Here is a 57,671-nt window from a genome sequence, read left to right as displayed (position 1 = left end):
CATTGATTTACCTTCAGGAGGGAAAATTGAAGTGAGTACAGAAAGTGATGATTACGCCTATGTACAAAATAAAAAAGCAATGCAAATGTTTAAAGTTATCGGATCTGGACCTGACGTAAACGTAAGAGATAGTAATTTGTTATATGATTTTGGAATAAATCAAAATAGATATATTTATGTAAAAGTAGACCCATTAGATAAAAATATTACAAAAGAAGAATTTATTAAAAAGTACCTTTCTGAAAACATTGACAAACCAATTTATTTTCGTTTTCTACTAAATATGACCACTGATAAAAGTGACTATGTAAGTGGCTATTTTGAAATTAAAAAAGATTTAGACATACGCGTTGATGTAAATGGTATTGCATCCATTCCTCTTAAATTCGTCAATTTAGATGGTGGATTGGTAATTAATAATAGACAAGTTAATCCAATAAGTAAAACTGGGTGGGGATTCGGAAGAACTTATTTAAACAGATTGATTTACAGTAGTGGTGGTGACGAGGTAAATAAAAAAGTATTTGCTATTGTTCGCGATCTGGTATCTAGTATTGGTGCAATGAAAGAACTTGTAACAGGGCCTAATGCTAGGTTATTAGAAAAAAAATGTGCCCAAAGATTTGATCCTACCAAGTCATGGATTCGATTGGAAAATCCAAATGGTAAAAAATTAGGTGGAGGATTGAGGGTGAAAAAAATAACTCTCAGTGATGAGTGGAATGTTATGAATTCAGTTGAAACAAATGAAACGTATAAAGAAAAATATGGACAAGAATATAATTATTCAGATTCAAATGGTACATCTTCTTCTGGAGTTGCAACGTTTGAACCCAATGCTTCAAATGAAAATCCTTTTGTAGAACCATTTTATGCAAAAACTGGAAATTATGCTGAAATATTAAGTGCTCCTAAAGAATTGAATTACGTTGAAAAACCATTTGGAGAGAGTTTTTTTCCGTCACCAAAAGTAACATATTCGAGAGTTACCGTAACTAATCTAAACAAAAATGAAAACGGAAAATCCTTGAAAAAACATGGGACAGGTAAAACAGTGACTAGTTTTTACACTTCAAAAGATTTTCCTACAAAAGTTGATTTTACTGATAGGCAATTAACACCTACACATAGTCAATCAAACTTATTACTCAGCATGATGTTTGAATTTTCACGGTTACACGTTACTGCTTCTCAAGGTTTTGTAATAGAGACCAATGATATGAATGGAAAATTAAAATCGGAAGAGGTATATCCAGAAGGTATTGACAGTAAACCTATTTCAATGGTAGAATATAAATATAATGTAGATAGCAATAATAAATTAACAAATGAATTACCAACTATAAATTCAAAAGGGGAAGTTCAAAAGCAGTTGATAGGAGTTGATTATGACATGGTAAATGATTTTAATGAAAGCACTAGTTCATCTACTTCTTTTGGTTTTGATGGCAATTTAGCATCTTTCCTTATTGGCATTTTTCCAGGCTTCGTTCCTTTATTATTGCCTAGAGGTAGTTACCATGACACACAGTTACGAACTGCCGTTACAACTAAAGTAATTCATAAAACAGGTATTTTAATTGAGAAGGTAGCCCATGATTTAGGTTCAAGAGTTTCCACTAAAAATTTAGCTTGGGATTCTCAATCTGGACAAGTATTATTAACAGAAACTATCAATGAATTTGATGATAAATATTACAGTTTTAATTATCCTGCCTATTGGTACTATAATAATATGGGAATGGCTTCTGAAAATCTAGATTTAGAAGGTACCTTAATTAATTATTCAGGGCAACCTAATTTATTTACCTTGAAAGATATGCCTACTAGTGAAGATATTTCTAAATATTTAAAAATTGGAGATGAATTAATATATGACCCCAACGGATTAGGGCATGAATATACTAAATTATGGGTGTATGGATATAATTCAGATAAAAAAGCCGTGAAATTAATTTCAGGAAATAGTTCGCAGGAAATAAATACAACTCACGCATTTGATATTAAAGTAGTAAGGTCAGGAAATAGGAACCAGCAAATGGCAAATATGGCTTCTGTAACAAGTATGATAAATCCAATTGACCCATCTAATAATGGTATTCTTGTAAATAATATTACGAATGCAACTTTTAATTACCAAGGCAGTGTAGATAATCGTAAAGTGATTAATGCGAGTGCAATAGAGTATAATGATGATTGGCAATCGCAATGCGAAATGGGCTTACCAAATGAAAATGGTCTTATAAATGGAGAAGGTGTAGCCGTGAACCCATTTATTTACAATTTGAAAGGCAATTGGAGGCCAATAAAGTCATATGCTTACCTTTCAGGGCGTAATAATGATGTTACTACACATCGCAGAAAAACAGGTTTTTTTACCAATTTCAATTCTTTTTACAGCATTAATAACAAAAAATGGGGTATTGATCCAGCTGGATGGACTTTCGCAAGTCAAGTAACAAAATACAACCCTTATGGGGTTGAACTTGAAAACAAAGATGCTTTGAACAGGTATTCATCGGCACAATATGGAAACAAATACACTTTACCCGTTGCTGTAGCTTCTAATTCACAGTATAGAGAAATTGGTTTTGATGGTTTTGAAGATTACGACAATGAGGTTAATGTTTTTTATTTAAAACCACATTTTGGTTTTTCTCAAGGATTAATTGATAATCAGGTATTTGTAACTACTAAAAAATCTCATACTGGTAATAAAAGTTTAGGGGTTAAATCTGGCACAAAAGCTACATTCATTCGAAAAGTTGAAGGGTGTAAACCAGTACCTAGTACCACTGCTCTTTAAATTTAACAGGTTATTAATTGCAATACAAAGATAAAGCCATGAAAAGTATCAAAAAAAATAATTTTCTCATCTATTTCGTTCTATTCATATCAATGCTACCAGTGTATTTAGCTCATAGTCAAAGTGGAGGAACATCTAATGACCAAAATAATTTATTTTCGATAGATTCGATAGTTGGAAAGAAAAATCATTTTCTTTTAAAATTTAACTTAAATTCGATTAATAATTGTGAAATTGGGAGGTTAGAAATTCAAAAGGGATCACTAACTCTAATTAATATTGATGGAATCCTTCTTGAAGCTACTATCAATAATGAGAATCCTGAAAAAATTATTATTGACAAAATCCCCCTAGGGGTTTCCAATGGAGGAGCTATTAATGCACCGACGATGGAATTAGCGTTTCCTAATGGAAATACCTGTGACCAAGCTAATCAGGAAATTAAAGTACTTTTCGGTTGTTCTGGAAATACTCCAATAAGTAGTCAAATTCAACAAGTTAAAGGGAGTGATATTTTAAACAGGGCAAAAATTATATTTACTCAAGAAACTAATACCAATTCTTCTTTATGTTACAGTGATAATGTAATATTATATAAAATACAGGCTTCTAATCCTGAGATTGACTCCAAATACAGGTATCTAATTTCGGACGCTAAAATTACAGCTAAATTACCTCCTTGTGCAAAATTAATCGGTCTATATCAAGAAAATTCGTACACTCCGGTTTCATTTGTTATTCCGTCAGAAAATTCATTAGTATGGGGTATTCCTGAAATTAATAAAATAAATCAAAATTTTGATTTATATGTACAGTACCCATGTGAGACATGTGTGCTACAAACGAGTATGACTCATCCTACAGTTAGTCTTTCGGGTAATTTTCCAGAAGCATGTGCCTTGTCTCCTTTAAATACAGTGCCAATTGCTCCTTCAAATGGATCTGAATTTTCAAATTCACAATGTGAAAAATGTGAGGGTGGGGTATTCGTATTGAACGCCGATGCCGTTTCAAATTTCCCATGTGATACTTGTCCATTAGATCAAGCTTACATACAAATTAAGAGTAATATATCTCCTGACTATCATAATAAAAAAGCGAGTTTATTGGTAGAAATTCCAATTCCGTTAAGAGATAAACTGATTAGTAACCCGTTTGAAAATGCAACCTACTATTACAATAATAAATGGAATACTACCGTAGAGCCAAATAGCAGTGTTGAAAAAGTCCATTTCATTATGGATACACCTATAAATCTTATTAAGAATATCAATTTTAAAAATACTCAAGTTTCTAATTTGGATATAAATTATTACTTCTATTCGGATAGTATAATAACTCCATTTAATCAAATTGGCAAGTTTATAGTTAAGTTAAAATCCCAATCTTGTACTCCCAATTTAATAGTTGATTACAAAGTCAAAACAAATGCATCCAATACGTTTGCTAATAAAATTTATGCAAACCCCGGTGAAACAGTAACATTTAGAATTAAAGTTATAAATAATGGCAGGATTGAATTGTCCAACATCAATTTGAAGCATTTGCTAAGTGATAAAATATTATATGCTGGTCAATTTAGATATGCTTATACTAATGAATCAAATCCTTTAGACAGAGAATTTTATTATTTACAAGAAAGTCAATCTGAAATTAAAAACTTTCCAAATAGCAATAGTAATGTTTTTGTTCAGCGTCCTCCACTTAATCAAACAGGAGAGATTAGTTTAGCTTCAAAACCTAATTTTATTCTCCCTTACAACTGTACAGATAATAAGTATATATATATTGAATTTGATGCTCTATTATCTAAAGAAGTTAACGCTGGAGATATTTTATTAAACAACTTGAATGTGTATACAGAACAAACAGATAGTCAGGAAAGTAAAACGGAAATTGTTGTTAATAATATTGTTTATGCAACATCGAATATGTACGTAAAGTGTCCTGTGGATAATGAGTGGACTGCATTAGGGGTAAAGCAGCAAGTTTTCCCTGAAAAGAGAGTGAGAAATGGCGATAAAATTCAATACAAAATGGAATTTATGAATCGAGGATCGGTTCCATTAATAGTAACCGATTTAGTAAATAATAAGCCTCATCAAGGAGATCAAACTGAATTTAAAAAAGTATTGAGAGGAAGTGAAATGACCATTAATTATTCTTGTGAAACTCCAGTTACTTTACCTGCAGGTGGTAGTGTTTCCTATGCAAGTTCACTAGAGAATTCTAGTTCAACAGAAAGTTTATGGAATACTTGGAGTCAAACTTCTTGTGAACAGGCAAACTGGATGAAAATTAGTTTTGGCGAAGGCTATGTATTAAATCCAGGTCAAAAAATTGATGTTATTTATGATGCGGTTGCCGTAGGCGAATTAGGACAATTGGGAAACAATAGCTTTGCTTTTAGAGTTTTACGTTTAGACGGGGCGCTTTTAAAATCAGATGATTCAAATATTGTTTCTGTTAAAAATGATCAACTAGGATGTACAACTCCACCTGAATGTAAAAATTGTGCTTCTTTTGATTTAGTTCCCAAAGAAAAATATTTAGTGAGTGCATGGGTAAAAGAAGAATATGAAAACAATCCCTATTTACAATTTAAAAAATATGAAAACAGCTATGTATTGATTGGATTTTCGGATAAAATTGATAAGAACAAACGGGATAATATATCATTTTTTCCTACCGGAAATATAATAGACGGTTGGCAACGTATTACTGGTGAATTTGTTGTTCCAGAAACTGCGGATGATTTTTTTCTGGAATTGGTAAATTCAAATAATGATGAAAGAGTTACCTATTTTGATGATGTGAGAATAATTCCTAGTAAAGGGAGTATGAAAAGTTTCGTATATGATCAAAAAACACAGCGTTTAATGGCAGAACTAGATGAAAATAATTATTCAACTTATTATGAATACGATTTAGAAGGAGGCTTAATAAGAATAAAAAAAGAAACGGAAAAAGGAGTGTTTACAATACAAGAAACTCGTAGTGGAAATGCAAAAAAACAATAGTATATGATATCTTATAAGTTTTCCAAAACATTAAAAACCAGTTTTTTAATGTTTTATTTCATTAGTACCTTAAGTTTTTCACAAGAAAAAGAAAGTAAATATAATGCTAACGATATAATCAAAAAAGCATCATTAGCTTATCAAAAAAGTAGTTATTTTTCATACAACAGCCAATATATTATGTATGCCGATTATGTAACGAATAAAATACTTGAGAAGTACCAAGGGTATATTATAAAAAAGGATAATTCTAGTTATATTAAAATAAAAGAAACAGAAATTATTACTTTACCACCCTATGGAATTAGAATCGATAATGTCAATAAAGTAATTGCAATGATTCAAAGCGATGAAACTACATTACAAAATCCTTTAGTAGTAGATCGTTATTTAAAAGAGTTTAATGCAAAATTAATTTCTAGTAAGGGTGAGTTTTTTGTTTGTGAAATAACTCCTAAAAAAGATAATGAAGTTAATCCGTTTTACAAAATAATTTTTCAAATCCGTAAAACAAATTTCCATGTCATAAAACAAATTTTGTATTTGGCTAATCAGATTGATTCCAAAGATTCCAAAGGAAGATTAATCAGTAATAAGCCTAGAATTGAGATTTCTTTTTCTGCACGTACTCGAAATGAGAAAAAAGAGAGTAAGCTATTCCGAAACGAAAGTTATATATCAATAAAAGGAAATGAAATCAAACCGGCCCATAATTATTTAGGGTATACTATCTATAAATCATAACCGAAGTATTTTATGAATAATTCTACCTTACACATAGCCAAAAAAACATATTTACGATATGTAATTTTTTTAATGATTTTCTCGTCGTTTTTTACGTATGGACAAAACAATTTTTATAAACAAAAACAAGTCTATAGAGGAGCTACAGATATAAATGGTCCCATTAAAGTTAATGGTAATGATGTAATAAAAACCTATACTTTAGTTGATTCAGAAATTACTGTACCTAATCATGTCTCAATAAATCCAAAAGCTTATATAATCTTAAGGGACAATGGAGATTTTATTCCACACGATAAAAGAACTACAAAAGTACTTTTGGAAATAACACCATTGTTACCTGATGGAAGTAAGGATATTACCGCAAAATATGAACGTTTATTTGTTGTCGAGTATAACCGTCAAGATAATGGAAAAGAGTACAAAAATATAGATCTTCATACATTGCAAAATAGATATGGTGTTACAGTGTCAATAAAAAAAACAACACCTACAAACATAAATCAAAGTATCACTTTAGAGTTAGGATTTGAAACGGAACGTTATTATAAAATTACTCAACAATTACCTCATGTAGTTGCTAAAATTGAAAATGATTTAGATGGAAGCCCTGCTTCATTAAAATTTGCATGGGATAAATTAGTTGGAGCAATAGAATATGAGTTAGAATGGACTTGGGTAGATAATTATAGTAACTCAGATATAAATTCAAAACTATCCGCAGACAAAATTAATTTTAATGATAGAGATTTTGAATTAAATAACACGCGTATTCAGACAGCAAATTTGAATTATGAAATACCACTTATTTATCCTAATGGATATGTGATTTTTAGAGTAAGGGCAGTTGGTCGTTTACTAAACAATACCAATCAAGTTTGCTATGGATTATGGAGCACTGGAATTGAAAATAAAAATACCATTTCTGATTGGAGTAATGGAATTATAGAAGTTAAATCACACGAAAAAGATAAAAACTGGCAATTTCAAGCTAGTTATGCAGAGCAAGGTAAAAAGAAAGAGGTAGTTAGTTATTTTGATGGCTCATTAAGAAACCGTCAAACAGTAACCAAAATAAATACCGAAGATAATGCAATTGTAGGAGAAGTGATTTATGATGCACAAGGTAGAGCGGCCATTGAAGTTTTACCTACACCTATAAAAAACAAGTTTATTCGTTTTTATAAGGGAATGAATACTAATTTAAATAATGAATTATTTTCTTATTCTGATTTTGATTATGATTTATCTAGTTCTATTTTATGTGATACTAAGACACCGAAAATTAACGATAATCAAGGGGCATCTCAATATTACTCATCAAAAAACGATATAAATTCGCCTTTTAGAAATTTTATCCCTGATGCTAAAATGTATCCTTTTAGTCAAGTAGAATACACCCCGGATAATACAGGTCGGATTAGTAGAAAAGGTGGTGTTGGAGAAGACCATCAATTAGGTACTGGCCATGAGATGAAATACATTTACACAATTCCTAACCAAAAGGAATTGAATCGATTATTTGGATATGAAGTTGGATATGATTCCCACTATAAAAAGAATATAGTGCAAGATCCAAATTCTCAATTAAGCGTAAGTTATATAGATCCCCAAGGAAGAACTATAGCAACAGCTTTGGCAGGAGATAACCCCCTAAGTTTAACGGGGTTGGATGACGAAAAGAATCCAAATTTACATAAAACAATAACAGTAGATTTATTAGGAAAAAATAATAGCGGTGATGTTGATACCCTATTAGACAACAATCTTTTAAACAGTACTGGAGCTCATTCTGATTATAATGATATTTTAAGTTATTCCCGTCAGTTAGGTGTTGCTGGAAATAATATTAATCATAAAATAATTTATACAGTAAATCAATTACCTAGTTTTACACCCCAATTGGTAAATAAAGCTTATCCTGTTGAATATGAATTAAGTATAAGTTTGAAGGATCAATGCGATACTGAAAAGTTTTCTCCAGAGACCAAAAATAAAAAAATCAGTGAGTCAAGTACAATTACCTCTGATGATATTCTATTAAATACAGGAGCTTATACCTTGACTAAAGAGTTAAAGGTTAATAATGAAAAACTAGAAGAACATCTGAGAGATTATACTTCACTTTTAATTAATCCAAATTCCGGATCGTATATAAATCCTGAGGAATTTAAAAAAAGTAATCTTACCGAAGACTGTGTTGTTACTTGTGATGAATGTCGAGAAAGCGCAGGAACTGAAACTAAGTTTATAAGTGACAAATTAAAACTCACATACAATATTCCGGAAAACGACAACAGTACCATAGTATTGTCTGGAACGCCATTAGCTGCAAATTTAAATTTACCTAGTGGAGTTACTTCAATTAATTTTGGCTTGCCTTTTACCGTTGAAGATGTAAATAGCAAAGTACTGGAATTTAGTAAAGAATGGACACAATTAGTTTCATTATGTGATAAGATTTGTGGACCAACATTTGTAAGTTCATGCGATTTCAATGAATCTGCCCTATTAAAAGATGTTTCTATAGGAGGTCAATATGGAAATATAGACGATACCAAACTGGATACACCTGTAATAGATTGGGATATACTAAGTTTATTTAATGAGAACAATAAAATCATATACAAAGGTAATTCTTCAGGAAATAATTGGAGAAAACCAATTCTTACTGTAGATGAAAATAACATACCAGCTTATTTAGACGAAAAAGGTAAGCCCTCATTAATAAATTTAACCTATGATGAAAATACAAAATCGTATAGCCCTGAAATAGTAACTGGATCTGAAAATAAAATCGAGAATGAAACCTTCATACGACCACAATATTTAAAAAATGTAAGTGATTTTATTGCCTCTTGGAATAGTTCCTGGGCAAAATCATTAATTGGTTATCACCCAGAGTATGATTATTTAGTATATTCTAATGAGTTATGTAAAAATGAATCAACAGTATACATTTCAGAAAATGGAGGAACAGTAACTAAAAAATTAACAAGCGATGCGTACGATGGATACTTAGAAACCATTACCACTTATAGTCAAGCACAAGCAACTTTTGGTTCAGATCTCACAGGTATCTATAATAACGATCCTTATTTTAAGACGCAATTTCTTAATGTTGAAGATGGGGGTACTTTTAATTTAAGAAAAGAAATTATGAGTTATGCGCTTAATTCACAATATGATACTTTTTTAAAAAACACCACCGAAGGAGCGACAATGTATCAAGCTGCTATAATGACAGTTATGTGTAATGCATATCAAACCTGTGATTTTACCCAATTATCGTTTAATTCACTAACGACAGAAGAAAAAGATAAAGTATGGAATGTTTATAAAACATATTATCAGTCATATAAGGCAAAGATAAAACAAACTTTTATTGCTAAATATGCCTATGATAAGGGAACTTATAATAAATGTATTGGTAGTCAAACTATTAATAATTCATATTATGGTTCTTTACATCCTCGTTTTTATTCTAATTTCAGATATACTGTTAATCAATCTTTTTGTTCAAATTCTAATGCAACATATTATTCTGTTGAAGATGCAAATGGAAGAACCAAAGAAAAACGTTTTCCTCCTATCGATTTTGGCTATAAATCAGGTATTGGGGCACAAGAAGCTCTGATAGAATTAGAAAGCAAAGTAGATGCTGAATATTATAAACAGACAGGAAATTGTCCAATGTTATTAGATTTAGATCTGTTTTTAAATGGTTTATTTAAAGATACTAAAATTAATAATCCAATATCTTTGTCTGATTACCAATTCAAGGCTCAATACCTTACTAAAGATTTATTGCTAAGTTTAGGAGGTACATTTCCGGCAGATGGTCTAATGTTAACAAGTGCTCTTGTAAATTCCACAAACCTAGAAATGCATTTTTCTAATATTCCTGACGGGATTATTTCTTTAGAAAGTGATGATTTGCAATGGAGTAGTTATGGTACTTCATGGAAGATAAAAAACCTGAAACAATTTTATTATGATAAAATGGCTTCTGATCCTGAAAATAGAAATTTTGCTTTCGAGCTAATAGCAGTTGTAATTGAAAATAATATTGAAAAAGAAATAGTATTAAAGGGGCATACAAATGCTATCATAGGGGAGTGCGGTACTACTGCTGATCTAATAGGTCAACGTTTGGATATAAATAGTGCATCCGAAGAAGAAGGTGGCTGCGGTATAAAAAATAAGTTTAAGGCTGCTTTTTTAGGGCTTGTGAATGAATTATTACAAAATGAAAAAATTAATAGTACAACTGAGGTTTTGTTAAAAAATTATTCGTCGTATTATAATTCATATTTAACAGATTATTTTGCAGATAATGTTGATAAAACTAAATCAAATTATAGTGATGATATTACTACAACTTGGCAAAAAACAGGAGTTAATACCTATGCCATAAGAACTAGAGGTGTAGTTGAAGCTACTTTTACGATGGCTATTCCAGACTATTTTATTAATCAGGCAGCGACAATGAATTTTGATGCACTTTTTTTTGAAGATGCTTTCAAAAATGATAAGTTTTACTTTTATATTCCCAAAGAAACTCCTCCTGCTCCTGGTGTTTTTATTGAAAGTCCTTATCAAAAACTTGATGTAACAGCTACTGGATTAAAATTTGATTGTTGCGATCTTAGTAATACCTATATTCCGTGGGTTAATTTAAGAAGACAAATTAATAGAGTTGGTACAGTAGGAGGTTATACAAATAAATTGTTTTATCAGGATATGAATTTTTATCCTAAAGGAATATCTTTTAAGAGATATGATAAAATTGATATGCAAGTTAAAATTAAAAAGATAGCTGATGCTGATAATCAAGGAGAATTTCCAGATGGAGTAATTGATAAGAACGTACCAGGGTATTCACCAAAATGGTATTTTTCTTGGAAAGATGAAGATTATGATGTAGAAATTATACTCAACGGTAAAAGTTATTCATTAGCAAATAAAAATTTAGTTTATGATCATTCTAATGATATTAATTATTACGATTATGAACATTACCCAGCTTATAATGTTTTTTCATGGAATAATTATTATCCTGCTTCATTTGATGTAAATGATTTTAATTATAAAATAGATAATGCTATAGATTTCAAATCGTTAGTGTTTGGTACATCTACTCCCGTTATCGCTGGAGCCAGTATAACTCCATTTATAAATAATGGGCAATATTCAAATATTGATAAGAAGTTAATTTTAGATTCTGATAAAGAAATATTTTGGACAGATGTACAAACCTTTAATTTAGATAACGCATTAGATCTTGATTTTGGATTAGGATTTAGATTTAATAATGAGTTAACATATTTAGGAGAAGGTTACGGGTACTTTGGAGCAGTGATGCAAATAGATAGTGATCATAATTCTGAAAATTCCCAAAATGTTTTAGATCAAATTTATGTATTTGCAGATAGTGGAGAAAAATCAGAATGTGAATTATGCGTCCCTCAGACTGTAAGACCAATAGCCTGTGATGAGGCTTATCAAGATTACCTGAGTTTTATGAATTATGATTCAAATGGAAATTCGCTACGGATTATTAATAAAGAAAAAATAAATGATTATGCAGCTGATCGTAATCAGTTTTGCAATAACAATTATCAATATTTAATCGATTCTTATAAGTATTATATAGAGCAATTAAATGTAACCCAAGTTGATGACCTTAATTACATCACTTTGGGAGAATTTGGCAACACTAAATTAAATTATGGATATGAAAAAATTAAAGAAGCTATAGATTTGTATGTAGCTTACAACCAAAGCAGTTTTAATGTTACACAATCGGACAGAAAGTTTTGGAATAAGTTTGTTAATGAAGATTATGTAACTAGTGAAGGTACCTGTGGTTCATCAATTACTACTCAACCAGTTGAATCTTCTTCAGTTATTGCAACGGGAGATCCATGTGAAATTATTTCTAAATTGAATGCCGAGATATACCAACAAGAAGCATACAACGCTTATATATTAGAATTACAAGAAAACTTTGTAAGAGATTATTTGAAAGCAGCCACTGACAAAGTAGTTGAAAATTTTTCTCTGACTTATACTGACAAAGAATACCAATATACTTTGTATTATTATGATCAAGCTGGAAATTTAATTAAAACCGTTCCTCCTGAAGGAGTACGACGTCTTGACTTAGAAGAAGTTGTAGGGGGAAATACCGTAAATGATTTAGTAAACAAAAATAGAGTAAATAATACTACATTAAACGAGAATAAAACCTTACCTAATCATGAGTATAAAACGGAATATCGCTACAACACATTAAACCAACTGGTGTGGCAAAAAACACCAGATGGTGGCGAAACTAAGTTTGCTTATGATGATTTAGGCAGAATCATAGCATCGCAAAATGCCAAACAATTAATTAATAACCGATTTAGTTATACTAAATATGATGATTTAGGTCGTATTATAGAAGCAGGAGAAGTAAATCCAAATAGTCCAAATTATAGCATTAATAGTACTGGAAGATTAATCAATTCTGGACAAATAATGAATAAGTTTGAAAGTTCGTTAGCGACAAGCGAAGTAACACGTACTGTTTATGATATCGATCCTGAATTAGGTACGGGTAAAGCTTCAAGTTTATTCAAATCTGCTTCTTCAGTTAAACACAATCGCAACCGGGTAACTGGAATATTTTACCATGAAAATGGAAACCAAGCTTTCAATAATGCTATTTTGTATAACTACGATGTACATGGTAACGTAAAAGAACAAGTAACCTATAATGCCTATTTGAAATCTTTAGGCTGTACAGAAGGTAAATTAGAATTAAATCAACAAAATGACTGTGAAGCCTACTTAAAAAGAGTGGTATATGAATATGATTTAATTAGTGGTAATGTAAACCGTGTTACTTTTCAACCTAAAAAAGATGACCAATTTATACACCGTTACAGCTATGATGCTGATAACCGAATAGTAAACTTAGAAACCTCAAGCGATGGTGAAATCTGGGAAACAGATGCTAAATACAACTATTATCCTCACGGTCCGTTAGCCAGAACAGAATTAGGAAACGATAACATACAAGGAATTGATTACGCTTATACACTACAAGGATGGTTAAAAGCGGTAAACAGTGAAAACTTAACACAACCTAACAATGATATAGGTAAGGATGGCGTTGTGGGGGCACCATTTCAAGTAGCCGATACTTTTGGATACAGTTTAAGCTATTACGATGGAGATTACAAGGCAATTGCAAATGATAATGGCAGTGCAACTTTTAAACCTTTACAATATAGTCGTGACACAAATGGTGGTAACGAAAAAAACTTGTATAATGGTAACATTAAACAAATGACAACCGCTATTCGAAATTTTAAAAACGAACCTATAGCCGTACAAAAAAACAATTACAGTTACGATCAGCTCAACCGCATACAAGGGATGACCAGTAAAGCTATTAATCAAATAACTTCAGCCTACACTAATAGTTATCAAACTTCATATACTTATGATCGTAATGGAAATATAAAAACCTTAAATCGTACGGCTCCTGATAATACAGGAGTGGTAAAATCAATGGACCAATTAAACTACAATTATATCAGTAAAACAAATCAATTGGCCTTAGTACATGATGAAATAACTGATAGCGGATTTAATGTTGATTTAAAGAATCAGGATCTTACGGCATCTTATACTAACGATAATGATCGCTCACACAACTACCTATACGATAAAATAGGGCAGTTAATAATGGATAAAAAAGAAGAACTAACGATAGAATGGCGTGTTGACGGTAAAATAAAAAAAATCAACAAAGGAAGTTTTAGTAATTTGAATAATCCAAGTAAAGCTATTGTGCAAAACATCACTAATACAATTACCTTTGAGTACGATGGTTTAGGGAATAGAATTGCAAAAATAAACACTGATATTAAAAATAACAGTACAAGTAAAGAAACAACCTACTACAGTCGTGATGCGCAAGGCAATGTTTTGGGTGTCTATCAATTAAGCGAAAGCAATTCAGGGAATAAAAAGACGGCTGTAATGCGAATAAAAGAGCATCATTTATTTGGCAGCAGTCGATTGGGATTAGAAGAAAAAAATCAGATTGTTTATAATCTTAAAGTACAAACTCCAGGTGTAGCACCTACAGAGGATATACAAGATGTTGCTATGGCTTGTACCACATGTACTAACAATGAAAACAAATGGGTACATACTACTATGTTACCTAAAACGGCTGTGAATATTGTTAAAGATTATGCCCTTAGATTAAATAATAATACCAGTGCACAATGGGAAATACAACCCTCAGAAAATATTGTCTTAGATGATGATACCATCGAAATGGAAACCCTAGTTAAAGTACTGGATAATCCTGCTAATGGAACCTATCATATAGGCAGTTTTGCCTATATGGGGAAATACATATCTTCAAGTGATAATTTCATCCCTGTACCCATTTTAAGCAGTGAACAACCGCTGCCGGAATGTGTGACCGCTGTTACTAATCCAGCAGTGTCACCCAATCCTGAAACAATAAGTTTAAGTAGAGAGAACGTTTGTACAACAACCAGTGATGATGCCTCTTTGAGAATTCCACTTTCTGAGACTCTTGAATTAGGAAAGAACGGTAGTCTAAGTTTTAAATTAACAGATTTTACCAAAGAAAATAACAATAAAATTGGCTTTATTATCGATGGGAAACAATATGGCTTTGTAATTTTAAACAATAAAATTTATCTCGAATATGGTTCTCAACTTTATGGACCATATTCAACTGCTACTGCAGGTATAGTTTGCTCTTTAGAAAGAAACAATGGTCTTATGAATTACAAAATAGGAACTCGTTTACTATACGCTTCTGTATCTTCTAATGTGGCTTCAATATTTTTAGATTTAGGCAAACCAGGGAATATAATATCCCAAATAAGTCTTAGTCGTCAAGGCAGCATTACTTATAATGTAGCCAATGAGTTAAATTTAAGTATGATAAAAAGCAATGAAGGTTATACACCTCAGGCACATCTAACTCAGTACAGACAAAACACTATTACAAATGAAATCATAAAACGAGAAACGACTATCGCAGGCGGACTTACCTCAGTGCTAAATGCCCAAAAAGGAATCACCCTTAATTACAACCATCAAGGGCATTTGAATTATGATTATTTATATGTAAACGGTGCAGGTACACAAAAAGCCTTGATGTGGCAAAATGAAGTTGCTGCCACTGCAATGCCTGCCATAACAGCTCAGGGACAAGCAACCTTGGGCAGTATGCAAGGGAATACCTTGCCTATGGATATGTGTTATTACAATTATAAAATAAAAAGTCTAAATTACAATAATGACATATCCCATCGTTTTAGTTTTAATGATGAGACAAATAGTAATCCTCAAGAAGAAAGCCAACAAACTAGCATGCAGGTTAGTCCAAGTGCAAACAGACAATTAGGTCCTTGTCTGGCTGATAGCGATGGTGATGGTATATATGACTTGTATGAAATAGACTCAAATGGTTTTGCCCATGACACAGACAGTGATGGAATAGCAAATCATTTAGACCCGGATGATGACGGTGACGGTATAGTAACAAAATATGAAAATGCCGACCCTAATAATGATCACAATCCCACAGATGCTTTAAATAGTAATTCAGATACCAACGTTAATAACCCCAATTTGATTATTAATACCCTGCCTGATTATTTAGACGTTGATGATGACGGAGATGGTTATGCCACATGGGAAACTACCGAAGGAGGTATGGGATACCCTAATCCGCCCGCTGGAACAGCCTACATTTTAGATGATGACAATAATGGAATTGTTAATTATCTAGACCCTGCCAGTATAATTTATCCTGCTACCAAAGCAATGTTTAATAAAAATTATGTAAATTTGGTAGGTGACAAACGCTTTGAATTGAGCAATCATCTAGGGAACGTATTAGTGGTTATTAGTGATAAAAAAATTGCCGATAATTCTAAAATAGTAACTCAATTCAATCCAGACGTTCTTAGTTTTAGTGACTATTACCCTTTTGGTATGCTAATTCCCAATAGACATGGGAACTCAGGAGCATATCGATATGGGTTCCAGGGGCAGGAGATGGACAACGAGTTGAAAGGCGAAGGGAACTCTTTGAATTATACTTTTAGGATGCACGACCCGAGGGTTGGAAGGTTTTTTGCCATTGATCCATTATTTAAAGAATATCCACATTATACACCATACTCGTTTAGTGGAAATAAAGTTATTGCAAGTATTGAATTCGAAGGTCTTGAAGATGTTTGGGTTGCTGATGGGGGAAGTACTGTAAAAAAAGTTGGACCTTATGTTGGAGCATACACCAGTGAGCAAGCAGCAAACAATCGTTATTTACAATTTACTGCGAGATTACCTAAAGTGGCAAGACCTCAAGCAGAAATAAGGTCTGATAATTTAGAAGACCAAGTAAATAAATATCGAGGTGTAAATCCAGGTCTAGCTATTTCAAGAGGCGTAATTGATGGATTTCAAGAAGCTCCAATGGTTATACTTCCAGAAATGGCTTTTGCAAAAGCTGCTAAAGTTTACCAAGCTTTTAAAAAATCTAAACTAGTCCTATCTGCTATAGAAACAGGTTATGAAGCTGCCGTACAATCAAGTAGTAAAGAAGCGTTGTTAGGATCATTAAAAGCTCAAGAAGGAGCGACACTTTATAGAGTTGGTACAGAAGGTGTTTCTAAACAAGGTGCAGAAGCGCAATTTTGGAGTTTAGAAAATCCATTATTAGACCCTGTCAAATATGCTGAAAAATATAATGTGCCTTTAAAAAATGTTAAAAACGCTAATTTTATTGAAACTGCAACACTTAAACAAGATGCGAAATTTATTACTAGAGAAGCTGGATCTGCACCAGGAAGTGCAAATAATGGAAAAGGGATAGAGGTAGTTGTTGAACCCGGTGGTACAACAAATAATTTAATTACACCAATAAAAAATTAGTTATGGATTATTTAAAAATGTTGGACATAGTAGAAAAAAAGATTGGAAAAGAGTTTCCTAATGTGGTAAATGATGTTGATTTATGTATTTCGTCAGGTTCTACAGGAGGTGAAATAACTTTTAATGTTGGGAAATATTTGATAAATCTAGAAACCAATAATAAGGAAGCATACGATATTTTATTTAATGATATTACTGAATATGTTAATGGATGCAAAAAAGAAGGTTTGAATCTTCGGAGGTAATTTAAAACCGCTTGTGCCACAAACATAATCAAACAAAAAAGCAACCCGTAAATGGGTTGCTTTTGTTTTTTAAAGTGTTGCTACATTTTTCTTAAAGAAGTCTTTGAATTTCTTTTGCGTTAAGAAAGTGTCAACCATTTTAAAGACCATATTTTTTTCATCGGGTTCAAGTTCTTGAATAAGTTTAACTTGCTCAATAAGGGCTTTATCTTCGATGGTTACTATCTTGTAAAAGGATTAAGTAAATTTGCTGTTAAAAGTTTAGCTAAAAATAGCTTAAAAATAGCAAGGCCATCATTAGAAGCTACTGAAGCTAGTCTAAAGTTAACAAGAGTTGAGAGTTTGCCTAAAAATTTACAAACAAGGCCTAAATGGTGGAAATCAACGATAGATCATCTAGATGCAAATACGCCAAAAGATGCGAATGGTAATTTTATTGATGCAAAAACATTAAAACCTATAACAGGTAAAAAGCATATTGGTCATCAAAATGTAACATGGAGGCAATATCAGGAAAATCCTGAAAACTGGCTTAAAACCAGAGATCAAGTTATTAAAGATTATAATGATATAAGTAATCTAGGCTATGAGTCTGGATCTAGTAATAGTAGTCATGGAGCAAAGACTAAAGGGTTATAAAGCAATTTAAATACATTAAATTAATAAAAAAAATGAAAAGTGTTCAAGATATAAAATTGTTAATGGTGGAAGGTAACGATAATGATTTACCAAGTATTCTGGAGGGTTTTGATGTGAATTCTTTTGATAGAAATGGTGATAATATTTTGCACAACTATATTCTTTCAACCAGTCAGAATTCATCTAATTTCAGTCCGAAAATTTTTATAGATGAGTTAGTTAAAAGAGGATTTGATTTAAACGCCGTCCAATCAAAATCACCAAATAGGAGTGCTTTGCATTTAGCTATTGCTACAAAAAACAAGATAATTACAGAGATACTAATTTCTTTAAAAGTAGTTATTGATACTATTGATAAGAACGGAAACACTCCATTATGTCAAGCTATTATGAATTATAGAAATGACGACCCCTTTTTTATTAAAATTTTAATCTCTAATGGGGCTGATAAAAACATTGAAAATATGAATGGTATTTCACCTTTAAAGTTATCTAATACTATAGCAAATTATGATTCTAAGCATTTATTGAGTTAACCCCAGCTCAGCACAAGTGTTCTATTAAGAATAAATTTGTCGCATGTGCTGCGCATTCTATGATAAAGACTAAAACTACAACCCTGAAAAGTTGTAGTTTTCCATTAAAGCTCAACTTGTTTCAACTTTCATATAAAATTGTACATTTGATACAAAACCTTACTATGAAAAAGACAAGTCTTATTATTCCTTTATTCAAGCGGTTTATAAAAGAAACAGTAACAGGCAAACGGGTCAAGAAAAATGGTGAAAGGATAAAACCCGGGTCCGTACAAAATTACGATCATCTTTTGACAAACCTCACGCGATTTTCAAACGACACCAAGTTTGAATTACGTATTTGCGACGCTTCTAAACTGAACAAACGAGAGTTCCTTTCTGAGAAAAATTACTGGAAAAAGTTTTATCTAAAGTTTACTGATTACTTATATAAAAAAGACTGTCATGACAATTATGTAGGTTCTAATATAAAGATCATTCGTGCCTTTTTTAATTACTTAAAGAATGACAAAGATTTATCCACAGGTGATTTTCAACGTTTTTTCTATGTAAGAAAGGAAGAAGTTGAAATTTTTGTGCTTTCGCCTGAGCAACTCAAATTTTTAATTCATGACAAAGAATTTGAGCAAATGCTTACCCCAGGACTCAGACGCATAAAAGATATTTTTGTTTTTGGTTGCACCACAGGATTACGTTATTCAGATGTTTTCTTATTAACCAATAAAAACTTCGAAAAGATGGAGGGCGAATGGTATCTTAAACTCAAATCTCAAAAGACAAAAACCTTTAGTTTTATTAAGTTGCCTGCCTATGCAGTGATTATTTACCAAAGATACCAATCCCAAAATAGCAAAGTATCAGTTTTTGGGCAAACAAGCCTAACTCTCTTTAATAAAAGCCTAAAAAAAATAGGCGAACAGGCTGGATTTACAGCTCCTGTTGAAGTTTCTCGCGAAAAACAAGGTAAAACCCACAAAATAACAAAAAAGACAGACGACTCTAAAAATCGTTTTTGTGATAAAATGAGTTCTCACATGATGAGAAGAACCGCTGTAACTACCTTGCTGATTTTGGGCATGCCAGAACACTTGGTACGAAAAATAAGTGGGCATAGTTATGCAAGTAGTTCTTTTAATCGCTATGTACATTACGCACAGGCTTACATCGATGAAGAAATTGATAAAGTATATAGTAAATTAGAAACGTATTAATAACAGAAAACTACAACTTATTTGATTGTAGTTTTCTATTTTTAAATTGATTTATAGGCACGGAAAGCATTTTCATTTTATTGAACAGCAAATGTATTTGCTTGGTCTGCGAAATTTTAAGTTGTTACCTCAGTAGTTAATTACTTTACTAAAAGTAGGCAATGTAAATATAGTATTTTCTAATTTCTGCTCTTTAATTTCTATAGCAGTTTGTATTGCATGCGTCATGTTACCTTTTTGTTCAATTCTAAGAGGTAAACATCCAATTTCGTTTAGTATATATTCAAAATTGCCGCTTTTATGTCCTGAATATAGTAAAGCATCCATTTTTAGATATTCTTTATTATACCATAGTTTCATTGTTCCTTCATTAGAGGTAATAACCAGTATGTTACATTCTATTCCTAAAATAGTCTCTTTATCATTTAAATATTCTATCCCTGAAACCACTTCTGTAGAAATTGTAGTATTACTTGCTGTTGCTTGACTGGAACCTTTTTGCCAATCATAAACTAATTTACTTATTGGATCATACATTTGATATCCTTCCTCATTTCCCACTATTGATTCAGACATATAATGATTTCCTTTGTAATAATATTTTAGTAAAATATAACCCCTTTCACCAAGTGAAGTCATTGTTTGGGTGTTCCAAGTCTCTTGTGTAATTGTCGCTGGATCCGGATTTATCAACTCATTCTTGTAGGTTATGGTTCCTTCGAAGGACTGTGAGTAAAGGGATACGATAGTACTCAAAAATAATGTTATTGTCAAAAATATTCTGTTCATTTCTTTAAAGTTTATTGTTAATTAAAAATCATTGTATTGCTAATATCGATATTGTTTTTTGATATAAAGTATGGCTGATATCTTTTGATGTAATTTGTTCAGGCTATTCCTGATGAATATATTCATTCTAAATTACATTCAAGACAAGAAAAGACTCCATTACTAAACTGAGTTTTTTCTGAATTTGTTTTTTGGTTCTGTAAATTTATATTTTTTTAAATATATTCTGACAAATATATTCACTTTTTTGTAATTTTTATAAAATTATTTTTCAGATGACTATTTTTCTAGTTTAATATATATAATTTAATAGCAATCTCTGCAAGGATGAACAATTATTAACTCTTTTATTAATTATAAAAACCTAATACCAGAATTGTATCTAGTATTAGGTTTTATTTTTTATAGAGTATAAATTGGTTTTCCTAGACAGAATTAACACAATTTTCTATTTGGTCCTATTTAATTTCTATCTTATTTTTTCAATATTTTTACACCATTTACAGTAAATCCATTTTCAAAACAAAATTTGACTACTCTTCTCGCACTATCAATTATATAATCTGTTCTATTATTAAAATCATTAAAATCAACTTCTAATGTATTGAAATTATTCATTAAATGATTTAAATGAGTAGCATCTTTGTATACATGTTGTTCATTATTTACTCCCCATGAAACTACGTCTTTCATTGGAATTGGAATATGGATTATTATCTCTTTTTGCTTTTGACTTGCAACAGAACCAAATCTATTTTTAGAGATTAAAATCCTTTCTGTATTATTGAATCTGAATAAAAAGACTACTTCCCAATCTTCCAAATTCTCATCTTTCACATTCTGTAAAACTTCATCTGTTTCATCTTTTATTATTTCTTCAATTAGATTTGAATTAAAATCAATATCTAAAAAATCTATTACATATGAGGAAAATAAAACTCTTGATTTCATATAACTTTTAATTACGATATTTTATATCTCTTTCTTTATTTAATGGTAATTTATGCCCTGAAGCTCTTTTAGCTTTAACTGTGGTAGCTTCGACATCTTTTGCTTTACCAGTTGTTGTTTTTCCTAAATCTTCTATAATTCTTGCTTTTGCATTTGGATTTGTCTTTTGGGCTGCTCTTTCACTAGCTCTCATTCTTACAGGGTCTCCTAAAGCTGTAGTTCTTCCGGCATCTGCTTTTCCAATTTTTAAAATTTCATCAGCATCATCGATTTGATACAAAATAAAATGACCTTCCGCAACATTAGAATTTTTATTAACTTTTGCAAGTTCCTCGAAAGATTTAATTGCAGTTTGTTTTATTATCGTTCCTTTTGATGCTCCTTTACTTAAAAGTACACCAGCTCCTTTCGCTAAACCTCTAGCTTGTGTTCCTAACCCAACAGCATTCCCTAGAGTCTCTACAATATCCAAAACTCCATCTTTAGCAGAAGCCTTGTTCATATTAACTTGTTCATTTTCAATAATAGTTCCAGATGACTCTGCCCCTGAAAATATATCAACATAATTTTGAACTTTGACTGTTACACGAGTATAAGAAGTATCCCCATATAATTTTGCTGTTGCCTTTCTTACTGTATTAGAAATTGCTGCCATGCCAGAACTGAAAGCAAAACCTGGGCTAAAAGAATCTAATATGTCTGCATCATGAGGACTATCAATAGCTTGATAATACTCTAATCCTTCCAATTCTTTACCATCAATTACCCTATTCTCACTAAATGCATACGGAGAATTCCAAGGATACGACTTTTCAAGTGGGTCTCTCGCAAAAAACCTTCCCACCCTCGGGTCGTGCATTCTAAACGTATAATTCAGCGAATTCCCATCACCCTTCAGTTCATCGTCTTTTTCTTGGCCTTGAAATCCGTATCGATAAGCTCCTGAGTTCCCATGTCTATTGGGAATTAGCATTCCAAAAGAAGCCAGATTTTCTATGTAAGAACGTGTGTAAATGTAATAAAAACCACTTCTTTTATAGAGTGGTTCTTGTTTACGTAATTATTTATTTTTTCAAATCCTTTGGTATAAATTTTATTGGTTTCCAAATATCTCCATTTTGGGTGATAAAATATTCAAGTTTAAACTTTCTAAAGGCTAATTCTTTAAATTTAGAATTCTCACAACTATCAACTTTTATAATAAATAGCGAATCCTTAATTACTTCTGTTTGGTTCATTTTAAAATCTTCATCAACACAAAAACCAACTACCGAAAACGTATATTCTTTATCTTCATTTTTTTTTAGACTTATTTTAATAATGCCATTTTTATTTTTAGATAAATAATCAAATCCGATTGAATGATTACATCGGACATAATTTGTTGGAGATTTTATTTCTTTATTTGTCAGAACATCATAATTATCAATTAATGATAAAGTATCTATATTTCCATTTTTACTTTTAAAAATAAAATCTCCTTTAATTTTTTTTGTATCCATTTCTTCTAAAGAGATGGGAACTATATTGCACTTTTTTTCTCTAATACATGAAAAGCACACAAAAACGGCCAGTATATAAAAATAATTTTTCATGACAAGCTCCTTGTTATTCTTTACGAACACAGAAAACATCTTATCACCATCGGTTAGATATAAACCTCATTTTCTAAATAACCTATTAACTCTTGATTATCTGACCAATAGGCCTTATCTAATGCAGTTTGACCATTAATATCTTTTGCATTAATATCGGCCCCATTTTTTATCAAAAGCTTTACTATTTCTAGATAACCGCCAAAACAAGCCTGTATTAAAGCAGTATCATCATTTTGCGTTACATCCCTTTCATTTGGATTTGCTCCTTTTGATAAAAGATATTTAACTATCTCAATGTGTCCATTACTAGATGCATTAAATAATGCCATTTCATATTTGGCTCCGTTTTCCATAAAAAATTTCAATAGTTTCAACTTTCCTCCTAAAGATGCTACAGTAACCATTGTCTGATTAAATTCATTTACAATATTATCAATGTCTTCGCCTTTTTCTAAACAAGATTTAAAATAAAAAATGTTTTGTGAATAAATTGCCTTGTCTAATTCACTTTGTTCCTCTTTTAAATTATATAGCCCTTTGATGAAATTTTTAAAGGTTTCCGAAATTAAATACCTTTCTTCAGTTTCTGAATCAAAAAAATAAATTTCTTTTGTATTCAAATTTAATAATATTCGATTACCTCCACTATCAACCGCTATCGGTATAAATTCAAAAGGAACATGATTTTTTAGTCGTTGGAAATTTTCCTGTAAATCATAATTCCCCTTCGTTATACCAAAGAAAAATTGAATATCTGTTTCATACTCACCTCTTAAAGTTTTAAAAATATTAGGTTTTGGTCTTCCTCCATTATTTTCAATTAAAAACGTTCTATATTCTGGAGGTAATTGTTTACCTATATTTTTTTCAAAATTTAAAATTTCACTTTCGTCAATATTGCCAAAGGTTTCTTTTAACTTCATATTATTATTGTTAGTTTAATTTTTAGGAGCATTAGTTGCTCTACCTCCTGTATGAGGTACTGCGCTATGTAAATCACTCGGAACCAATTCTAATTTTGTAGAATTTTCTACGTGATGCCACGTATAATTTGCTGGAGTTTCAGAATAACCTGCTGCCTTATTTGCTTGTTGAAAGTCTTTTGCTATGTTTTTATTCAATTGTCCTATATCTACTGTTTTCTTCGAAAAAGGACTAAAGTTAGGAAATCCAGTCTCCTTAAATTTAACCCCAATAGAATACTTTTTAGCTAAGATAGTACCCTCTTCAAACTTCATAAGTTTACCTGCAAAGGAAAAATTTCTTGGAAATCTTCCATTTATTTTAAGAATAAAAGTCTCAATTACTTGTTTAGAGGTATTACTTATTGATGAACTACTTTCAGATTTAACCATTAATCCAACTGAAGAAGGTCCTCCATATAAAGTCAAACCTGCACCGATTACGTCAAGACTTCCTATTACCCTATCTTTAAGTCCCGTTTTTACAGTTCTACTGCCAACATCTGTAAAACCATCTTCTCTAACAACTTTTTCCTTTATACTTCTTGTTCCCGTGTTTGAATTAAATGGATTTGCGTATGCATGTAACCAAGTAACCGCATTATATGATGCTATTTCTAAATCTTGTGCAACTGTTTTTATCACCCTTACACCAGCTAAAGGGTCTTGACCAAAATCATAATCAGCTGGTTCCAAACCTTCCAATTCTACTTTATCAATAACTCTATTTCCACTAAAGGCATAAGGGCTATAAAAAGGGTATTCTTTAAAAAGTGGGTCTCTAGCAAAAAACCTTCCTACCCTCGGGTCGTGCATCCTAAAAGTATAATTCAAAGAATTCCCTTCTCCCTTTAACTCATCGTCTTTTTCTTGGCCTTGAAATCCGTACCAATAGATTCCTGCTCAATATTTGCCTCGCGCGAGCGCTTAGTTTTGCTCAAAATCCCTACTCAATCTATCAAAAGAACGTACATTTTCATTTCAAAAATAGTCTTTTTCAGTTGAAAAAAAAAGCTCGATTGGATTTGCAGATTTTTATTTTTCATCTGAAAAAAAATAAGATTTCAATTCCATCAAAATAAGTTTCCAAAAAAGCCCGGGCATTCCGATTTTGCCTAAACTTCCCTGATTGTCTTTAATTGTGCGCTCGATTTTTTTGGAAGAATGCCAAAACGTAAAGTCTCTTTTTGCACTAAATTCCCCTGGCATTCTTCCAAAAAAATGAGCATAGCCTTTTGGCGATTATACGGCTTTACAATAACACCCCGAAGCACCGCAGAAAAAAATGGAGTTTTTACGGAATTTTTTTTCGAGGAGCGCCACGCGGTGTTGCGGCATCGAACAGACACCCTAGACCGAGAACGGAACGTAGCTTTTGCGAAGTGGAGAGAAGGACTAGGAGCGTGAAACGGCGGGGAAAAAATATAAATCAGCGTTAGCGTTCCTTATTCAAATGCAAAGTGATAACGGAGCAAACCCCGATGGCTGGGCGAAAGAGCAACCGCTGAAAAAACAAGGGGCGACAGACGCAAACACGGTCCCGCCTTTTTTCGGGCGGGATGGTGTTGCGGATGTAGTAGCCCCGACGAACGCAGGAAGCGACCGTGTGGAGACTGGGAACGCAGACAACAAAAAAAGAGCTGCCATTTTTCTTGGCTGCTCTTTTTTTTGGTGGCAAGTGGTCTGTGGAACGGAAGGAGGAACGACTGACTGGAACAGCCCAGCGGAACAAAGGAAGCGACCGAAGGGAGACCGCTTTATTGCCTGCTGTTTATTTGCAGATTGTTTCTTTTTAAACCTAAAATCTAATTCAAAAATCATTGTATTGGATGGTGTTTTTCAATGGCATTCTGCAACGCCTTTATTCCGGTTTGTTTGTATTTTTCCGTTGTGTCCAGATATTTGTGTCCGGCGAATTCCTGAACCATCCTCAAGTCGTTTCCTTTGGTTAAAAGATTGGTGATTACGCTTTGCCGTATCGTTATAGAAGTAAGCTTTTTGGCAAATTGATTTTGATACGTTGAGATTAAATAATTGATGTCTTCCCCAGTAATTGGACTGTTTAATTTATTCAATAAAAACACATTTGAAGTATGATTTCTATTCTCTAAATAGTTATAAAACAAAAGGATTTGTTCGGCTTTTAATGGTAAAATTCTGTTGTTGGTTTGTGTTGTTCCAGTGATGTTTATTTGGGCTTTCTCCAGGAAAATATCTGTTGTTTTGATTTGGATAATTTCGCCTATTTTTAAGGCTTGATTGACCAATAAACCCATTATGATTTGGTTTCTTTTTGCTAATAATTGATACCTTTCTTTTCTTGGTTCCAGTAGTTTTTGCAGTTCGTTATCGGTAAATAAATCCTGTAATTGGATTGGTTTTTTCTTGATGTCCCGTAGTTGTATGGCTCTGGCTGGGTTGTCTTTTCTGATTCCTGTATTTACTAAATAATCATAGTATTTTTTGAGTGCAGATAGTATTCTAATAATGGAAGCGGGTTCGTAGTTTTTTCGTATTATTTCCACATATTCCATTACGTTTTTATAGTTGTAATGTTCTGTATTTCTGTTTAATAAAGTAAATTTATTGATTTCATATAAGTAGTTTTTTGCTGTTGATTTTTGTAGATTCTGTTCTAAATATTCTTGTAAATTCATCGCATATTTAATTGATTTATCCGTGTATAAATTTGTGTTGTTGATAGTTGACTATGTCCTAAAAAGTCCCTGACCATTTCTACACTCATATCATTTTCAAGCAAATGCGTTGCAATAGAGTGGCGTAAACTGTGCAATGTAAAAGTTTCGGGTTTTAGGTTTTTGGTTCTTTTTAAAAGGGTTTTAAAGATGCTGTAAATCATATCTCCGCTCATTCGTTTTCCCGATTGATTGACTAAAAAAGGTTCACTTATTTTATTAAAGAAAGTATTGATTTCTATGTAATTGGAAAAGTCTTTTATAATGGTTTCAGTAAGTGGCATTACTCGTCTTTTTTTGTTTTTCCCTTTTCTAACGTAAAGTAGCTTTTTCTCTAAATCGATGTCTTTTGTATTCAAATTTATTACTTCTGATCTTCGTAATCCACAACCGTAACACAAGTGTAAAATGATGGTTTCTTCCGGTGTTTGAGCCGTTTTGTAGAGTGTTTTTATTTCCGATTGTGTGAGTACAATTCTTTGCTGATGCTTCGGACTTTTCAGTTTTAAAGTAAATGGATTTCGTTTGATTTGGTCTATTCTTTCCAAGTAATCAAAAAATCCTTTTATGGCCAGTTGCTGGCTGTGGATATAACTCTCGCTTAACTTTCCTTGTCGCCTTTGATTGGGTCTGTTTTGCAGATAATTCGAGTAGTTTTTTATGTGCTCTTCGTTGATGTTTTCCAGTAATTCTTGGGTAAATTCTAAAAAAGATTGCACATATTTTGGATAATTATTTACTATCGATTTGCTGTATCCCAGGTTTTCTAATTCTTTTCTATAATTGTAGATTTCATCTTCAAACATTTGCTTTCAATTATGACGTTTTTACTTGTATGATACCTTTTGCTTACTCCTTTTCTTGGGTTTAGGGTCGCTAGCTATATTTTTATCAAAAAAACTATATTTATCAAGGGGTAACGGCATTTTTTAGCGACCCAATAGCGACCCACAGCGACCCAAACCCTTGTCATAATCACTTTCTTGGTCATACTCAATTTTTCTTTTCGTTCTTTAATTGCTCGATTTGTTTAATCAAAAAGCCCTTAATTTCGGTTCTTAATTTTTGATGATTATCCCAATAATCAACAACATATTTTAGTCCTTTGTTGGAAAACCCTCCTTTATATTTAATGTATTCCAATTCCAATAAACTATTAATAAACCGCTGTAATTGGGTTTTACTGATATTCAATTCTTGGCGGATTTCCCTTTGAGTGAAAGGCGTATCGGTATTTTTTACATACTTCTTCAATCGCTCAAAGAACTGCCTTAAACTTCCATCCAGTTCATCCACTTTCAAAACAATGCTTTCAAAAAGTACTTCGGTGGCTTGTTCTATATCTTCGATTTGGGTTATTAATTGATTTTCTTTAGTGAGTTGTCTTTGGTGTTGATTCAAAAACGTAACTTGTTTTATTACTGCCTGATACATTTCGTTTAATCGTCTTACCTTGTGTACTTTTTCGGGTAATTCCAATCGTGTGGCATACGGATTTATCACTTCATAATACTTTAAACAGCGTACCATTTGTTGAATAAACTGTACCGCTTTTTGTTGTGCTTTCGGGTCGATTTCTCCTGCATTTCTGCGGTTTTGATGGCTGATTATTCTTTGGGTCTGTTCCTTGCTTTCATCCACTGCAATCAAAAAACTACGGCTCATATTATCCTCGTACGTTTCGCCTTTTGTGGTTGCGCTTAAACTGGAAAACTGTCCTTTCACTTCTTTCTTTGCTGATTTGTTATTGCCTTTTTTGTCTTTGATACTTACCGAACTGCTCAAAAATTGATTGGAAATTAACTCTCTCAAAGCATATAAAGCGTCTTCTTTCAGTCCGTCTAAATCTTCGATGATTATGATTTTTTGGAACAAATCGAACTCGCCCCAATTGTAAAGAGAACTTTCCGTAATTCTTGTAAATCGCAACACATCTTCACTAGGCATTAAATCGGCAATTCGGCTAATAATATGAGTTTTTCCGCTTCCTGAACTTCCTTGCACAATGCCGTGGATTGGGTGTTTGTTGAGATAACTGACAATAATTAAAAACAATAATAATCGTGAATTTTCTTCTCCGACGATGCCCGCTTTTCCGATTTCTATTCCCAATCTTTTTAGTAAATCTTTGGCTTTTAGAAAGTCAATGGCGGTTGACGGCTTTTGACTTTTGACCTGGAGTTCCCTTATATTTTCTCCCTCAATGGGGTTTATATTGTCCAAATCTTCTATTTCGGAAATCTTTCCTAAAAGAGTGTCATTTGAAAGAAAAACAAATTTCCTTTTCTCTAAAAGTTCCGTAAATATCTCGGGTTCGTGAAGTTGCAAGGTTTCGTTAATGTCTTTGCTTGGCAGTTCTACTGTGCTGATTCGTAATTTTCCATTCGTAATTCGTAATTGATTTGCATACTTTTTAACGGCTTCGTTTCCTGCTTCGTCATTATCAAAAGCAAAAATAATTTCTTCCAATTCTTTTAGATCTAAAATTGCGTTTTGTATTTCTTCATTCAGTCCGTTTGTTCCGTAACACGCTAATACTTCGACAAGCTCAGTATCCAGTGTTTTTTGGATTATTTCCGTAATCTGTAATAAACTCGCACAATCAATTATACTTTCCGTTAAAATCAACTTTCTGGTTTCTTTCTTGGGGTAATTTGGATAAAGTCCTGTTCTGTTTTTCAAGTAAAAATGTTTGCTCTCTTTCTCGTTCAGGATGCTTCTAAAATACAACGACACCACTTGTTCGTGGCGGTTTTTCAACGGAAAGACAATACTCCATTTCCCGAAAATATTATAGGCTTTTTCTCCAGTTCTTCCGACTATATTTTTATCTATCAACAAACCATATTCCACGCATTGATTGATTAAGCTTTCTTCTTTTCGTGTCCCGTGGTGGAACTGTCCCGCATTGTAACCCACTTCGATTTGCTTAAAATCCAAAGCCCTGCTTTGCAAATATTCCTGGGTTGGTTTACTGCTGTGCACCGCATTTTTAAAGTACTGGAACATATTCCCTAAAAATTGCTCACGGCTTTGGGTTAGCTTCATTGGCTGTGTTTTTATTCCCCCTTTGGGGGTTAGGGGGCGTAGCATTTCTACGCATTTGTTTATGGCTTCGTGTTTGGTAACATTTTCTTTATGCATCACAATATCAATTACATCTAAACTTTTGCCGTGGGTTTTACAATTGCTGGAAAAGCAATAAGCCGTATGCGTTTTGTAATACACCTGCATACTTGGAGTTTTGTCTTCGTGGAACGGACATTGCAAACGGTTATTTTTATCGGGTTTCAAGCCGTAGTGGTGTAGGATTGTGGCGAGGGTTAGGTTTTGTTTGATTTCCTGTATTTCCATTTAAAAAACGTTTTAAAAAAATATTGTACTTATAAGTCTATTTTGCAAATATATAAAAATGTATTTATTAATACATTTTGTTTTTTAATAAAATTCAAACAAGTATCATTTAATACATTTTAATTACCTTTGTGTTATTGTAAATACTTTACGAAATGAACATAGGAGAAAAAATAAGACAGATAAGGGAAGCGAAAGGACTATCTCAAAAAGAAGTCGCTTTGACATTAGTTATGAACCCAAGTCAATATTCTAAAATTGAGAATGGAAAAGTTGACCCTCAATTTTCCTCTATTGAAAGGATAGCCAATGCTTTAGGAGTAGATATTGTAGATATTTTTAACTCAGACAAAATCATTACAGATATAGATTCTTTTGACAAAACTTTAGTAGAGAAAATACAATTAATGGAACAATTAGAGGAAAATCAAAGAAAATCTATTTTTTCAATTATTGATATGGCTATTTATAACATCAAATTAAAACAGACTCTTTCCAGTGCCTTGGCACTTTAAATAACGAAACTATGCAAGCAATTAACTTCACAGCATACACCGAAGACGCTTCCCAAATAGAAGCCGTAAAAGCTTTTATGAAAGCCCTTAAAATTAAGTTTGAAATGTCTAAAGACAAACCCTATAATCCTGAATTTGTCGAAAAAATTCTGCAAGGAGACAAAGATTATGAGGCTGGAAAAGGCAAAAAGGTAACAATGGAAGAATTGAATAGTCTATGGAAATAGTCCACCTACCGAAAGCCCAAGAAGATTTGGCTTTTTGGATTAAAACGGGTAACAAGCAAAATCTAAAAAAAATTGCCAAACTTACAGAAGCCATCATAGAAAACCCTGAAAAAGGAATCGGAAAACCCGAAGCTTTGAAATTTCATCTTTCCGGTAAATGGTCTCGTAGAATTACCGAAGAACACCGTTACGTTTATCAAATTGAAAACAATATCCTGAAAGTTTATTCCTTAAAAGATCATTATTACTAAAAACAAAAGCAACTCATTTACGAGTTGCTTTTTTGTTTTTATTATTGTTGCAAATGCCCAGCTTGTGTGCACGAGCGGGACGCATCGCGCTAGCTCCTGTATTACACTTAATGCTCAAGCCAGCTGGGTCACTCTACTACATTACTCTCTTAACCTATTTATGAACTGCTCTTCAACTATTTTAAGTTTTTCTTCATTCGATAACTTCCTTTTCTTAAAAGAATTTATCGAGGTTAAAAATATTTTGATACTATCCTTGGAGTTTACCCAGTCTAACGAATCTCCCTTATACCTAAAAATAAAGTCTACACTATCAATATTTATAGTAAAATATCTTCCTGTATTATAAAATTTAGCGGTTGGATTATCATCTAATTGATTTCTAAATATTTTTTTATCAAATTGAACTAACGAATCTATCTTATTTTCTAAATAATATTTAGAATTTGGGAAAGAGTACGTTGAATAAGCCTTAGCTCCATTAGGAGCAAGACGATACAAACGGTACAAATTGTAGGCAAAATAAATTAACACAACGAGGATAACTAAAGTAATCATTTTAAGTAATTTTTTCATTTTTCAACTTATTGCTTCTTTATTTCCGGTAAAATAGTTTTGTTAAATTTTATTCCTTTAATTGGCTTTTGGCTCTTCTGTTTTTTCTCTACGCTCCTCTGATTTACAATCCATTATACACAGTACCTAGGTTTTCATAAACTATTTTTTTATAACTCTTGTATTATCCACTTTTACCTTACTTTCAGTTCTTTCATCTGGTAGTACAAATTTTGAAGTATCTATATCTGTGGCAGGCTGATCTTTAAAATATTCAGCAAAACTAAATCCATTTTTTCCAAATGCTGCTGCATCCCTCGTTTCTTTTGTAACTTTTTTCCCTGTTACATTATCTACCCCACCTTTTTCATATTTTGCAATCGTCTTTTTAGCTCTTTCGATATAGTCATTATTTGCTTTAGTCGATTTCTTATCAAGAATACCTGAAACGCCTACAATTTCATCATCGTCATAATCCAAATCGTGTTGTAAACCATTAGCATCAGTTTCATCAATCGGCGCGAATTGATAATCATCTGGGTAATCTCCTGTTTTTGGATTTATATCTTCCCAAAACTTTTTAGGATTGTCTCCTCCTTGATATATTCCATGAAGGTTTTCTCTTATAATTGTATAGCCACTTTCTAAGCCTTTATTACGCCCTGAACGTATAACTGTGTGAAACTGATAAGCTATTCCTTTTCCTAATTCGCCGTACCCGTTTTTAGTATCTCTGTGTGAAACAACTTTCATCAAAGACCTATTCCCATTTATATCTTGCTTAATATGAACAGTGTAGTATTCTAACCCTTCTAATTCTACACCATCAATAACCCTATTTTCACTAAAAGCATAAGGACTATTATGAGGATATTCTCTGAAAAGTGGGTCAGTTGCAAAAAACCTACCAACTCTAGGGTCGTGCATCCTAAAGGTATAGTTAATCGAATTTCCTTCGCCTTTCAATTCATTATCCATTTCCTGTCCTTGGAATCCGTACCAATAGATTCCTGCTCAATATTTGCCTCGCGCGAGCGCTTAGTTTTGCTCAAAATCCCTACTCAATCTATCAAAAGAACGTACATTTTCATTTCAAAAATAGTCTTTTTCAGTTGAAAAAAAAAGCTCGATTGGATTTGCAGATTTTTATTTTTCATCTGAAAAAAAATAAGATTTCAATTCCATCAAAATAAGTTTCCAAAAAAGCCCGGGCATTCCGATTTTGCCTAAACTTCCCTGATTGTCTTTAATTGTGCGCTCGATTTTTTTGGAAGAATGCCAAAACGTAAAGTCTCTTTTTGCACTAAATTCCCCTGGCATTCTTCCAAAAAAATGAGCATAGCCTTTTGGCGATTATACGGCTTTACAATAACACCCCGAAGCACCGCAGAAAAAAATGGAGTTTTTACGGAATTTTTTTTCGAGGAGCGCCACGCGGTGTTGCGGCATCGAACAGACACCCTAGACCGAGAACGGAACGTAGCTTTTGCGAAGTGGAGAGAAGGACTAGGAGCGTGAAACGGCGGGGAAAAAATATAAATCAGCGTTAGCGTTCCTTATTCAAATGCAAAGTGATAACGGAGCAAACCCCGATGGCTGGGCGAAAGAGCAACCGCTGAAAAAACAAGGGGCGACAGACGCAAACACGGTCCCGCCTTTTTTCGGGCGGGATGGTGTTGCGGATGTAGTAGCCCCGACGAACGCAGGAAGCGACCGTGTGGAGACTGGGAACGCAGACAACAAAAAAAGAGCTGCCATTTTTCTTGGCTGCTCTTTTTTTTGGTGGCAAGTGGTCTGTGGAACGGAAGGAGGAACGACTGACTGGAACAGCCCAGCGGAACAAAGGAAGCGACCGAAGGGAGACCGCTTTATTGCCTGCTGTTTATTTGCAGATTGTTTCTTTTTAAACCTAAAATCTAATTCAAAAATCATTGTATTGGATGGTGTTTTTCAATGGCATTCTGCAACGCCTTTATTCCGGTTTGTTTGTATTTTTCCGTTGTGTCCAGATATTTGTGTCCGGCGAATTCCTGAACCATCCTCAAGTCGTTTCCTTTGGTTAAAAGATTGGTGATTACGCTTTGCCGTATCGTTATAGAAGTAAGCTTTTTGGCAAATTGATTTTGATACGTTGAGATTAAATAATTGATGTCTTCCCCAGTAATTGGACTGTTTAATTTATTCAATAAAAACACATTTGAAGTATGATTTCTATTCTCTAAATAGTTATAAAACAAAAGGATTTGTTCGGCTTTTAATGGTAAAATTCTGTTGTTGGTTTGTGTTGTTCCAGTGATGTTTATTTGGGCTTTCTCCAGGAAAATATCTGTTGTTTTGATTTGGATAATTTCGCCTATTTTTAAGGCTTGATTGACCAATAAACCCATTATGATTTGGTTTCTTTTTGCTAATAATTGATACCTTTCTTTTCTTGGTTCCAGTAGTTTTTGCAGTTCGTTATCGGTAAATAAATCCTGTAATTGGATTGGTTTTTTCTTGATGTCCCGTAGTTGTATGGCTCTGGCTGGGTTGTCTTTTCTGATTCCTGTATTTACTAAATAATCATAGTATTTTTTGAGTGCAGATAGTATTCTAATAATGGAAGCGGGTTCGTAGTTTTTTCGTATTATTTCCACATATTCCATTACGTTTTTATAGTTGTAATGTTCTGTATTTCTGTTTAATAAAGTAAATTTATTGATTTCATATAAGTAGTTTTTTGCTGTTGATTTTTGTAGATTCTGTTCTAAATATTCTTGTAAATTCATCGCATATTTAATTGATTTATCCGTGTATAAATTTGTGTTGTTGATAGTTGACTATGTCCTAAAAAGTCCCTGACCATTTCTACACTCATATCATTTTCAAGCAAATGCGTTGCAATAGAGTGGCGTAAACTGTGCAATGTAAAAGTTTCGGGTTTTAGGTTTTTGGTTCTTTTTAAAAGGGTTTTAAAGATGCTGTAAATCATATCTCCGCTCATTCGTTTTCCCGATTGATTGACTAAAAAAGGTTCACTTATTTTATTAAAGAAAGTATTGATTTCTATGTAATTGGAAAAGTCTTTTATAATGGTTTCAGTAAGTGGCATTACTCGTCTTTTTTTGTTTTTCCCTTTTCTAACGTAAAGTAGCTTTTTCTCTAAATCGATGTCTTTTGTATTCAAATTTATTACTTCTGATCTTCGTAATCCACAACCGTAACACAAGTGTAAAATGATGGTTTCTTCCGGTGTTTGAGCCGTTTTGTAGAGTGTTTTTATTTCCGATTGTGTGAGTACAATTCTTTGCTGATGCTTCGGACTTTTCAGTTTTAAAGTAAATGGATTTCGTTTGATTTGGTCTATTCTTTCCAAGTAATCAAAAAATCCTTTTATGGCCAGTTGCTGGCTGTGGATATAACTCTCGCTTAACTTTCCTTGTCGCCTTTGATTGGGTCTGTTTTGCAGATAATTCGAGTAGTTTTTTATGTGCTCTTCGTTGATGTTTTCCAGTAATTCTTGGGTAAATTCTAAAAAAGATTGCACATATTTTGGATAATTATTTACTATCGATTTGCTGTATCCCAGGTTTTCTAATTCTTTTCTATAATTGTAGATTTCATCTTCAAACATTTGCTTTCAATTATGACGTTTTTACTTGTATGATACCTTTTGCTTACTCCTTTTCTTGGGTTTAGGGTCGCTAGCTATATTTTTATCAAAAAAACTATATTTATCAAGGGGTAACGGCATTTTTTAGCGACCCAATAGCGACCCACAGCGACCCAAACCCTTGTCATAATCACTTTCTTGGTCATACTCAATTTTTCTTTTCGTTCTTTAATTGCTCGATTTGTTTAATCAAAAAGCCCTTAATTTCGGTTCTTAATTTTTGATGATTATCCCAATAATCAACAACATATTTTAGTCCTTTGTTGGAAAACCCTCCTTTATATTTAATGTATTCCAATTCCAATAAACTATTAATAAACCGCTGTAATTGGGTTTTACTGATATTCAATTCTTGGCGGATTTCCCTTTGAGTGAAAGGCGTATCGGTATTTTTTACATACTTCTTCAATCGCTCAAAGAACTGCCTTAAACTTCCATCCAGTTCATCCACTTTCAAAACAATGCTTTCAAAAAGTACTTCGGTGGCTTGTTCTATATCTTCGATTTGGGTTATTAATTGATTTTCTTTAGTGAGTTGTCTTTGGTGTTGATTCAAAAACGTAACTTGTTTTATTACTGCCTGATACATTTCGTTTAATCGTCTTACCTTGTGTACTTTTTCGGGTAATTCCAATCGTGTGGCATACGGATTTATCACTTCATAATACTTTAAACAGCGTACCATTTGTTGAATAAACTGTACCGCTTTTTGTTGTGCTTTCGGGTCGATTTCTCCTGCATTTCTGCGGTTTTGATGGCTGATTATTCTTTGGGTCTGTTCCTTGCTTTCATCCACTGCAATCAAAAAACTACGGCTCATATTATCCTCGTACGTTTCGCCTTTTGTGGTTGCGCTTAAACTGGAAAACTGTCCTTTCACTTCTTTCTTTGCTGATTTGTTATTGCCTTTTTTGTCTTTGATACTTACCGAACTGCTCAAAAATTGATTGGAAATTAACTCTCTCAAAGCATATAAAGCGTCTTCTTTCAGTCCGTCTAAATCTTCGATGATTATGATTTTTTGGAACAAATCGAACTCGCCCCAATTGTAAAGAGAACTTTCCGTAATTCTTGTAAATCGCAACACATCTTCACTAGGCATTAAATCGGCAATTCGGCTAATAATATGAGTTTTTCCGCTTCCTGAACTTCCTTGCACAATGCCGTGGATTGGGTGTTTGTTGAGATAACTGACAATAATTAAAAACAATAATAATCGTGAATTTTCTTCTCCGACGATGCCCGCTTTTCCGATTTCTATTCCCAATCTTTTTAGTAAATCTTTGGCTTTTAGAAAGTCAATGGCGGTTGACGGCTTTTGACTTTTGACCTGGAGTTCCCTTATATTTTCTCCCTCAATGGGGTTTATATTGTCCAAATCTTCTATTTCGGAAATCTTTCCTAAAAGAGTGTCATTTGAAAGAAAAACAAATTTCCTTTTCTCTAAAAGTTCCGTAAATATCTCGGGTTCGTGAAGTTGCAAGGTTTCGTTAATGTCTTTGCTTGGCAGTTCTACTGTGCTGATTCGTAATTTTCCATTCGTAATTCGTAATTGATTTGCATACTTTTTAACGGCTTCGTTTCCTGCTTCGTCATTATCAAAAGCAAAAATAATTTCTTCCAATTCTTTTAGATCTAAAATTGCGTTTTGTATTTCTTCATTCAGTCCGTTTGTTCCGTAACACGCTAATACTTCGACAAGCTCAGTATCCAGTGTTTTTTGGATTATTTCCGTAATCTGTAATAAACTCGCACAATCAATTATACTTTCCGTTAAAATCAACTTTCTGGTTTCTTTCTTGGGGTAATTTGGATAAAGTCCTGTTCTGTTTTTCAAGTAAAAATGTTTGCTCTCTTTCTCGTTCAGGATGCTTCTAAAATACAACGACACCACTTGTTCGTGGCGGTTTTTCAACGGAAAGACAATACTCCATTTCCCGAAAATATTATAGGCTTTTTCTCCAGTTCTTCCGACTATATTTTTATCTATCAACAAACCATATTCCACGCATTGATTGATTAAGCTTTCTTCTTTTCGTGTCCCGTGGTGGAACTGTCCCGCATTGTAACCCACTTCGATTTGCTTAAAATCCAAAGCCCTGCTTTGCAAATATTCCTGGGTTGGTTTACTGCTGTGCACCGCATTTTTAAAGTACTGGAACATATTCCCTAAAAATTGCTCACGGCTTTGGGTTAGCTTCATTGGCTGTGTTTTTATTCCCCCTTTGGGGGTTAGGGGGCGTAGCATTTCTACGCATTTGTTTATGGCTTCGTGTTTGGTAACATTTTCTTTATGCATCACAATATCAATTACATCTAAACTTTTGCCGTGGGTTTTACAATTGCTGGAAAAGCAATAAGCCGTATGCGTTTTGTAATACACCTGCATACTTGGAGTTTTGTCTTCGTGGAACGGACATTGCAAACGGTTATTTTTATCGGGTTTCAAGCCGTAGTGGTGTAGGATTGTGGCGAGGGTTAGGTTTTGTTTGATTTCCTGTATTTCCATTTAAAAAACGTTTTAAAAAAATATTGTACTTATAAGTCTATTTTGCAAATATATAAAAATGTATTTATTAATACATTTTGTTTTTTAATAAAATTCAAACAAGTATCATTTAATACATTTTAATTACCTTTGTGTTATTGTAAATACTTTACGAAATGAACATAGGAGAAAAAATAAGACAGATAAGGGAAGCGAAAGGACTATCTCAAAAAGAAGTCGCTTTGACATTAGTTATGAACCCAAGTCAATATTCTAAAATTGAGAATGGAAAAGTTGACCCTCAATTTTCCTCTATTGAAAGGATAGCCAATGCTTTAGGAGTAGATATTGTAGATATTTTTAACTCAGACAAAATCATTACAGATATAGATTCTTTTGACAAAACTTTAGTAGAGAAAATACAATTAATGGAACAATTAGAGGAAAATCAAAGAAAATCTATTTTTTCAATTATTGATATGGCTATTTATAACATCAAATTAAAACAGACTCTTTCCAGTGCCTTGGCACTTTAAATAACGAAACTATGCAAGCAATTAACTTCACAGCATACACCGAAGACGCTTCCCAAATAGAAGCCGTAAAAGCTTTTATGAAAGCCCTTAAAATTAAGTTTGAAATGTCTAAAGACAAACCCTATAATCCTGAATTTGTCGAAAAAATTCTGCAAGGAGACAAAGATTATGAGGCTGGAAAAGGCAAAAAGGTAACAATGGAAGAATTGAATAGTCTATGGAAATAGTCCACCTACCGAAAGCCCAAGAAGATTTGGCTTTTTGGATTAAAACGGGTAACAAGCAAAATCTAAAAAAAATTGCCAAACTTACAGAAGCCATCATAGAAAACCCTGAAAAAGGAATCGGAAAACCCGAAGCTTTGAAATTTCATCTTTCCGGTAAATGGTCTCGTAGAATTACCGAAGAACACCGTTACGTTTATCAAATTGAAAACAATATCCTGAAAGTTTATTCCTTAAAAGATCATTATTACTAAAAACAAAAGCAACTCATTTACGAGTTGCTTTTTTGTTTTTATTATTGTTGCAAATGCCCAGCTTGTGTGCACGAGCGGGACGCATCGCGCTAGCTCCTGTATTACACTTAATGCTCAAGCCAGCTGGGTCACTCTACTACATTACTCTCTTAACCTATTTATGAACTGCTCTTCAACTATTTTAAGTTTTTCTTCATTCGATAACTTCCTTTTCTTAAAAGAATTTATCGAGGTTAAAAATATTTTGATACTATCCTTGGAGTTTACCCAGTCTAACGAATCTCCCTTATACCTAAAAATAAAGTCTACACTATCAATATTTATAGTAAAATATCTTCCTGTATTATAAAATTTAGCGGTTGGATTATCATCTAATTGATTTCTAAATATTTTTTTATCAAATTGAACTAACGAATCTATCTTATTTTCTAAATAATATTTAGAATTTGGGAAAGAGTACGTTGAATAAGCCTTAGCTCCATTAGGAGCAAGACGATACAAACGGTACAAATTGTAGGCAAAATAAATTAACACAACGAGGATAACTAAAGTAATCATTTTAAGTAATTTTTTCATTTTTCAACTTATTGCTTCTTTATTTCCGGTAAAATAGTTTTGTTAAATTTTATTCCTTTAATTGGCTTTTGGCTCTTCTGTTTTTTCTCTACGCTCCTCTGATTTACAATCCATTATACACAGTACCTAGGTTTTCATAAACTATTTTTTTATAACTCTTGTATTATCCACTTTTACCTTACTTTCAGTTCTTTCATCTGGTAGTACAAATTTTGAAGTATCTATATCTGTGGCAGGCTGATCTTTAAAATATTCAGCAAAACTAAATCCATTTTTTCCAAATGCTGCTGCATCCCTCGTTTCTTTTGTAACTTTTTTCCCTGTTACATTATCTACCCCACCTTTTTCATATTTTGCAATCGTCTTTTTAGCTCTTTCGATATAGTCATTATTTGCTTTAGTCGATTTCTTATCAAGAATACCTGAAACGCCTACAATTTCATCATCGTCATAATCCAAATCGTGTTGTAAACCATTAGCATCAGTTTCATCAATCGGCGCGAATTGATAATCATCTGGGTAATCTCCTGTTTTTGGATTTATATCTTCCCAAAACTTTTTAGGATTGTCTCCTCCTTGATATATTCCATGAAGGTTTTCTCTTATAATTGTATAGCCACTTTCTAAGCCTTTATTACGCCCTGAACGTATAACTGTGTGAAACTGATAAGCTATTCCTTTTCCTAATTCGCCGTACCCGTTTTTAGTATCTCTGTGTGAAACAACTTTCATCAAAGACCTATTCCCATTTATATCTTGCTTAATATGAACAGTGTAGTATTCTAACCCTTCTAATTCTACACCATCAATAACCCTATTTTCACTAAAAGCATAAGGACTATTATGAGGATATTCTCTGAAAAGTGGGTCAGTTGCAAAAAACCTACCAACTCTAGGGTCGTGCATCCTAAAGGTATAGTTAATCGAATTTCCTTCGCCTTTGATTTCATTATCCATTTCCTGCCCCTGGAAGCCGTATCGATAAGCTCCTGAGTTCCCATGTCTATTAGGAATTAGCATTCCAAAAGAAGCCAGTTTTTCTATGTAAGAACGTGTGTAAATGTAATAAAAACCACTCCTTTTATAGAGTGGTTCTTGTTTACGTAATTATTTATTTTTTCAAATCCTTTGATATAAATTTTATTGGTTTCCAAGTATCACCATTTTGGGTGATAAAATATTCAAGTCTGAACTTTCTAAAGGCTAATTCTTTAAATTTAGAATTCTCACAACTATCAACTTTTACAATTAACAATGAATCTCTACTTACTTCTTTTTGATTCATTGGAAAATTTTTAAAAAGACAAAAACCACTTACAGAAAAAGAATATTTTTTATCTTCATTCTTTTCCAAACTTGCTACAACAATTCCATTTCCATTACTGGATTCATAATTATAACCTATACTATGCTCGCAGTCCGTCTTATTCATTAAGGTTTGTATAGATTCTTTAGAAACACCATTATGGTAATCTAATAACACTAATGAATCTATTACCCCTTTTTCATTCTTAAAAATTAAATCGCCTTTAAGTTTGGTTGTATCCATTACACTTAATGATATAGGTTCAACATTACAATCTCTTTTTCTTTTACAAGAAGACATGAAGATTGCTATAACAAAAAATAAACAATAATACTTTTTCATAATTAAAAATCTCTAGGATTAGCTATTCCGCCGCTATTATCTGCTTTTTTTTCACTAGGATTTGCTTTTTTATGTGCATTTAATCTTTTTTCATAAGTAGCTTTTTCCTTTTTTTGATCATTTATCTCTTTTACTAATTTGGGCAACCATTCTTTTACATTTGCACTTGACGGTCCAACATGGTCAACATCCAATCCTCCCTCTTTATCATCATAGAAAATACTAAAATCTGTATTTTTAACATTATTGTTTTCACTCCACTTTGATTCTGACGCAGCAGCTTGAATCAAATCTCCTTTTGCGCTAATTGCAATTAGTCTCACATCTTTATTTTCAAGAGTAATCTCTTTTTGCATAGGAGTGTTTATAGCAACGACAGTAATCTCATTAGCCTGTATTTTATGCTTCTTAACTAAAATATTAGCAGCTTCAATCGCTACATTTCCGCCATGGCTATGACCAACAAGAGAAATTGGTTCGCCTGGCTTTCTATTTTTCAAAACATGCTCCACTAATTGTTCTGCCGCTGACTGTCTCGCTCCATCTGAATTATCACCATCCCATTCAAAAGCAACATTCGAAGTCTTATTTCCCAGAACTGGTCTTAAATTATTGACTATATATTTGTTTTGACCATTACTGAATTTTTCAAAAGTATAAGTATTTTCTTTACCACCATATCCAATGGCATTAACAAAAATATTATCTAGTATTGTTCCATGAATAAAAAACGCTTCACGTCCTTCTAATTCCACAGCATCCATTACTCTATTTTCACTAAATGCATAAGAAGAGTTATATGGGTAGTCTTTAAATAAAGGATCTGGTGCAAAGAAGCGTCCAATACGTGGGTCGTGCATCCTAAAGGTATAATTCAACGAATTCCCTTCGCCTTTCAGCTCATCGTCTTTTTCTTGGCCTTGAAATCCGTATCGATATGCTCCTGAGTTCCCATGTCTATTGGGAATTAGCATTCCAAAAGGATAGTAGTCTAATCACTCCTTAAGCCAGTATATACAAGACCTTACATGTTATTTAAATACGCATAAAAATGCATAAATTGGTAATTTTCAGCATTTCAAAGATAGAAAATTAATATAATCATGCTATTTGACGATAACTATTTTTTTTAATTTATTTTAAAATTAATAAATATTGAGCTTAAAATCTAACAAATAAAAAATTATTATTAAAAAACTTACATTTTATTTGAAAAATAATTTTAAAAGTATATCTTGCTCTTATTTAAAAATAAATTCTACTCCTTTGAAAACAAAAGTATTGTATCGTTTTGTATATCTTCTTTTAGCAATTTTATTAGTATCTTTTTCAGATCCATACACCATTAAAAGGATTTCAGACCCTAATTTCAGATATGAGTTTTACACTACTGAGAAGAAAGTAAACCCTAAAAAAAACAAAATCTATTTTTGGTTTAAAGGAGGATTGATTCACAATTCACAAGCTGGAATAGTAGGGGAGTTGTTGCATGATAAATTTGTAAAGATGTATCATAGTAACCAATTAGCCGAACAAGGTGAATTTAAAAATGGACTTAAAGTGGGATTCTGGAAAACTTGGTATCCTAACGGTGTGATACAAACTACGCAGTACTGGAATAATGGTTTGAAATCAGGAAAATACTTTCGTTATGATGAAAATGGAATGATTGCTGAGAAAGGGAATTATAATGGAGGTGTAATGAACGGAAAATGGATTGACTATGAAAAGAAAGACACTCTTACTTATAAAAGGGGTGCTGTTTTTATAAAAAAAACGAAATTATCTAAAGTAGAAAAATTCAAATTAAAACAGGAAAGCAATAAAGCAGACAGGGCTAAAAAAACATTGCAAGAATCAGAAGAATTAAAAAACACGTCTACTTTGGCTACTTACAAAGCGAGCGCTAAAGAAAATGAAAAAACATGGAAAGAAAGCAAGAAAGCTGCTAAAGAAACAGAAAAGGTAAAAAAAGCTGCTAAAGGGGATTCTAAAATAAAAATATTATTCAAAAAATTATTTGACAAAAAGCAGCCAAAACAAAAAACCAATGGTAAAAGCTCATAGTTTATTGTATGCTATTTACATATGCTTGATTGTCTCCATAATTTGTGGAGCGCTTTTGTATTTAGCTAACCTATATGGTCAGCTCAATTTACATTATAATCTTCGGGAAGAATTGTATATTCATAACCAGTCTTTAGTGAACTTTGCCTTGGGAAATAAAACGGAGGCTGACGAAATACCGGCAGACGAAAATTCAGGGATAGAAGGGGCTTATGGCACAAAACAGTATGGTTTGCTCACACTGCTCCTGGCAAATTCTTGGGTGAAAAATGACACGGTTGCCTCGGCTCATTTTGTAGGTTATTTTGCCACTGATAAAACCGCGATTCATTTGGCAAACTTAAGTAAATCTCTTTCGTATTCAGGAATAGTTAAGTTATTTGGTGACAACCAACTGCCGTCAACCTTTATTGAAACAGCTTATATCAACAACAAACCCAATCAACTTATTCTTGAAGGAAAGAATACTGTTTCTGAAATCCATCTGCCGGAAATTAATCCAAATTTCAAGAAGATTTTTGAAGGAATTAAAGCGGATAAAATAGGGCTTTCGGAAGTTGACAAACCCAGAGACTCATTGTATTATAATTCCTTTTTTAATGAAACTAAAGAAATTCAGGTAAATTCAATTGTTAGCAATGTGATTTTTAAAGGCAACTTCATTTTGCGCTCTAAAGATTCTATTCGGGTTAGAAAAAATACCGTTTTAGAAGACGTTATTCTCATCGCACCAAAAATTACATTCGAAGAGGGGTTTAAAGGCACAGTTCAGGCTTTTGCCACAAAAGGAATTGAACTGGAGCAAAAAGTAACATTAAATTATCCGTCAGTGGTATGTGTTTATAATGAAAGCGCCGAAGAGGGTAAAATTAAAATAAAAAAGGAAAGTAAAATAACAGGTGCGATAGTGTTGTTTGGAAATCCATTGGAAATGATAGATAAAAATAGCATAGAGATTGAAGAAGAAGGATTAGTTTTTGGAGATATTTATTGTTCCGGAAAATTGTTTTTAAAAAGTAAGGTGTATGGCTCAGTATATACCAATCGATTTTTTCATAAAACCCAGTCTTCCAATTATGACAACATCATAGCCGATATAGAAATTAATGCGACCAAACGACCGGGTTATTTTATTGCAATTCCATTGTTTAATACAAAAAAAACTGAATATGGTATTCTTAAAAAGGTATTGTAGCGTAAAAGCAAATTCTATCTTAGAATCTATGATAGCCTTGACTATAATCTCGGTATGTTTGTATTTTGCCGTCATGATTTTTGCAGCTGTTTTTACACCTAGAACAGCCACAAAGTTTTATGATACACAAAACAAGGCGAATGAATTGTTTTTTTTAGCACAGCTAAAAACCGATTCCTTACTGTATGAAGGTGATGATGAAAATCTTATTATGGAAGAAGAAAATATCAATAATGGCCTGAAAAAGATAACAATACAATACAAAGACAGCACACAGTTTCAGTTTGAAAAAACTTTTTATGTTCAAACCAATAATGAATAACAAAAATTCGATTCCCGCATTTTCACTAATCGAAGCTATTGTCAGTATGGCAATTACAGCTATTATCATGGGGATAGTTTTTGTGATTTTTTCAATTGTAACAGAACGGATGTTAGATTATAAAAATCAAAATGAATTGGTTAATGATCTCAACAGATTAACCTATAGTGTTAATAAAGATATTTTTGAAAATGAAAAAATGGAGGTTATCGAAAATGAAGTGATTTTTAATGGATATGCAGGTGAAACCGTAAAATACAATTTTCAGGAAGAATATATCTTGCGGAGTAAAGAAGCATTTATTGATACATTCAAAATCAAATTGAATCAAATTGTTATTGACTCAGTTAAAAATAAATCCCAAAGAATTGTTTTTCAAAAATTAAAATTGAACGTAGAGGTAAATGAAAGAGAAATGGATTTAAAATTCTACAAAAGGGTATACGCTAATGAATTGTTACAAGCAATAAAAGAATAATGAGTTTAGATTTAAGTACATACAAAGCGAACAAATCAGAGAAAACGGATTTCAAGATAGAAACGGGTCAGTTCCAGTTTTCTAAGAAACTCTCGGATAAGAAAAAAGAAGTATTCTATAGAGAACTGGGAATGCTTTTAAAGTCTGGTGTCGATTTTAAAAAAGCACTGGAAATATTGAGTAATCAATCCAATACTAACTTTGAGAAAGAAATGATTGTTCAAATCAAAGATAAAGTAGTTGATGGGAAAAGTATTTATGAATCAATGCGGGAAACCAACCAATTTTCGGCCTATGAATATTACAGCATTCAAATTGGAGAAGAGACAAGAAAGCTGGAAGAGGTATTAGGCGAATTGCAGAAATATTTCAACCGAAAGATTCAGATGAAAAGACAGATCGTTTCGGTATTGACGTATCCGGCTATTGTCATGTTAGTGACCTTTCTAGTACTCTATTTTATGCTAAATAAAGTAGTACCGATGTTTAGCTCGGTATTTAAGCAATTTGGAAGTGAATTGCCAAAAAGCACCCAGATTATTATAAAAATATCGAATCATTCAGGAACAATTTTTACGGTTGTGATAGGGGTAATAGTAGGGTTAATAATAGCACACGCTTTATTAAAAGAGAAACAAAGTTATAGAGCCTTTACAGGAACATTAATACTGAAAATTCCCTATTTCGGGAATTTAATCCGAAAAATTTATATTTCTCGTTTTTGTCAGGCAATGAATTTATTGATTACTTCTAAAACTACATTGATAAGTTCATTATCATTAACGGCAAAAATGATAAGCTTTTATCCTATTGAAGTTGCAATTGAAGAAATAAAAGAGGACATAACTCGCGGTGCATCTTTAAATGAAAGTTTAAAAAAACATAATGTGTTTGAAAACAAAATGGTTTCTATGATTGAAGTTGCAGAACAAGTCAATCAGTTGGAAACAATGTTTGAGCGATTAACAGAACAATACAATGAGGAAATTAGTCATCAAACAAAAATGATTGGTGTCATTTTAGAACCCATGATTATTATTGTTATTGGGATAATTGTGGGGGTAATTATGATTTCTATGTATGCTCCAATGTTTGATTTAAGTAAAATAATAAAAAATTAACAATCATTTGGTTACAATGTGTATTTTTGTATCATTAAAATTAACTATTTTTAATAAATAAAATCAGACAACGATGTTAGACAAGATTAAAAAACAGTTACAAAACACTAAAAAAGCTTCGGTAAAAGCATACTCTTTGACGGAGATTTTGATTGTATTGTGTATCATTGGAATACTATTATTAATGGTGTTGCCTAACCAAACATCGGTTATAGCTCAGGCAAAAGCTATTGAAGCACAAGCGATGCTTAATCAAATCTATGGTTTAGAAAAAAGTTATTTCTACAGACATTCTAAATATTCAAGTAACTTAGAGGAACTAGGCTTTGAACAGGAATTGACAGTTGATGAAGGTGGTCAAGCAGTGTATAAAATCGAAATTATTGAAGCTTCTAATGATTCCTTTTCAGCAAGAGCAACTGCTGCATCTGATTTAGATAGTGATGGAAGTTTCAATACATGGGAAATTGACAATAAACAAATGCTGAACGAAGTAACAAAAGAATAAATTGAGAGTAGCATACATAGGTTTATTATTTTGTTTGTTGGCTGTGTTTTTTCAAGATTGGAAATACAGGAGAATTCATGTGGGATTACCTTTAGCTATTTTCCTTTTCTCTTTTTACGTGATTCAACATGAAAATAAAATTTTGTTTAAAATTATTGTTTATAATTTGGGTTTTTTCTTACTAACATTAAGCATATTAATTCTTTATATGAGTCTAAAAACCAAAAAATTTTTAAACCCTTTTCAAAATTATTTTGGGTTAGGAGATTTATTGTTTTATGTGGCAATAGCTCCCCTGTTCCTACTTCAAAACTACATTCTATTTTTCATATTTTCAATGATTTTTGCAATAGGACTTCAGTTGGGATTGAAAAAAATAATTCGGGAGAATACGGTTCCTTTAGCAGGATTTTCTGCCCTACTATTATTTATACTAATCATAAAAGATATGATGTTGGATTTTCAAAAAATTACGTTGTTATAAAACATATGATGAAATTCCTTTTTATTTTAATAATCAGCTTTTATTTTAATCAAATTCAAGCACAAAGTAAAAGCGCTAGTTATAATAGTGCTTATATCGTATTAGAAAGCATGCTCGAAGGAAAAGATAGTCTTAATTTCAAAAAAGCTCTTTTTACAGTTGAAAATGCTTGGTACGATAACAAATTAGACTTTTTTACTTTTGAAAATGACATAAAAAAAATAGCGAGTTCTTGTTCATTAATGATAAGTAAAAAAAGATTTGAGAGATATAAAACAGCTAAAAACTGGGCGATTTTTATGTGGATTACCCAGAAAACGCCTGAAAATGAGAGTAAAAATTGTGAGTACGATTTTAAAGATTTTCTCGGAGAAAGTTCTTTCTCAAATACTTTTGTAACGCGCCTAATAAAAGATAAAAAAGGGAACTGCCTTTCATTGCCTTTACTATATAAATGTGTAGCCCAAGAATTAAAAGCAGAAGCATATTTGACTTTAGGGCCAAGTCATGCTTGGATTAGACATATTGATGAAAAAGGGGAATGGTTAAATGTAGAATTAACAAGTGCGCAGTTTCCTTCAGATGGAATTATGATGACGGAGCTTGGAATTAAAACACAAGCGATAAAAACGGGAGCATATTTTAAACCGCTTTCTGAGAAAGAAACTATTGCAGTTTTGATGACTTTATTGGCAAATGGTTACGAAAATAAATTTGGATTAGATGATTTTACAGATAGATGTGCAGATTTGTCTATAAAATATTATGATGCAAACGTGATAGCAATAATGCTAAAATCAAACCGAGTTGCTAAATTAGCAAATAATGATACTATGGCTTTTGAGAATAAAATAGTACTTCATAAAATGTACTTAACCTTACAAAATAAACTTAACGATATTGGTGGAGAAAGTATAAATCCTGATGAATATACAAAATGGGTTAATTCGATGAAAACTAGAAAAGAATAAAATATGAAAACAAAAATTCAACTATTGTTTCTCTTTATCGCTTTGAGTAGCTATTCTCAAAGCGAAAATCCATATGAACTATTTGGATATAAAGGGAAAGTTTTAAAAACCCCACAGGAAAGAATGAAGTACATGGTTCTGATCCCTGTAGAAGATAGTACAACGGTTGTAACTGCTATTGGAATTGAACCAAATAGAGGTAAGTATTATTTGTTCGATAAGAGCAATCAAATTATACATACTGACACAATAGCTAAGGAGAAGATCGCTCGGTTTTTTTCAACAGATCCTTTAGCGAAAGATTATCCACATAATTCGGTATATGCATTTAGTGAGAATAGAGTGATAGATGGGATTGAATTTGAAGGTTTAGAGTTTGCCTTAACACATGGTACATTTGCGAACAGAAAAAACAAACCAATTTTTTCTTTGGACCTTGCAGACTATAAAGGAGGCAGTACATGGGAAGAAATTTTTTCTCAACGAATAGCTTTAGCTTCAGGATGGAACAAAAAATCAACATATGAATTTACTTGGTCTGGAGCAAATAATGCCAAGGATAGGGTTAAAGCAGGACAAATGCTAGCTCATAGATTGATGTCAAAAGACAACCCATATAGGGATGCAAAACATGCTACTTTAGCTGGACATAGTCATGGGGGAAATGTTAATAAAGTTGCTAAAAATATTCTGGAAAAAAATGGTTGGACTGTAGATATTTTAAATTTTGCAACTCCACAAAGGAAAGATTTTCAACAAGCTAAAACAGGGAATGGAGTAAATTTAAACTTCTACAGTAAGGGAGATGCAGTGCAATGGTTTGGTGCGGCTGATAATTATTTCATGAATGAACGAAAGAATACAGGTCCATTAGGTGCAAGAATTGACCCATTTTCATATTCATATGAAATTAACGTAAAGGATAATGTTTTTAAATGGATTGATAATAGTGCTGGACATAGTTACCATCAAGATTACAAACCACAACAACAAATGTTAGAGATTATTGAGAAAGTATTTCAAGAACATAAAAAATTATAAAGATGGCATCCATAAGAAAAAACATCAATCTTTTTATTAATATAATAATATCAATAACTGTATTTATTTTTATCTTTTATTCCAATATGGGTAAATCTGGTGGCGATATGGCAATTGTGATTATGAATTTTATTTTCGGGTTCATTCAGTTAATTTCTGTTTTGATATTAGGATTATTTTCAAAAAAAATAAATTATAAAATAATTATTGCTATTATATGCATGCAAATAATCGAAATATTCGTTTTTGTTAATTTTGGGAGAGAAATCAATGAGTATTATAAAGCAGAACTATTGTTAAAGACAGATTTAATAAATAACAGTTATCAGATTTATTTTGGATAAAAAACTATTCCTAATGGATGTTACTAATCGATTTCATTTGTTTTTATTTTTTCTTTGCTTTTCATGTTCAAATAGTAGTTCAGAAAAAACATTTGAATTTAAAGGTTTTGATATTTCTAAATTAGATCCAATAATAGAGACTTACATTAAGAACAATTGGTTCGGCAAAGCTTATGAGGTAAATGATACTTTGAGAAAAATAGTCTTTTTTGATAAAAAAAATACAATTATAAAAGAAGATTCTGTTTTTTACAATGATTACGTAAAATATTTAGTCAGCACCTCTGAAATCATTCACGAGACAAATAAACTCAAGTTGTTTAAGTTAACTTTTTTAAGAAAAAATAAACTACAACGCCATTTTTTGATACAGCGTTTTAAAATGATCTATCTAATTTGTGTAGATACCCAAATAAAGCCAAACGTTTTTGAGAGAAGAAGAATTAATACTAATTTACATTATTTAGAATTTAAAGATATCCGGGAATATCTTTTGAATGTAAAAATGACTACAAATAATAAATATTATTTTAGTGATTATATGTCATATGAGATGTTTTATAGTAATGGAGAATTGTTTCATAATGAAACACAATATTATGATTGGGGAAATACAAAAACACCTAATGCTTTAAAATTCAATACTAATTATAATAATTTGTATCTTGATTTAGATAAGATCGATGATCTTGCTTTTATAATGGATTCTAATTCATATAAAAACATTATTCATTAATATGTTAATTAATAAAAATACAATGGAAATAGTAATCCTTTCCGAAAATCAGCATAGCATTTCAAGTGATTTAGCAAACCAGTATAGAATATTGCCTAAATCCGTTTCCGAAAATACATTGGAATTATACATAGATGACTCATCTAACAATCAGGATGCTAAGGAAGAATTGGAACTTTTTTTAGGGAAACATATTGTTTTCAGTCCGATAGATACCATTGAAATTGAAAAAGCACTATCTATTTATTACCGAAAAGATAGACAAGTAAACGTAAGTAAATCACTGAATGTTGACAAAGGAGATTTTCTTGAAAACTTATTAGGAGAAGCAAAATCCTTGAAATGTAGCGATATTCATTTTGAGGTTTATGAAGATTCATCCCGGATCCGTTTTAGAATAGACGGTCAATTAATTGAGCGATATAAGGTTGAGCGAGAAAATTATCTGGAATTAGTGAATAAGATTAAGATAAAAGCCAAACTTAATATTACCGAAAAACGACTGCCACAAGACGGGAGGATTACTAACGAATCGTTCGACATAAGGGTTTCTATTTTACCAACTTTATTTGGAGAAAAAATAGTAATGCGTTTGTTAGGACAAGATGCCTCTAATATTGATTTGAGTACACTAGGTCTCCAAAAAGAAGAACTGGAACACTATTTAGAAGCGGTAAAAAAGCCTAATGGAATTATTCTGATAAGTGGTCCAACGGGTTCTGGAAAAACAACAACACTATATGCTACTTTACGATTGTTAAACGATAGCAGAAGAAATATTGTAACGGTTGAAGATCCCATTGAATATACTTTAAAAGGCATCAATCAAGTACAGCTAAAAGAAGATATTGGATTGACTTTTTCTTCAGCCTTAAAATCGTTTTTACGGCAAGATCCCGATGTAATTATGTTAGGGGAAATTCGTGACTCCGAAACCGCTTTAATGGCCATTCGTGCTTCATTGACGGGACATCTGGTACTGTCAACCATACATACCAATTCGGCGATAGGAACTATTTCAAGATTAATAGACATGGGAGTGCCGTCTTATTTGATTGCAGAAACATTAAATCTTTCTGTCGCACAACGATTGATACGAAAACTTTGTAACAATTGTAAGAAAGAAGTGGAATGTCAGAAAGAAGATTTTCCTGGGAATTTTCAATTTCCGTATGAAATTTCAAAATATAATAAACCTGTCGGCTGCAACAAGTGTTTTCATACAGGCTATAAAGGCAGAAGGGCTATTTATGAAGTTTTAACTATCGATAATACGATTTGTGAAGCAATAAAAAACAATACCGTTACGAAATTATTTAGTAATGATGAAAGCTATAAATCATTGTCTGATAAGGCGTTTGATATTTTGGCCGAAGGTGAAACGGCATTAGAGGAAATATATTCTATTTTAATTAACATATAAATAAATGTTCAAACAAATTGTTTACATACTAATTGGGTTCTTTTTTACAAATCTTGTTGTTGCACAACAGGATATAAATGAGTTGAGCCGGAAATTTGACGAGCTGTCAATACAAAAAAAAGGATTAAATGAATCTATAAAAATTGATGTTTCAGGACTGACGTTACATGATTTTATTTCATCAATAGCAGAAGAACACCAATTAAATATAGACATTGAAGATGATTTAGATCAACCAATATCCAATAATTTTTATGATGTAACGGTGAAGGAAGTATTTATTCATCTTGTTCAAAAATATGATTTAGAAGTCACTTTTATGAATAATATCATCACTTTTAAAAAGAGAAAAGAGGTTAAAATTATTGAAAAAAAATTACCCAAAGTTATTGATGTAAATTATAATTCTCAGAATGACTTCTTGTCTGTTAAACTGGAAAACGATTCATTACCATCAGTTACTAAGGCAATTATTGATAAGTCCGGTAAGAATTTAGTCTTGGCTCCTAATGTAAAAACTCTTAGAGTATCAGCATATATTCTAAACAGACCCTTTGATCAGGTAATAGAAATGTTGGCAAAATCAAATGATCTGGTTGCAACCAAAGATGAAAATGGATTTTATTTTATTGAGAAAAATAATGAAATAAATAGTAATACTACATTAAACAATGGCAGTAGCCCAAAGTCAAAACAACCCAAAGCGAGTATAGGTTCTGCAGGATATTATCAGGTTGATTTAAATAAAACGGGTTTTTTATCTGTTAAAGCAAACGTTGCTGATACCGCCGATTTATTAACGGAGGCTGCCGAAAAATTGCACATAAACTACTTCTTATATAACAAACCAGAAAACGAAAAAACAACATTGTCCGCAGACAATATCACTTTTGATGAACTACTGGAAAATATTTTTAAAGGAAAAAAATACACCTTTAAGAAACAGGATAACTTATACCTAATTGGGGAACAAGCAACAGAAGGATTGAGAGTTACAGAAATGATTCAACTGGAAAATCGTTCTATTGAATCAGTACTTACCGCTTTACCAAAGGTCTTTTCAGAAAAATTAGAAATTAAGGAATTTGTTGAATTAAACGGACTAATCGTTTCAGGGGCAAAATCGATACTAGAAGAATTAAAAGTGTATATCAAGCAAATTGATAAAGTAGTCCCAATGGTTCAGATAGAAGTAATTATTGTGCAATATAATAAGTCGTACGATATTCAAACGGGGATGAAAATGGGACTGGACAAAATAAATAAAACGCAAACCGGAGGGGTTTTGTTTCCTACCACTGATGTAACAGTAAATGCTTCGTCAGTGAATAGTTTAATCAATGCTTTTAATGGTTTTGGTCTTTTTAAATTAGGAAAAGTAACAGAAGCCTTTTATATGAATCTAAAGTTACTGGAGAACAACTCTATAGTTAAAGTAGAATCAACTCCTAAAATTGCAACGATAAGTGGGCATGAAGCCAAATTATCTATTGGTGAAACCAGTTATTATTTTGAACAAAGTAATCGACTGATAAATAATAATATTGGGAATGATATATTGAATTCAGGGACATGGAAGTCAACTGATGCCAACTTAACGGTATCGATTAAGCCTTTTGTATCCACCGATGAGAATGTAACATTAACAATTGCAGTAGAAAAAAGTTCGTTTTTAGGTAGAGCCGGAGAAACTGCCCCTCCTGGAAAAGCAACTCAAAAATTTGAATCTTTAGTGAGAGTTAAAAATAACGAAATGATTTTATTGGGAGGATTGGACGAATTGAAAAAAGAAAATTCAGGCTCCGGTACGCCTTTAATATCAAGAATTCCAATTATTAAATGGTTTTTCAGCAGTCGTAAAAAAGGAAAAAGCAATTCAAAATTGCATATTTTTATCAAACCAACAGTTGTATATTAATGATTACATTTCTATCTAAAATAATCAAATTGAATAATTTGCATGTTATCGGCGTCATTAAAAAAGACGATGACGAAAGCTATAACGTGCTTACTGTTAAAAAGAAGGGTCAAAAAATAGATATTGTCACTATGGCTTCTTACAATACAGTAGAGGGGTTAAGTAAAAATATCGATACGAAGCTCCCTATAATTCTAGTAGTAGATGGAAAAGGAGTGCTAAACAAGGAGATTAATTTCAATAATGAGGCAGACGTAAGTTGGCAGAAAAACATTGATTACAAATCGATTTACCATACTAGTTTAAAAGGTTCTAATAGTAGTTTTATAAGTTTTTGCAGGAAAAATATTGTAGATGATACTATAATAAAATTTCAAAAAAAAGGATTTCAAGTAGTGGATATTTATATTGGTTCTTTTTTGTCAGCATTGTTATTTACTTCTATAAAAAATGAAACAATAATTTCAAACGATTTGTTTTTGGAATTTGATAATGAAAAGCTTACAGGCTTTACAAAACAAACAGAGTCAATAAAAAAAGAACAATATACCATTGGAGAAGAGACTATTTCAAGCAGTTTTTTACCGCTTTATGGTACGTTAATTCATTTTTTTATTCAGCCAAAAGAAGTTTCCAAAACAAAAAATGAAACTTTAAATGTTGAAGAAATTATTTATAAAAAAGCATTTAATGTTTTTGGTGTTGCGATGCTTATAGGGTTTCTGACGACTTTATTAGTAAGTTATCTTTTGATACAACATTATGGGTCAAAAAATGCAGAACTCAATCTTCAAAATGTATATTCAAATCAATCGTATCAGTTGATATTAGATTTAGAAAAGCAAAAAGAAAAGAAACAAAGTATTTTAAAAGAGTCGGGTTTTTTGTCTTCAAAATTTCTTTCCTATTATGGTTATGAAATAATTAAAGTAATACCACAGGATATTTCTTTGACAGAGTTAAATATAACACCGTTAAATAAAGAAACCAAAGCGAATCAGAAAATGAATTTTGAGGCTAGAACTATTATAGTTAAAGGGGAAACATTCAAAGAGTCATCATTTAATGGATGGATGGAAGGCTTGAAAAAAATGAATTGGCTACAGCATTTTGAAATTATAAGTTTAAAAAAGGATAAGAAAAACAAATCCCAATTTGAAGTAAAAATCACAATAAAAGATGTTTGAAAACTATTCCTATAAAACAAAATGCACAGCATTAATTGTTGTCTTTTTAATGCTTTCAGTAACGGCATATAAAAGATCATTCCATACATTATTTCAGGTAATCAGTGAATACAAAGTTTTGTCGGCAAAAGCAGACGATATCAATAAAAAAGCAAATAACACTGATGGATTGATTAGAGATATTGCTTATTTAGATAAGATAATCGGCAAAGAGGGAATAACTAAAGAGATGGTGCAACAAGGGATAGTAAGTTTTGCATCCGAAAAACATCCACAAGTTTCTATTAATGATTTGCAGCCTATTCATGTTTTTCCGGATGATAATTATACGATTATTACAAACCAGCTGGATGTAACAGGAAACAGTAATCAACTATTGCAGTTAGGATATGATTTTGAAAAAGAATTTAACTTTTCAAGAATGGTTAGCATGAATTTTTACATCGCAAAAAAAAATAATAAATCTGACGTTTTACATTTAAAAATGATTTTCCAAAACTATGAAAACAATAAATAAAATTATACTATTTACTTTGGCAATAGTAACAATGTCGTGTGAAGATATTCTTGAAGAAGACATTACGAACGATACGGTTCTAGTTACGTCTCCACTTAATGATTCGAAAGTAGAGAGTAACGTAGTTACATTTCAATGGAATAATCTTAAAGGTGCGGATAATTATCGAGTTCAAATATATGGTGCAAATCAATCTATAGTACTAGATTCATTAGTCAGTAAAACGAATTTACCATACCCATTAAAACAGGGGACTTATCAGTGGAGAGTGAGAGGCGAAAATTTTGCCTATCAATCATCTTATTCCTTTCCAGCGACTTTTTCAACAGTTATTTCTGAGGACTTAACAAACCAGCAAGTCATTTTATCAAGCCCTCAAAATGAGATCTATATGAATTTTACTAATATCACGTTAAATTGGCAATCCCTTCCAAATGCAACAAGCTATAGTATTGAAGTAATCAATATTTCAAATGGCCAACAAATTTATTCAAATACAGCTATTACAGGAACATCTGTGACACTAAACGTTCCTAATTTAACTGATGGCACCTATGAATGGAGAGTAAAAGCAAAAAACAGCACTACTGAAACATTACAATATGCTGGGAGAAAATTTTCTATAGATACTGTGATTCCTAATCAGCCACAAAATGTTACACCAGCAAACAATTCTGTACAAATAATAAATCAACAGGTTTCTTTTACGTGGACAGTAGCGACAGATTCTGGAACTGTTCAGTCCCCAGTTTCTTATAAAATTGAATTTTCAAACAATGAAAATTTTTCATCAATTAGTCAAACATCCAATGCGAGTTCAACCACCTTTCAACAAACTTTTTCTACAGCAGGAATTTATTTTTGGAGAGTAAAGGCGATAGATCAAGCCGGAAATGTTAGTGTAGCTAGTGCTTCATATAAGTTTACAATAAATTAGGTTATGACTGCAAAAAAGAAAATAAATATTGTTTTGATTATTTTGGTTTTAGGGCTATGGGGTACTGTAGCTTATAAAACGATTAGCCAATATTTTTTTTCAAAGGAATTGATGGCTAACAAAACGGAATTAAATGATGAGTTAACTTTAAACGAGATAAATAAAGACACTTTTAACTTGGGAAAAGTTGCTAGAGATCCCTTTTTAAATAGACAAAATCAAACAGACAGTTTCGTCTCAAAAAAATACTATTCTAAAATACCAAATGTAAAAATTAAGAGTAATCCTATTGTTTTGAAACCGAAAGTTATAATAAATTGGCCATTGATTTCTTATCATGGTTATATCAGATCAAAAGACAAGAACGAAGAATTAATTTTGGTTAAAATTGATAAAAGACTATACAAACTAAGAAAAGATGATGAGATTGAGGGAGTAACTGTAAAGAAAGTATACAACGATTCTATTGAAGTTAATTTTAATAAAGGAAAAAAAATAATTCGACTAAATTAATCTTAGGTAAGTCTTTTTTTGAAAAGAAAAAAATATCTATATAAATTATAATCCGATGAACAATTAGCAAAACACTACCACAGATTTATGCAGATTGAAACTACCATCGAAGAGAATATTCATCACTTTCTGCTAATTGCCTTATTGAATAAATACTATTAGTAAACAAGCGATTGTTGAATAGAGTTGCCTCTATTCAACAATCGCTTGTCTTTTAAATTTTAAAAATATCTAGTCTGTGGACATGCTAACTTAGCAATCACAGAAAGTTAACCCAACTTGCAGGATTGAACGGCAATAAACGTTAATTATTTGTTAAACAAGTCATTTTTTCAATAATCTTTGTAGGTTTTTTACCTTTAAAATTGCGTTTTATATATTCGAAACAGCTGTTTTTTAATCAAATTCCGTTTTGTAGTCCCCAGCAAATCTTGTCTTTAATGGGA

At 32.0% G+C, this 57,671-nt stretch carries 49 protein-coding genes and 1 pseudogene (1 of these 50 running past the window's edge); 31 read left to right on the top strand and 19 right to left on the bottom strand.

All coding sequences use genetic code 11. The features are described 5' to 3' along the window. The 8 genes from FNW38_RS08630 to FNW38_RS08595 all read left to right on the top strand — a co-directional run. Window positions 1-2,806, top strand: partial view of a hypothetical protein gene (locus tag FNW38_RS08630; protein ID WP_143388169.1) — the 3' portion only. The gene continues 2,639 nt to the left of window position 1, outside the view; only the last 2,806 of its 5,445 coding nucleotides appear in the window; its start codon lies off the left edge, out of view; it ends in the stop codon at window positions 2,804-2,806. Between the two features lie 38 nt (window positions 2,807-2,844). Next, a complete protein-coding gene (locus tag FNW38_RS08625) occupies window positions 2,845-5,826 on the top strand; it encodes a hypothetical protein (protein WP_143388168.1) in 2,982 nt (993 codons plus the stop codon). Between the two features lie 48 nt (window positions 5,827-5,874). Continuing rightward, the gene (locus FNW38_RS08620; RefSeq protein ID WP_143388167.1) at window positions 5,875-6,570 is read left to right on the top strand and encodes a LolA-like protein; all 696 of its coding nucleotides are present in this window, start codon (window positions 5,875-5,877) and stop codon (window positions 6,568-6,570) included. A 12-nt stretch (window positions 6,571-6,582) separates the two neighbouring features. Then, the gene (locus FNW38_RS08615; protein ID WP_144064788.1) at window positions 6,583-17,556 is read left to right on the top strand and encodes a DUF6443 domain-containing protein; all 10,974 of its coding nucleotides are present in this window, start codon (window positions 6,583-6,585) and stop codon (window positions 17,554-17,556) included. A 2-nt stretch (window positions 17,557-17,558) separates the two neighbouring features. Beyond that, on the top strand, window positions 17,559-17,801 hold the full coding sequence (locus FNW38_RS08610; protein WP_144064787.1) for a hypothetical protein: 243 nt from the start codon (window positions 17,559-17,561) through the stop codon (window positions 17,799-17,801). Between the two features lie 189 nt (window positions 17,802-17,990). Then, window positions 17,991-18,440, top strand: coding sequence for a GH-E family nuclease (locus tag FNW38_RS08605; RefSeq protein WP_185963114.1), 450 nt, complete (start codon window positions 17,991-17,993; stop codon window positions 18,438-18,440). 32 nt (window positions 18,441-18,472) lie between these two features. After that, window positions 18,473-18,976, top strand: a complete 504-nt coding sequence (locus FNW38_RS08600; protein WP_144064785.1) for an ankyrin repeat domain-containing protein — start codon at window positions 18,473-18,475, stop codon at window positions 18,974-18,976. 164 nt (window positions 18,977-19,140) lie between these two features. Continuing rightward, window positions 19,141-20,187, top strand: a complete 1,047-nt coding sequence (locus FNW38_RS08595; protein WP_185963113.1) for a tyrosine-type recombinase/integrase — start codon at window positions 19,141-19,143, stop codon at window positions 20,185-20,187. 129 nt (window positions 20,188-20,316) lie between these two features. Here the strand turns inward: FNW38_RS08595 and FNW38_RS08590 are convergent, their stop codons facing one another. The 9 genes from FNW38_RS08590 to FNW38_RS08550 all read right to left on the bottom strand — a co-directional run bounded on the left by FNW38_RS08590 (window position 20,317) and on the right by FNW38_RS08550 (window position 30,537). Next, window positions 20,317-20,976 (bottom strand): DUF4412 domain-containing protein, encoded by a 660-nt coding sequence (locus tag FNW38_RS08590; protein WP_143388163.1) that lies wholly within the window; start codon window positions 20,974-20,976, stop codon window positions 20,317-20,319. A gap of 474 nt (window positions 20,977-21,450) precedes the next feature. Continuing rightward, window positions 21,451-21,927 (bottom strand): Imm9 family immunity protein, encoded by a 477-nt coding sequence (imm9, locus tag FNW38_RS08585; protein WP_143388162.1) that lies wholly within the window; start codon window positions 21,925-21,927, stop codon window positions 21,451-21,453. Window positions 21,928-21,934: 7 nt separating this feature from the next. Beyond that, the gene (locus tag FNW38_RS08580) at window positions 21,935-22,900 is read right to left on the bottom strand and encodes an RHS repeat-associated core domain-containing protein (RefSeq protein ID WP_143388161.1); all 966 of its coding nucleotides are present in this window, start codon (window positions 22,898-22,900) and stop codon (window positions 21,935-21,937) included. Window positions 22,901-22,991: 91 nt separating this feature from the next. Next, window positions 22,992-23,522, bottom strand: a complete 531-nt coding sequence (locus FNW38_RS08575) for a hypothetical protein (protein ID WP_143388160.1) — start codon at window positions 23,520-23,522, stop codon at window positions 22,992-22,994. A 53-nt stretch (window positions 23,523-23,575) separates the two neighbouring features. Then, window positions 23,576-24,448: an ankyrin repeat domain-containing protein gene (locus FNW38_RS08570; RefSeq protein ID WP_143388159.1), complete on the bottom strand. Its 873-nt coding sequence runs from the start codon at window positions 24,446-24,448 to the stop codon at window positions 23,576-23,578. A gap of 15 nt (window positions 24,449-24,463) precedes the next feature. Then, a complete protein-coding gene (locus FNW38_RS08565) occupies window positions 24,464-25,303 on the bottom strand; it encodes an HNH endonuclease (protein ID WP_144064783.1) in 840 nt (279 codons plus the stop codon). A gap of 1,001 nt (window positions 25,304-26,304) precedes the next feature. Next, window positions 26,305-27,144: a tyrosine-type recombinase/integrase gene (locus tag FNW38_RS08560; protein WP_143389002.1), complete on the bottom strand. Its 840-nt coding sequence runs from the start codon at window positions 27,142-27,144 to the stop codon at window positions 26,305-26,307. Further along, complete coding sequence (locus FNW38_RS08555; protein WP_144064781.1) at window positions 27,141-27,989, bottom strand: tyrosine-type recombinase/integrase; 849 nt, start codon at window positions 27,987-27,989, stop codon at window positions 27,141-27,143. The genes FNW38_RS08560 and FNW38_RS08555 overlap by 4 nt, the downstream gene beginning before the upstream one ends. Window positions 27,990-28,176: 187 nt before the next feature. Beyond that, a complete protein-coding gene (locus FNW38_RS08550; RefSeq protein ID WP_143388990.1) occupies window positions 28,177-30,537 on the bottom strand; it encodes a toprim domain-containing protein in 2,361 nt (786 codons plus the stop codon). Between the two features lie 155 nt (window positions 30,538-30,692). Here FNW38_RS08550 and FNW38_RS08545 point away from each other — a divergent pair, with 155 nt between their 5' ends. From FNW38_RS08545 to FNW38_RS08535, 3 genes are read left to right on the top strand one after another with little or no spacing between them, the layout of a single operon-like run. After that, window positions 30,693-31,052 (top strand): helix-turn-helix domain-containing protein, encoded by a 360-nt coding sequence (locus tag FNW38_RS08545; protein ID WP_143388989.1) that lies wholly within the window; start codon window positions 30,693-30,695, stop codon window positions 31,050-31,052. 11 nt (window positions 31,053-31,063) lie between these two features. Beyond that, the gene (locus FNW38_RS08540) at window positions 31,064-31,279 is read left to right on the top strand and encodes a DUF2683 family protein (protein ID WP_143388988.1); all 216 of its coding nucleotides are present in this window, start codon (window positions 31,064-31,066) and stop codon (window positions 31,277-31,279) included. After that, the gene (locus FNW38_RS08535) at window positions 31,270-31,530 is read left to right on the top strand and encodes a Txe/YoeB family addiction module toxin (RefSeq protein WP_143388987.1); all 261 of its coding nucleotides are present in this window, start codon (window positions 31,270-31,272) and stop codon (window positions 31,528-31,530) included. Before FNW38_RS08540 ends, FNW38_RS08535 begins: the two co-directional genes overlap by 10 nt. Window positions 31,531-31,671: 141 nt before the next feature. Here the strand turns inward: FNW38_RS08535 and FNW38_RS08530 are convergent, their stop codons facing one another. The 5 genes from FNW38_RS08530 to FNW38_RS08510 form a co-directional block, all read right to left on the bottom strand. Beyond that, window positions 31,672-32,106 carry a hypothetical protein gene (locus FNW38_RS08530; protein ID WP_143388986.1) on the bottom strand — a complete coding sequence of 145 codons (435 nt, stop codon included), beginning with the start codon at window positions 32,104-32,106 and terminating at the stop codon, window positions 31,672-31,674. A 141-nt stretch (window positions 32,107-32,247) separates the two neighbouring features. Beyond that, on the bottom strand, window positions 32,248-33,012 hold the full coding sequence (locus tag FNW38_RS08525) for a hypothetical protein (RefSeq protein ID WP_144064782.1): 765 nt from the start codon (window positions 33,010-33,012) through the stop codon (window positions 32,248-32,250). A gap of 1,001 nt (window positions 33,013-34,013) precedes the next feature. Beyond that, complete coding sequence (locus FNW38_RS08520; protein WP_143389002.1) at window positions 34,014-34,853, bottom strand: tyrosine-type recombinase/integrase; 840 nt, start codon at window positions 34,851-34,853, stop codon at window positions 34,014-34,016. Further along, complete coding sequence (locus tag FNW38_RS08515; RefSeq protein ID WP_144064781.1) at window positions 34,850-35,698, bottom strand: tyrosine-type recombinase/integrase; 849 nt, start codon at window positions 35,696-35,698, stop codon at window positions 34,850-34,852. Before FNW38_RS08515 ends, FNW38_RS08520 begins: the two co-directional genes overlap by 4 nt. A gap of 187 nt (window positions 35,699-35,885) precedes the next feature. Then, a complete protein-coding gene (locus FNW38_RS08510; protein ID WP_143388990.1) occupies window positions 35,886-38,246 on the bottom strand; it encodes a toprim domain-containing protein in 2,361 nt (786 codons plus the stop codon). 155 nt (window positions 38,247-38,401) lie between these two features. Between FNW38_RS08510 and FNW38_RS08505 the strand changes: the two genes are divergently transcribed. The 3 genes from FNW38_RS08505 to FNW38_RS08495 are packed head-to-tail and all read left to right on the top strand — an operon-like array spanning window position 38,402 to window position 39,239. After that, window positions 38,402-38,761, top strand: coding sequence for a helix-turn-helix domain-containing protein (locus FNW38_RS08505; protein WP_143388989.1), 360 nt, complete (start codon window positions 38,402-38,404; stop codon window positions 38,759-38,761). Between the two features lie 11 nt (window positions 38,762-38,772). Then, window positions 38,773-38,988, top strand: a complete 216-nt coding sequence (locus tag FNW38_RS08500; RefSeq protein WP_143388988.1) for a DUF2683 family protein — start codon at window positions 38,773-38,775, stop codon at window positions 38,986-38,988. After that, window positions 38,979-39,239, top strand: coding sequence for a Txe/YoeB family addiction module toxin (locus FNW38_RS08495; protein WP_143388987.1), 261 nt, complete (start codon window positions 38,979-38,981; stop codon window positions 39,237-39,239). Before FNW38_RS08500 ends, FNW38_RS08495 begins: the two co-directional genes overlap by 10 nt. Before the next feature lie 141 nt (window positions 39,240-39,380). On the opposite strand, the gene FNW38_RS08490 is transcribed toward FNW38_RS08495, so the two are convergent. The 5 genes and pseudogenes from FNW38_RS08490 to FNW38_RS17905 form a co-directional block, all read right to left on the bottom strand. Continuing rightward, entirely contained in the window at window positions 39,381-39,815 is a 435-nt protein-coding gene (locus tag FNW38_RS08490; protein ID WP_143388986.1) for a hypothetical protein, read from the bottom strand. 141 nt (window positions 39,816-39,956) lie between these two features. After that, entirely contained in the window at window positions 39,957-40,835 is an 879-nt protein-coding gene (locus tag FNW38_RS08485) for an RHS repeat-associated core domain-containing protein (protein ID WP_144064780.1), read from the bottom strand. Between the two features lie 91 nt (window positions 40,836-40,926). After that, on the bottom strand, window positions 40,927-41,364 hold the full coding sequence (locus tag FNW38_RS08480) for a hypothetical protein (RefSeq protein ID WP_144265600.1): 438 nt from the start codon (window positions 41,362-41,364) through the stop codon (window positions 40,927-40,929). Between the two features lie 101 nt (window positions 41,365-41,465). Next, on the bottom strand, window positions 41,466-42,227 hold the full coding sequence (locus FNW38_RS08475; RefSeq protein WP_262710874.1) for an alpha/beta hydrolase: 762 nt from the start codon (window positions 42,225-42,227) through the stop codon (window positions 41,466-41,468). Beyond that, window positions 42,219-42,440: pseudogene (locus FNW38_RS17905) on the bottom strand (RHS repeat-associated core domain-containing protein); the annotation flags it as partial. The gene FNW38_RS08475 and the pseudogene FNW38_RS17905, both read right to left, overlap by 9 nt. 289 nt (window positions 42,441-42,729) lie before the next feature. On the opposite strand from FNW38_RS17905, the gene FNW38_RS08470 reads away from it, so the two are divergent. From FNW38_RS08470 to FNW38_RS08390, 17 genes are all read left to right on the top strand, one after another. Then, window positions 42,730-43,530, top strand: a complete 801-nt coding sequence (locus FNW38_RS08470) for a toxin-antitoxin system YwqK family antitoxin (RefSeq protein ID WP_143388893.1) — start codon at window positions 42,730-42,732, stop codon at window positions 43,528-43,530. Beyond that, complete coding sequence (locus FNW38_RS08465) at window positions 43,514-44,725, top strand: hypothetical protein (protein WP_143388894.1); 1,212 nt, start codon at window positions 43,514-43,516, stop codon at window positions 44,723-44,725. Before FNW38_RS08470 ends, FNW38_RS08465 begins: the two co-directional genes overlap by 17 nt. After that, window positions 44,700-45,047, top strand: a complete 348-nt coding sequence (locus tag FNW38_RS08460; RefSeq protein WP_143388895.1) for a hypothetical protein — start codon at window positions 44,700-44,702, stop codon at window positions 45,045-45,047. Before FNW38_RS08465 ends, FNW38_RS08460 begins: the two co-directional genes overlap by 26 nt. After that, window positions 45,025-45,525 (top strand): PulJ/GspJ family protein, encoded by a 501-nt coding sequence (locus tag FNW38_RS08455; RefSeq protein WP_143388896.1) that lies wholly within the window; start codon window positions 45,025-45,027, stop codon window positions 45,523-45,525. The genes FNW38_RS08460 and FNW38_RS08455 overlap by 23 nt, the downstream gene beginning before the upstream one ends. After that, a complete protein-coding gene (locus FNW38_RS08450; RefSeq protein WP_143388897.1) occupies window positions 45,525-46,646 on the top strand; it encodes a type II secretion system F family protein in 1,122 nt (373 codons plus the stop codon). The genes FNW38_RS08455 and FNW38_RS08450 overlap by 1 nt, the downstream gene beginning before the upstream one ends. 73 nt (window positions 46,647-46,719) lie before the next feature. Beyond that, entirely contained in the window at window positions 46,720-47,154 is a 435-nt protein-coding gene (locus FNW38_RS08445) for a type IV pilin protein (RefSeq protein WP_143388898.1), read from the top strand. A 1-nt stretch (window position 47,155) separates the two neighbouring features. After that, the gene (locus tag FNW38_RS08440) at window positions 47,156-47,638 is read left to right on the top strand and encodes a prepilin peptidase (RefSeq protein ID WP_143388899.1); all 483 of its coding nucleotides are present in this window, start codon (window positions 47,156-47,158) and stop codon (window positions 47,636-47,638) included. Window positions 47,639-47,643: 5 nt separating this feature from the next. Beyond that, entirely contained in the window at window positions 47,644-48,609 is a 966-nt protein-coding gene (locus FNW38_RS08435) for a hypothetical protein (RefSeq protein WP_143388900.1), read from the top strand. Between the two features lie 3 nt (window positions 48,610-48,612). Next, entirely contained in the window at window positions 48,613-49,650 is a 1,038-nt protein-coding gene (locus FNW38_RS08430; protein WP_143388901.1) for a hypothetical protein, read from the top strand. 2 nt (window positions 49,651-49,652) lie between these two features. Next, window positions 49,653-49,994 (top strand): hypothetical protein, encoded by a 342-nt coding sequence (locus FNW38_RS08425; RefSeq protein WP_143388902.1) that lies wholly within the window; start codon window positions 49,653-49,655, stop codon window positions 49,992-49,994. 13 nt (window positions 49,995-50,007) lie between these two features. Next, window positions 50,008-50,730: a hypothetical protein gene (locus FNW38_RS08420; protein WP_143388903.1), complete on the top strand. Its 723-nt coding sequence runs from the start codon at window positions 50,008-50,010 to the stop codon at window positions 50,728-50,730. Between the two features lie 22 nt (window positions 50,731-50,752). Further along, window positions 50,753-52,153 carry a GspE/PulE family protein gene (locus FNW38_RS08415; protein ID WP_143388904.1) on the top strand — a complete coding sequence of 467 codons (1,401 nt, stop codon included), beginning with the start codon at window positions 50,753-50,755 and terminating at the stop codon, window positions 52,151-52,153. A gap of 4 nt (window positions 52,154-52,157) precedes the next feature. After that, on the top strand, window positions 52,158-54,071 hold the full coding sequence (locus FNW38_RS08410; protein ID WP_143388905.1) for a type II secretion system protein GspD: 1,914 nt from the start codon (window positions 52,158-52,160) through the stop codon (window positions 54,069-54,071). Then, on the top strand, window positions 54,071-55,258 hold the full coding sequence (locus FNW38_RS08405; RefSeq protein WP_143388906.1) for a PilN domain-containing protein: 1,188 nt from the start codon (window positions 54,071-54,073) through the stop codon (window positions 55,256-55,258). The genes FNW38_RS08410 and FNW38_RS08405 overlap by 1 nt, the downstream gene beginning before the upstream one ends. Beyond that, window positions 55,251-55,775, top strand: a complete 525-nt coding sequence (locus FNW38_RS08400) for a hypothetical protein (RefSeq protein WP_143388907.1) — start codon at window positions 55,251-55,253, stop codon at window positions 55,773-55,775. The genes FNW38_RS08405 and FNW38_RS08400 overlap by 8 nt, the downstream gene beginning before the upstream one ends. After that, the gene (locus FNW38_RS08395) at window positions 55,759-56,712 is read left to right on the top strand and encodes a hypothetical protein (protein ID WP_143388908.1); all 954 of its coding nucleotides are present in this window, start codon (window positions 55,759-55,761) and stop codon (window positions 56,710-56,712) included. Before FNW38_RS08400 ends, FNW38_RS08395 begins: the two co-directional genes overlap by 17 nt. Window positions 56,713-56,715: 3 nt before the next feature. Then, on the top strand, window positions 56,716-57,225 hold the full coding sequence (locus FNW38_RS08390; RefSeq protein WP_143388909.1) for a hypothetical protein: 510 nt from the start codon (window positions 56,716-56,718) through the stop codon (window positions 57,223-57,225). Window positions 57,226-57,671 lie beyond the last annotated feature (446 nt).

Source organism: Flavobacterium gawalongense, from assembly GCF_007097265.1.
GTDB lineage: Bacteria > Bacteroidota > Bacteroidia > Flavobacteriales > Flavobacteriaceae > Flavobacterium > Flavobacterium gawalongense.
Note: the sequence above shows the minus strand (reverse complement) of the source record. Positions and strands in the feature narration are given on the sequence as shown.

What these genes read in the sequence shown, in the direction of transcription:
- FNW38_RS08625 (WP_143388168.1), top strand. Translation starts at nt 2,845, where the DNA reads ATGAAAAGTATCAAAAAAAATAATTTTCTCATCTATTTCGTTCTATTC.
- FNW38_RS08620 (WP_143388167.1), top strand. Translation starts at nt 5,875, where the DNA reads ATGTTTTATTTCATTAGTACCTTAAGTTTTTCACAAGAAAAAGAAAGT.
- FNW38_RS08615 (WP_144064788.1), top strand. Translation starts at nt 6,583, where the DNA reads ATGAATAATTCTACCTTACACATAGCCAAAAAAACATATTTACGATAT.
- FNW38_RS08610 (WP_144064787.1), top strand. Translation starts at nt 17,559, where the DNA reads ATGGATTATTTAAAAATGTTGGACATAGTAGAAAAAAAGATTGGAAAA.
- FNW38_RS08600 (WP_144064785.1), top strand. Translation starts at nt 18,473, where the DNA reads ATGAAAAGTGTTCAAGATATAAAATTGTTAATGGTGGAAGGTAACGAT.
- FNW38_RS08595 (WP_185963113.1), top strand. Translation starts at nt 19,141, where the DNA reads ATGAAAAAGACAAGTCTTATTATTCCTTTATTCAAGCGGTTTATAAAA.
- FNW38_RS08590 (WP_143388163.1), bottom strand. Translation starts at nt 20,976, where the DNA reads ATGAACAGAATATTTTTGACAATAACATTATTTTTGAGTACTATCGTA.
- imm9 (WP_143388162.1), bottom strand. Translation starts at nt 21,927, where the DNA reads ATGAAATCAAGAGTTTTATTTTCCTCATATGTAATAGATTTTTTAGAT.
- FNW38_RS08580 (WP_143388161.1), bottom strand. Translation starts at nt 22,900, where the DNA reads ATGCTAATTCCCAATAGACATGGGAACTCAGGAGCTTATCGATACGGA.
- FNW38_RS08575 (WP_143388160.1), bottom strand. Translation starts at nt 23,522, where the DNA reads ATGAAAAATTATTTTTATATACTGGCCGTTTTTGTGTGCTTTTCATGT.
- FNW38_RS08570 (WP_143388159.1), bottom strand. Translation starts at nt 24,448, where the DNA reads ATGAAGTTAAAAGAAACCTTTGGCAATATTGACGAAAGTGAAATTTTA.
- FNW38_RS08565 (WP_144064783.1), bottom strand. Translation starts at nt 25,303, where the DNA reads ATGCACGACCCGAGGGTAGGAAGGTTTTTTGCTAGAGACCCACTTTTT.
- FNW38_RS08560 (WP_143389002.1), bottom strand. Translation starts at nt 27,144, where the DNA reads ATGAATTTACAAGAATATTTAGAACAGAATCTACAAAAATCAACAGCA.
- FNW38_RS08555 (WP_144064781.1), bottom strand. Translation starts at nt 27,989, where the DNA reads ATGTTTGAAGATGAAATCTACAATTATAGAAAAGAATTAGAAAACCTG.
- FNW38_RS08550 (WP_143388990.1), bottom strand. Translation starts at nt 30,537, where the DNA reads ATGGAAATACAGGAAATCAAACAAAACCTAACCCTCGCCACAATCCTA.
- FNW38_RS08545 (WP_143388989.1), top strand. Translation starts at nt 30,693, where the DNA reads ATGAACATAGGAGAAAAAATAAGACAGATAAGGGAAGCGAAAGGACTA.
- FNW38_RS08540 (WP_143388988.1), top strand. Translation starts at nt 31,064, where the DNA reads ATGCAAGCAATTAACTTCACAGCATACACCGAAGACGCTTCCCAAATA.
- FNW38_RS08535 (WP_143388987.1), top strand. Translation starts at nt 31,270, where the DNA reads ATGGAAATAGTCCACCTACCGAAAGCCCAAGAAGATTTGGCTTTTTGG.
- FNW38_RS08530 (WP_143388986.1), bottom strand. Translation starts at nt 32,106, where the DNA reads ATGAAAAAATTACTTAAAATGATTACTTTAGTTATCCTCGTTGTGTTA.
- FNW38_RS08525 (WP_144064782.1), bottom strand. Translation starts at nt 33,012, where the DNA reads ATGCACGACCCTAGAGTTGGTAGGTTTTTTGCAACTGACCCACTTTTC.
- FNW38_RS08520 (WP_143389002.1), bottom strand. Translation starts at nt 34,853, where the DNA reads ATGAATTTACAAGAATATTTAGAACAGAATCTACAAAAATCAACAGCA.
- FNW38_RS08515 (WP_144064781.1), bottom strand. Translation starts at nt 35,698, where the DNA reads ATGTTTGAAGATGAAATCTACAATTATAGAAAAGAATTAGAAAACCTG.
- FNW38_RS08510 (WP_143388990.1), bottom strand. Translation starts at nt 38,246, where the DNA reads ATGGAAATACAGGAAATCAAACAAAACCTAACCCTCGCCACAATCCTA.
- FNW38_RS08505 (WP_143388989.1), top strand. Translation starts at nt 38,402, where the DNA reads ATGAACATAGGAGAAAAAATAAGACAGATAAGGGAAGCGAAAGGACTA.
- FNW38_RS08500 (WP_143388988.1), top strand. Translation starts at nt 38,773, where the DNA reads ATGCAAGCAATTAACTTCACAGCATACACCGAAGACGCTTCCCAAATA.
- FNW38_RS08495 (WP_143388987.1), top strand. Translation starts at nt 38,979, where the DNA reads ATGGAAATAGTCCACCTACCGAAAGCCCAAGAAGATTTGGCTTTTTGG.
- FNW38_RS08490 (WP_143388986.1), bottom strand. Translation starts at nt 39,815, where the DNA reads ATGAAAAAATTACTTAAAATGATTACTTTAGTTATCCTCGTTGTGTTA.
- FNW38_RS08485 (WP_144064780.1), bottom strand. Translation starts at nt 40,835, where the DNA reads ATGCTAATTCCTAATAGACATGGGAACTCAGGAGCTTATCGATACGGC.
- FNW38_RS08480 (WP_144265600.1), bottom strand. Translation starts at nt 41,364, where the DNA reads ATGGATACAACCAAACTTAAAGGCGATTTAATTTTTAAGAATGAAAAA.
- FNW38_RS08475 (WP_262710874.1), bottom strand. Translation starts at nt 42,227, where the DNA reads ATGGATGCTGTGGAATTAGAAGGACGTGAAGCGTTTTTTATTCATGGA.
- FNW38_RS08465 (WP_143388894.1), top strand. Translation starts at nt 43,514, where the DNA reads ATGGTAAAAGCTCATAGTTTATTGTATGCTATTTACATATGCTTGATT.
- FNW38_RS08460 (WP_143388895.1), top strand. Translation starts at nt 44,700, where the DNA reads ATGGTATTCTTAAAAAGGTATTGTAGCGTAAAAGCAAATTCTATCTTA.
- FNW38_RS08455 (WP_143388896.1), top strand. Translation starts at nt 45,025, where the DNA reads ATGTTCAAACCAATAATGAATAACAAAAATTCGATTCCCGCATTTTCA.
- FNW38_RS08450 (WP_143388897.1), top strand. Translation starts at nt 45,525, where the DNA reads ATGAGTTTAGATTTAAGTACATACAAAGCGAACAAATCAGAGAAAACG.
- FNW38_RS08445 (WP_143388898.1), top strand. Translation starts at nt 46,720, where the DNA reads ATGTTAGACAAGATTAAAAAACAGTTACAAAACACTAAAAAAGCTTCG.
- FNW38_RS08435 (WP_143388900.1), top strand. Translation starts at nt 47,644, where the DNA reads ATGATGAAATTCCTTTTTATTTTAATAATCAGCTTTTATTTTAATCAA.
- FNW38_RS08430 (WP_143388901.1), top strand. Translation starts at nt 48,613, where the DNA reads ATGAAAACAAAAATTCAACTATTGTTTCTCTTTATCGCTTTGAGTAGC.
- FNW38_RS08425 (WP_143388902.1), top strand. Translation starts at nt 49,653, where the DNA reads ATGGCATCCATAAGAAAAAACATCAATCTTTTTATTAATATAATAATA.
- FNW38_RS08420 (WP_143388903.1), top strand. Translation starts at nt 50,008, where the DNA reads ATGGATGTTACTAATCGATTTCATTTGTTTTTATTTTTTCTTTGCTTT.
- FNW38_RS08415 (WP_143388904.1), top strand. Translation starts at nt 50,753, where the DNA reads ATGGAAATAGTAATCCTTTCCGAAAATCAGCATAGCATTTCAAGTGAT.
- FNW38_RS08410 (WP_143388905.1), top strand. Translation starts at nt 52,158, where the DNA reads ATGTTCAAACAAATTGTTTACATACTAATTGGGTTCTTTTTTACAAAT.
- FNW38_RS08405 (WP_143388906.1), top strand. Translation starts at nt 54,071, where the DNA reads ATGATTACATTTCTATCTAAAATAATCAAATTGAATAATTTGCATGTT.
- FNW38_RS08400 (WP_143388907.1), top strand. Translation starts at nt 55,251, where the DNA reads ATGTTTGAAAACTATTCCTATAAAACAAAATGCACAGCATTAATTGTT.
- FNW38_RS08395 (WP_143388908.1), top strand. Translation starts at nt 55,759, where the DNA reads ATGAAAACAATAAATAAAATTATACTATTTACTTTGGCAATAGTAACA.
- FNW38_RS08390 (WP_143388909.1), top strand. Translation starts at nt 56,716, where the DNA reads ATGACTGCAAAAAAGAAAATAAATATTGTTTTGATTATTTTGGTTTTA.